Here is a 57,671-nt window from a genome sequence, read left to right on the forward strand (position 1 = left end):
AATTTTATAGAGAGGTATTTGAAAACGATTATTTGATGGTTTATTTTGACCAAAGAGGTAGTGGTAAATCGGATGAATTTCGTGATAAAACGATGTTTACTACCGATCAATTTGTCAAAGATTTAGACGAAGTAGTTAATTATATCAAAGAAAAGTATCCGAATAAAAAGATTAATCTTTTAGGTTCATCTTGGGGTGGAATGTATGGTTTTTTGTACTTGATAAAACATCAAGAAAAAATCAATTCATTTATTTGTAATTCGGGGACCGCAAATATTCAACATAATACTCTTGCCTTGATCAAACACGAAAAACAATTAGCGAATAAACTTCTTAAAAAAACCGCTGATCCCTCTAAAATAGAGAGATACAATGAAATTCTTAAAAAATTGGATACTATAGAGAAAAGTGGTTTTGACAAAACGTTCTTTGTTGATATGAATACAATAAGATATGAGTTCCCAAAAGATTTAGGGTTTGATGTTTATTGGGCTCAACCGGAAAAGAAAGCAAAAATAGATGCGCTTTTGAAAGATCCCGATTTCTATACAAGAAATAAATACACACCGGAACTTTTAGAAAAAGTAATGGAGAGATTTGAGTATATCAACGAAGTTTTTCACGGACAAGGATCTTACAACAATCTCAATATCTTACACGAAATTTCGATTATTAAGACTCCAACCTTAGTGATACAAGGAGAATTCGACTATGCAATTGGCGTCGAATCTGGAAAAATGATTTATAAGGCGTTAAAAAGTGTTCCTAAAAAAGATAAAGAGTTAGTTTACATAAAAAATGCATCTCATAATCTCCCAAGTGAGGAACCGCAGAAATTGAATGAGTCGTTACAAGCGTTTTTTAAGAAAAACAATTAAAATATATCGAATTAAATCTACTTGCACTTTGAAGTATGTTTTTAGGTGGGATTAAATTAAGTATTATAGCATTTTAAAAATTGGAATCACAATGTTTTACTTCTTATTAGATGTTATTTTGATTTTTAATAAGGTTATTTTAAGTAAGATGGTAAACATAAATTACAACTACATTATATAGATATGACTTGGAAGGAAACAAGATTAGATAACGAACAAATTTATCCAGTGAATAGCATTACCGTTTTTATGATGGACACGGAAAATGGCAGACCTGAGACTCATTGGGTAGATAAAGCATACAAAAATTATACATTTAAAAAGGAATGTAAGTTTAACTGTTATATAACGGTTGACTTCACCGATGCTTTTAATGCTCAAAAAGACCATCTCGACATTGTGGATATTGAAAAGTATTTCACAGCTAATTTGAGAGCAGTCTGTGTTTGTCACCTGGTAGCCAGAATTACGACCGATGTAGGAATTAATTTAGAATTTTATGTGGACGATGTTGAAGAAGCTATAAAGAGGTTAAATGAAATTGAGGATGATACAGACCGGTTGATTAATTTTGATTGCGAAATTAATGAGGACGAAGAATGGGAAAACGTCTTTGAAATTTTAAACTAAACCATAGCATTTTGTATGCAAATTCCGAAAGTGCGAATGTTGCTTGAGCTTAATGTAAAATTAGTCATTTACAATACAGATAACTATAGCCATGGAGAAATACTTGCAACCAATTGTCGATTTTTTGGATAGTCATCATTGGAGTGATGATGAGGCTGAGTTTGCCCTTATTCAATATGATATTGTGGATGTAATGGAACAAAATCAAATAGGGGTGGAGTCCGTTCAACCTATATTGGAGTTGATGGAAAAGCACCCTTTAGTAGAGTTCGGAAGTCCTGGGCCCTTGACGCATTTCATCGAGAAATTTTATCAAGAAAACAGTCGATTCTATGAAGATTTGTTGTTGCAATCCGTTTTAAAACAACCTACAGTGCATACGGTTTGGTTGCTTAATCGGATAATAAATGGTGTGAAAACTGAAAATTCTCTAGAATTAATCCAAGTACTAAAATCTATTAGCGTTAACACAGCAATACATCAAGAAATACGTTTAGTTGCGGTAAATTTTTTAGAATACCAAAGTAAAAACGAGGCATAACCATCGAAAATCAAAAGGTTTTATAAGGTGATTTGATAATTCAGTTGGATTAGAGCAGTAAATGCGATAACTGTTTTTTAAAAGAGTCTCAATAATAAAATTTGCTATTGTAGAGGGCATTAAAGTATTCATGGTTAACCAAACTAAAAGAAATATGAAATTACAACTGTTGTTTTTACTTGTATTGGTTTGGGGTTGTGGTACCAAAAAAACGAGTATGCACAGGGCAACTCAGCTAAAATTTGGGGTAGAGCAGACCCGATTTTTGGTAGGAGATGTCAATAATGATCAAGAAAAAGACACGGCATTTATAACTTTGAAACGCAACTTAGAAACCGGAGAAGTAGTTTTTGGACCGGATAATTATGCGATAGATATTGAATTTTCAAACGGTATTCCGAAAATAAGTATCTATCAAAGTTTAGGGGTTTTTGTGGTTAAAACGGACGATTTAAATGGGGATCAGGCTAATGAAATAATCCTTTTTTCTCAGACCAATCAAGGTTATTGGAATGATGTTACCGTATGGTCTTTTATGGGAGGAAATTGGAATCAAATCGGACAGACAAAAGCATTTGCTTCAGAGAATAAGGACTTTGAAAATAGAATAATTAACGAGAATGGTCGGTATTATTTAATTGGAGAAGATCCTTGGGAACTGGATGCACTAGGAGGGTTTAAAAAAACAAAAGTTAAAATAGTAAACTAAAAAAATCACCCGGGTTATGGAGCACTATATAGTGGATGGGGTCAATGGTTGATCAGGCGATGGCTTAGGGAAACAAGGCCGATTATACCCATATAGATGCTGTAATACCGATATGTTTTTTATAAATCACGAAAATAAAGATTAAAATGAGTGAAAAAAATCAATTCTCTAAGCATCTTCTTAAATCAATTTTAATTGCTTTTTGTCTAACTGCAGTCTATGTTTTAATTGCACCCGCTTTAATAAAGGGTATGTATGCGGAACTTTTTCATTTTTTCGTTGCTATTGGTCTATTTATTGCAAGTGTCGTTTTCTATTTTATTTTTATATTTTTCAAATCAAGACAAAAACTCAAAGTACTCTTTGGTGTTTTGGCTCTTTTTGGAGCAGTTATAGGCCTAGCGAATTCCGATATAGATATAATGCTGTTAAATGCGATTAACAGCCATAAGATACCTGAAAAATACTTAGAATATCAAGATCTCGACCAAGGGGTATTGCCGTTTAAAAACAAAGAGATGAAACTCGTAATTGATGGTACTACAGATTTGGAACACTATTTAACGAACAAAAATCATTTAATAGTGGTTCAGGATATCTATGAACGAGTGGGTGGTGAATCTATAAAATACAAAGAATATTCTAAATTTGATAGCTTGGGAAATCTCGTCGCTGCATATAAAACAGCTATTTCTGACGAGATTCTGTTTGAGGGTTATTTGATACATAGAGATAAAAACTATTACAGAACTTGGCCTTTAGACGGGGATACTACAAAAATAAAATTTGAATTGTACAACGTAGATTTTAGCTTTAATGAAAGTAAGCAAGCTGATTTTTTAGCAAAAATCGAACAAAGCTCAACCATGTTTTTTTCAAAAGAATGTTGGATAACGGAGTCGCCTTCCAGGCTGTTTCTAAAAACGATCTTTATGGAAAACAATAAATGGATGGCATTTTATAGTGATAGAGCGATTCAAAGAACGATTCAAAGTCGGGGTAAGGTCTATAATGATTTATTTAGATATTACTCTAGAGAAGATTATAAATTAGTTCCCTATTACAATAAGAACATCCACTACCAATACTTTCAAAAAATAAGCTTGAAACGAAGTGATTCGGGCTTAGAAAACTGGGAAGGCTTTTTGTATAGCCAAGTTATAGTCGATAAGGATACTTTGAAAATCAAGGAAGTGAAGACATTGGGTAGGGACTGGGAAGCCAAGCATTCAAAAAATTGGGGGAAAGTTCCGGAAGGTTACGCGGCAAATATAGATGGAACTTATTCACCCTACTTTTTTTATAGTAATCCAAAAATCCAATATCAATTATTTTCAAACCATCTTGGTAACTTGTATATGATTATAAACAAATGAAATATTCACGAAAAAACACACTGATCCTAACGAACTGTCTTTTAGGTATTCTATTTTTATGTTCTTGCTCTTCGAGATATATTAAATCGGTGGATCCTCAAGTAAAGACAGCATTTGGAATAACACTTACAGCGCCCTCACAAGGAATTTTTTTTGTGCAGAATAAAAAAGTAGATGCCTTTAAAAGTGAAATTGAAGACCATATCCAGGCCGCTAATTCGATTTACAACAAGTATGGTCCCGCAACAGATCTGCGATTTGTTGGAACGACCAATGCCCGACAATTAAAATTTCATACCAAAGACAGAACCTACTTGATAGATGTTACAAAATTTAAAAGGAGAACAGCCCTGGTTTTGTTTGATGGGCAACGCAAGCCAATCATTGTTTATGATGTTGAGAAATACAATAAGATCGTTGACAAACACTTGAGCTCTCGGTATAAATAAGGTGCTTAACAATTACCGACACCATTCAATCTTGGAGTTTTACAATTTTAATGGTGCGATAAAAATGGTGAAGTCCAATTGAAAAGCATAAAGCAAAGCGATTTTATAAAATTATGATAAAGGATTTGTGCGTCTGTATGATCAATATATTGTTTAATGGTTGTTAATTTGGAGTATATAGTGATTATCTATTAATTAGTTGTGATTATTAGTAAAAGTTATCTAAAAAAGATTACTTTCGCTGGCTATTATAGTGTTAATAATTAAACAAAAAATTAAATGAAAAAAAGACTCTTTTTAATCACAGCTGCTGCTTTATTTGCTACATCAATGGTAACTGCAAAGGCTAAAATTCCAGTTTGTTTCCCTTGTGAAACCATAGAAACCGTTCAAGAATTACCTACAGATTCTGAAATTCAGAAACTCATGGGACAAAAAGTCAACCTATCTTATCTCAATACGGAATATGGAGTTTTGGGGATGTCTGTTTGGAATAGCAATGGGAGGTTTGTGTTAAGTGATATTTCAAATAATACTTATTTTGAAATAGATGCTCCAACCGCTACTATATTGAAAGAAAAGCACGGTTTTGACATCGAAACGGCAGCAGATCCCTTAACTTTTTGGAAAAAAACCGGAGGGAAATTGGTGTTAGGACTAATAGTGGTCTTAATAATTTGGGGAAGTATTCCTTCAAAAAAGAAGGATGACTCTATTAAACCAACCAATATATAAGCGATTAGTCCTTATGAATCCATTATTTTTAATTCCAGTTGCGCTGTTAATTGCAGGTGTTTGTTTTATGATTTACATGAATAAAAAACACAAAGCGGTTAAGACAGAAATTGATTTAGACGCAGAAAGAACCCGATACGATGTTTATAAAAAAGAATTGTTAGCTGACGATTTCTCACAATTAAAAACATGGATGAAGGATAAACCTATCGAGGCATTTACAACGGGCTCGATTCCTCAATCACTTGCCAATAAAATTCAGGAAATGGCAACGGAAGGCTTGAAAAACGTTGCGCTCTCTACGGTGGGGCTAAAGCTAAAAAACCTTGAAACCGACTGTTTTTGGGTATTAAGTGGAAACGATTTACATTTTTTTATTACCAATGCGCTTGGAGCGTTGGAAGAACATATCGTATTTGATCATTTTCGAATTGAAGAAGCTAAAATGCAGTATGCAGGTGTTTTAAAACAACATTTAGGTGTGTATTTAAAGACATCAGAAGAATATTTACCCCAAATTCATAGGCTTACGTTCCAAATTGACGGTGATACCTTATCGCTTGAGGTTCACGATAGACTAAGCTATGTACCAGATCCTACGGATATTTTAAATTTAAAAAAACAATTTCTGACTCGTGCAAAATATCAAGTAGTGGGTGAGAAGTTCGTTGAAATAGTACAAGATAAGTTTCCTAATTTAAAAATAGTCTAAGCTTATTTATGAGTGTTTTTTTTAAAATTATAAACGCCTTCAGAAGTATTAGGTTAAATACTAAAAAGGGTTTACAGGGAATGCCCTTAAATTATGTTTTAGTTAGTTCTATGTATGCTGAACAACAATCAGCCTATATTAATTCTTTTGAAACGGGACTTCGTAAATCTATTCTAAAGAAACTATTGGAGGATTATTGGCACATAGGGGATAAAAATGCAGCTGTGGAGACCCTCCTAGATTTACAAAATAGAAATGATGACACGTATATCAACGTAGTCTACGGTGCATGGGCAGTTAAAGACGACTATGTCGATTTTTTAAAGTCTAATTTGCCTGAAGAGGAAGACGCTTTTAAATATTATATAGGGATCTATCGGAAATTAAAAAATGTTGTACCAGAATTAATAGAATTGGGTGTGATTAAAGAGTTTTCAGATCTGAAAACAATAAAGGATTCAGGCTGGAATTATGGTAGAGCTGCCTTTTTAGCGCGTTGTTGTTTTGAAATGGGGTATATATCAGAAGTAGAAATGCAGCAATATTTAGAAAATGGCTATTTAGGTTTAAAAAAATATTGTAAAACCTGGGAGGAATATACTATTAGTTATATTTTGGGCAGGGCAATTTGGAGCGGTGCTAACATTAGTGGAATGGTTCAAATTGCAGAGCATCTACTTCAGAATGAAAAAAGTCCATTAAAAAGGAGGGCTTATATATAAATATTTTTGATTTATCGATAGTATATTCTAGACCCTTTTTTTAAAGGGTTTAAACAGTAAAAATGGCTTGGCTAGTAAAATACCAAGCCATTTTTTAATTTGTGCTTATGCGGTTTTTATAACCAATGATCTTGTTCTCGAAGCATTAAAATACCTTTCCCAATAGTGCAAGAATATCAAGTCTATTCGGTGACGTTCCGGCGCGAGTCGTCTTGCATGGTCTGGATTAAATAAAAAAAACTCACATAGTACTTCCCTAAATTAGGTTGACCCTATTTTGAAAATTCAACCGAAAGTTACTAAATTGGAATTGATAACGGTCCTATTTCTAGGGACACTTACAACTGTTGGATAATAACAATATATTCTTTTGTCTTAATAAAAAGTAAATCCTTTTTAATAAATTTTTTTTTTATAAATGCGTCGTCTTGGTCTTCTCATATTAAATAGGACACCTCTTGAATAGTCAAGTAAAATTATGAGACCTAGAATAATAATAATTTGAATTATAGCCATTTCTAAGTGCGGGTAATTGAAATGTACACAAATTGTAATTGAAATGTACATTTTGTATAAGTTTTGAAAGTGAAATTGGATAGGGACTAATTTCTTATTTATCAGTGTATTTGGTTAATAATACAAGATGTTAATGATTTCGTTTCTAGGTGCTTTGGGGCAACCCATGAGGTAATCTCATTAAAAATATTAAATGGTTTTGGGGTGTTTTGTAAGGAATATTTAAGTGGATAGGTAGGTGAGTTTTATATTGGAAAAGCTGTTATTTTTTCATCTATATTCTTTAAAATTAAGTTGTTATGTTTTGGCTGTGATGTAAGGTTTTTAAATAGTAGTAAACGATACAAAGCTGTGATGAATGTACATTTGATTTTTTATATAGTTTTTGACTTTTAATTCAGAAAAACCATATACTTCGGGGGGTTCAGACCTTTTAGTGTTTTTTGTGCATTTGATTTATCGTCTTATAATTCTGACAATTGTATAAGAAATTCTTACATGTATATTCGTGCAATTTTTTAAATAAATAAAAATGGTGGCCAATAAATTAGATAATTCTATCTAGTATTCTTTGAGTGAAACCCACAAAGATTTTGCGTTTGAATTTTCTCCCTTTTAAGATAAATTTTTCTTTCAGTCATGAAGAGAAGATAATCCTCATCAGGCATGGTGACAAGTTTTACTAATAAAACCCATAACGTATATTCTTACAACAAATGGCAGCTATATTTTGCTCAATTATTTTGTTTTCCTAAAAACGTCTCAAGCTCTGCTACAATTCGTTTCGATTGAGTATGATGTAAATAATGAGAGCCGGGCAATAAAATTAGTTTACCCTTATCCACGCTGTTGGCTTGCTCTTGGTGCAGTTCCGTCCAGCCTTTGACAGCTGAGTTTTCGTCGGCAAATAATAATACCGGCAAATCCTGCGGGAAAGCTAGTTTTTGAGCATCTTTAAAACTATTACTCAATGATGTTGCTTCTCTGTGCAAAGTATTGTTTCCAGTTACTTTCATCGTAATTAGGTGTTTTTGTTCAAAAAGGTGTACTTCTGATTCGTCTTTAGGTTTTTCGTCTCCAAAAAACTTTAAAAATGCACGCATTACACCTGTTTTGGCTAAAAAATCCAAAGGTGCCGAATTATAACCCGGCCAAGGTTGTTTTGGCACACTGGTATCAATACCTACAAAAGCGGTTGCTTTACCTGGATATTTGTTGATGTATGCTAAGCTGTAAAGCCCAGCAATGGAATGCCCCATTAATATAAAACGATTTAGATTTAATTGCTCCACCACTTCGTGGATTTCTTCCGCCATATTATTCAAACTGCGTTCGCGATTTGTTTCACTGCTCAATCCATAACCAAAAGGTTCAATCGTGATCACTGTATATTTTTTGTCTAATTCTTTGATTAATGGTTCAAAATCCAATCTTGGACTTGCCGTTCCAAATCCGGTAAGTAATACAATCGTGTCTGCACCGTGTCCATCTATTGTCGTATTTATTGTACCGTCAAAAACTTTTATTTTTTGACCATAATCTTCAATTTTATTGACTTCACTGTTTAAATTGATTTGATGAATCACGAATGTCGTGATGAGTAGGATAGCGATTATCACTACAATTCCGATGATTGTTTTAAAGAATATTTTTGATATTCTCTTTATGAGCGAAGGACGGTTTTTATTCATAACTAATAGTTTTTGTGACGTACTTAAAAATAAGCTATATTAAGCAATGAATTTTATTAATTAAGTATTCGATTTAATAATGCCATAATTTGAATCTTACTGTCAAATTTCTTAATTTGAGTGTTTTATCTGCAATACTCTTTGATAAAATGACTGCTCAGATAATTTGATTTCTGCTTCATTGATTGCTTTTAGAAGGTTATTTTGAGTATTTGAAATTTCTGCTAAGACTTCAGCCATAATCTCCCAGATAGGTTTCATTTTTGTGATTAAATTGTGTCCTTCTTTTGTTATATGGTACTTCCTTTTTCTTTGATCTTTACTATCTTTTTTCCAATCAATTAATTTCAGGCTTTCAATTTCTCTTAGTAAAGCTATTACAGATGGGTGTGAATAACCAATTTCATTTGCGATTTCAACTACGTTTACATTTTCCATTTTATAAATAGTGTAAATTACAGGAAACCATTTAAGTTCAAAATCGATTCCAAATTCTTTATAAATGAGAGCACCATCTTTTCTAATTTGTTCGCTAAGACGATGTAATCTAGAGGATAGCGCTAAGATTCCTGCTTGATTTAGTACATTCATATTTATTGGATGTTTAGATGATAAAAAACATTATCAGCATTCATTAAAGGAAATAAACGAGGAAGTTCTTCTTTGCCTATTTGAGTAAAGTTGTTTCTTTCATAAAAATGCTGAGCTGCTTTAAATACAGTAATTGTACCTAAATATAAATTTGTTATATCATTTAAAATAGAATATGATATTAGTTCATTTAGCAAGCACTGTGCAATTCCTAGTTCTTTACCGCGAAATTGTTCCTTCACAAACATTTTTCTAACAGCACCGGAGCTATTTTCAAATTTAGCTAAGGCAATTGTTCCTACTAGTTCATCGTTGATAAAAGCTCCCCAGAAGTTGCCGCCCTTTTTTAAATAGTAATTTTCAATTTCAAAAAGATCTGGTTGATCTTCTATAGTTATGGCCGTATTAAATTCTTCTTTTTGTATTTTCAATATCAAATCAATTGCACGTTTCGAATAAGAATTGTCAATAGGTTTAATGTTTATTGATACCATAAAAATATAGATTATAATTTCTAATACAAATGTATTAAAAACTACGTAGCTAACTACGTATTTAAAATATGATTGTTTAAATAAATAGAATATCAAGAATTGCGTTATTAAGCAATTAATTAAATCTATCAAAAATATGAAAATGCGAAGGATTGTATAAGGAATCTCTATTAAAAGTAATTGGAAATTGAAAAAAATTATAGAAGTTGATTTTCTGAACAAAATGAGTATTTTATGAAAAATGCAGCAGCTTTTTGTAATTCTACTTTTCAGAATTTAATTCCAAAAGTTATGAAATATATTTAGCTTTATCCATCTAAAAGGTATGGCTTATAAGCTGTATTTTAATGCATAAGGTCATCTGTCAAAAACATCTAAAAAGTTTCTTGAAATATCTATTATTTAGAATATAATATTTTTGTACTGACAAATTCAGGACAAACAATTAAATATTTTTCATGTGTAATTTGGCAATAAAATTCTCGAGTAATTAGAACATATAGCTCTTTTTCGGATGAAATACTTACAAATCAAATGTTTTGAAGTACTGTCAAATTATGTTAGTTTTCTAGTAATGTATTAGTTTAAGGTATTGAGAGAATATTTATTATTTTACGATAAGACCTGCAAAGAAATGACAGTATAATTATTAAAATAAAGCAGTGTAAAGCGCCTACAAGATGCCTTGATCTGCAAATGAATAATAATGTGGATTACATGATGTAGGTGAATATACAAATAAATACTATATACGTAGCGACTCCTTCGTACCTTTATGGCGTTGAGTTTGTGCTCTGATTCGGGACAAAATTTTTCAAGAAGTGATTTTGGCATGAAAGTGCAAGTAATATGATCAGGACTTTTGAAAGATTGGGATAGGTTGTAAAAAATAAAAAACCTATAACTCATAGAGAGTTATAGGTTTTGTGTGGTTATGTGCTTTTTGGATTAACACGGTATTTCTTAAAATGTGGAGGAGATGGGAAACACACCTATTCTCTCAATACCCTATAAACACTGGGAATATACCTACTTAATAATACCTTTGCCACGAACTTTCCACGGCTAAATACCTATGATTTTTCGAGATTAAATTCTTAAATTTTTATATGATAAAACAATTTAATTCATCTATACCAAAAGTAGTTAATTTTTTAATAGATGTGCAATTTTAATTTGGAGAATTTTTCTTTATAAAGCAGGATTACATTTAAATTATGTCGAGACTAGTATAAGATTATTGATCAAATTCAGGAAAATTATTTGTTTATATAAGAGAAATACTACACTACACACTATATTTTAAATAAACTATTTATTGGATTTAGAGGTGTCCTAAAAAGGGAAAGCCTAGATAAGTGAAGATGTATTACCAGGAGTACTTTTATTGTCTCTTTGACGTTTATGTGGTTCACCTGTTGATTTAGCAATTCTTTTTGGATCATGTTTGATTGCCATGGCATAATAAGTTTTTTTAATGTTTTGGAATAATTTTTTGTCCATTTTTATTTAAATAATGAATGCCTCCTCCAAAATGGAACGAACCATAAAAAACTATCAATTCTCCTTGAAATCCCATATAGCAATGCATTGGTATTTCAATTAATATTTTTCCATCTTCATCTATAATTGCATCTAAAAAATAATCATTAGCAATTTCAAATTCACGTTTATTAATTCTTACTGCGCAAACACCATTCTCAAATTGATCTACCAAATAATATTTAGGTTCAATAATAATATTATTTAAGCTGTCTTTAAAACCAAAAAGTTCGTTTTCTTTAAATGCTACATATTTATCAGATTTAAATTCGATCTTACTTTTTATTATGGAACTATCCTCTTTTCTAGAATTGTATACCTCAACACGCGAAAATAAACTTGTAGAAACTCTTTCTCCCTTTGTATTTATTGGATAAAAATTCCCATATTTTATATCAGTCACATATGCTATTCCTTTTTTGAACTCACCTTGGGCGTCTTTCCACGATTTACGGAATTCATTATGTCCTTTTTTATTTACAAACCAATGTTTTTTGAAGTTTGTGATTATAGCAAACCCTTCACTAAATTCTGTTTGCGGAGAATTATTTTTAATTCCGAATACTTTGTTTCCTAGGGTATCTATAAAAATCCATTTGTAGTCTTTTTTAGTGACTTTTTTAGAAACATAGCAAAGTCCCTCGCTAAACTCGCCGACAATTAGATATTTAGCTTTTATTATAATTTTTCCTTTTTTATCCATAAATCCAAATTTACCATTATCAGATTGGAATTTATAAAGTCCATTTCCTTGTCCAAAGCAAAGACTAGAAACTAAAGTTAAAACTAAAATTATTGTTGTTCTCATAGAATTTAGTATAATAATAGGTTATATTTGAGTATTATCAAACCTACGTCGAGCAAAACCTCTGATAGCTTTTATCAAATTAAGGAAAGTTGCTATATAACCTTGGTCAACAAACTCTAATATAATGTTTTGTTTTTAGGGAAGCCTACAATTTTACTTCGACAAAAACAGAGTTTATGCAAAGTAAGATTAAAAAGCTTGAGTCAGAAGTCAAATATTTTAAAAATCTTTCAGATAGTTTGAGGATATCAAATAATCCGAAAAAAGGCCAATGATAATATTAAATTATCAGATTTAGAAAACAAATTGGAAAATCTAAATAAGATAATTTTAGATAATCCAGAAAAAGTACTTTCGATACCTTTACTCAAAAATGAAATCCAACATTTGAAAGATCAAAATGAAAAAGATGGTAAGGTGCTAAAAGTAGAAATTGCTAGAGCTTATGATACAAATAAATGGATAATTGGATTAGTGTGTACTATGTTAGTAAGTATTATTGCTTTAAATATAAGTAATTTATTAGCGAAGAGTAAAAAGGATTAGAGATAGATAAAAATTGTAGTATTAATTGATTATTGGCAAGATTCAAATTGCTATAACTCACAGTAAAATAAAATGAGAGAAATTGATAAAAATTTATTCGTTGGTAATTTGATTGATTATGAAAATATGCAATTTGATGAAGATTATTATTTTGTTCAAGCTTGTAAAGAACCTTGTCATAGAAAAGCATTAGGATATACTGGAAGGTCAGCTGACGAAAGCCATCCAGAATATTTAATAGCACGTCGAGAGAGAAAAATTATTTTGAACATGATAGATCCGCCGACTGGAAAATATTTTGAAAACTTAATGTTTGAACATTCGTTAATTTTCATTGATGAAAATTTGAAAAATGGCAAAAAAGTTTTAATCCATTGTAATCAAGGAATTTCTCGTTCTCCAAGTATTGGTCTGCTTTATCTAGCTACAAAGGGCAAAATAAGGAACGAAAATTTTTCATTGGCAGAGGAAGATTTTATAAAGTTGTATCCGAATTACGCACCAAGTGGCATCAAATTTTTTTTGACATTAAATTGGAAGCATTATTTTAACAATGGAGTTTAAAAGCATATCAGTTCAAGTATTATATGTTTTAAAATTAAGAATTCACAATTTTCTATTTTTCAATATTTTAGTTAGTAACATTATCGGTTAGAGTATCCCTTGATAATTATCTAATCATATTTTTTAACCAAATTTAAATGCGATGGTTCTGGTTTAAACGTAATGTTAGGGATTATAGCTAAGTGTTAATGGTAAATAGTTGTAAATAAGTATGTGTTTTGTAATATATTTTTATATTTTTGATGAAAAACTAACTAAATTATGACTAAATTAAAATTAGAAGCTTGGGCTTTACCTGTTAAGAATCCAGTACTAAAATTTGTAGCAGATCATACATATGTAACTACTGAGGATAAAAAATTAGTCTGGGGCTGTTGGGGAGGACATACAGGAGGTCAGAAGGTTGCACAAGGTGAAGCAAATAAAGAAATAACAGTTTGTATTGCGGGTTCAGATGGTAGTAGTGGTGAGGGCACTGCAGGTGTATTAGTATATGCAGTAAATGGAGTTTGTCATCAAACCGCAAATAGAATCTTACGCGACACACGTCAAACAGTTTATAAAGCAAAGGGATATGCAGCATCTTGGGCGCTTTATGGACCTTATGGAACTATTTCACCGGGAGGTATGAAAGACCCTCTATGGATTATCAGGGAAACAAAGTGTGGTATTAAATGGTGGTCTAAAGATCCTCTATGGTTAAACAATTCTACTACATCTGACATCTACTATGAAGAATTATCTAATTTCTACTCAGATTTGAATGATAATTTGCAACAAAATAAATTAGGCTCTGCTAAAGAAGTAGAGATTTTGTTATATACAGGTGAATTAAAAGCATTAGCAAAAAGTCGTCTTTCTGAAGAACTATCTTTAGAGAAGATAAATTCTATAGTTAAGTATCAAATACAGATGAAAGATGAATTATCTGTATTTTCACTAAAAAATATAAATAATAATACTTTAGGTAGAGAAAATGCGGATAATATTAATAAAATATTAAATATTTTTTTACAAAAAGTAGCTACTACTATCACTGAAAGTGAGTATGAAGCAATTTTTGATTGCAAACCTGGTATTGAAATTAGTGTTGTTAATCCAGAATTTACCCTAAATGATGATATTAAATAACTCGTATTTAATATTTTTTTCATTTTTAACCGACAAACAAAAATAACAGAGTACAAAATGTCATTAACCCGAGTTGTAGCTCGGGTTTTTAATTAATCAGAAAAACCAATTGCTCTACTTACACGGTAGATTGTATGAAAGTTTTTTGGAGCAAGAAGAGTTGGATAGTATTCAGGAAAAACTTTATAAAATAGTGAAGTTAGAATGGGATTCTATTGACGATAATTTTGAGGATGGTACACGATATATTATGATTTTACAGAATAAAAACAATGAAAAAAGAATATTTGTTAATAATTCTTGCAAAGGATACCAAGAATTAGATTCGTTAGTTTTTACTATTATCAAAAAAATTAAAATGAAAAAAAGTAGGGAATTCTATGAAAGTTTAGAAAAAGCCTCTGTACCAACTTTTCCATGAAATTGATAATCAGAAAAGCGAATAAAACTATTATGATTTAAAACATTTAGTTCAATTTCATGATTGTAAGGACTGAAAGAATATTGGAATGGGGGACAAGGCAAAATAAAAAGCACGCTATTAGATGTGAAGTTATACGCGGTCTTTATTATTACTATAGATTAAGATTTGGTGGTGAAATTTCTTTTACAAAGATTAGCCCGTCATAGGCCTGGTAATATATCTTATTAATTAAAATTCTATGCAAAGGTTTAGGTTGATACCCACCTCCACCAATCATTAAATGGCTTGATTTTTTGGAGAAAAAATGAGTTGGTTCATTTAAATAAGAATCTTCCATATCTATAAAAAATATATTTTTATTTATAGACATTAACATATTGGCGTATGTCTTTGGAAAAGGTTTTGTTATATGGTAAGTTTTCCAATAATTTCCTTTTTTCTTATCAATTACATAACCGTTTATTTTACCTGTACCGAAGTCGAATCCTATACTATAATAATCATCTTTATAGTAATCCTTTAGATGTCTTCCTAAAGTAAGTATTCCGCTACCAGTATAGTACATTTCCTTCTTGTTTATATGCTCATTATGCGCCCAAATAAAAACTTTTTCGCCTTTCGCTTGTTGATCCACAATGTACTTTACATTTTCAAACATTTTTAAATCTCGGAATTCAACGCTAGTAGGATATTTCTCTTTAATTGAAGTCGCATATTCAGCATAACTGATTAAATAATTTAAAGATCTTTCAATGGTTTGATATTTTTGCTTATCTAAATTGGAATGCAATATTTGTTGCTTAAGCTGATTTAATTTAGGAACTTGAAGTTGCCACCAATCAGAAGGTTTTTCATAATCAATCTTTTTATTTGAACAACTATCCGCGACAATTAATAGACTTTCGTCAATTTTAATTTTGTGCAACAAAACAAAATCTCGTATTTCAAGATTAATTTTATGACCTAACTGAGTGTCCATGCCATAAAACTTTATTTGTTCCTCTTCTGCTTTTCCAATATTATAATTACGCATCCATTCCAAAAGATCTGTAATTTCTTTGGTTTTCCAAAATCCAATATTAAAGTTATTTGCTATTGTTTTTTTATCACCTTGGCCTCCTTTTATCCATTCGTTTATTCCTTCTTCGGCTTGATAACTTTCTTCCATTATAAAAACTTTAAGGCCTTTATTTTTGACTAAATACTTAAAAAACTTTGCTTTTAGATCAAAAAATTCTTTTGTATTATGCGAAGCCTCTCCAAATCCATATATTTTAGCATTTTCGAATTTAATAGGGGTGTTGCTATTAAAGATATTAAGTTCAGAATCTGGATTTGCATCTTCAATGGTGATGGAGTTATCACTTATCCAATTTATAGTTTCTTTATTTTGTGAATAGAAAAGAACTGGAATAATGAGTGCTATAATTGAAATTATCTTTTGCATATTATTTAAAAGTACGGGTAAAATTGTTTTTTGTACAAAATAAAAACACATCTTAGTTTTGTTTAATCTTTTCTAGATCTGCATTTCGTGTAGTACATTGCTAATATAGTTAATTATTTATTTAGATGATTTTGTGAATTGTAAAGTAAATTTTTATCTAAATGATATTTGAAAAACTTATACAACGTATCTAATTTAGTTTTTATGACAAAATAGGAGTTGTGCAACGGTTATTGCTGTTGTATGCAGGCTTTATTATAGTCCCTGCTAACCCAAGTATTTTTGACTTACACACTTTATGAGACAGTCCCTAAAAAAGGGAGAAACTTTCTATATTTCCCTTAACCTGCCATTTTGCAAAACTGATGTTGTGCGATCGTACTTATTCATTCCAGGGTTTTTGTTGTAGGACTTTAAGAATAGGTGCGTCACTAATATTGTCAGGTATTATTGGGTTATCATCTTCAGTAATTACAACCTTCTCAAAGTCATGTATTCCAATTTCCCAAGCATTTTTTATAGTTAGTTCACTTTTCAATATTCCAAATTCAATTATAGGAGTCATTTGGGAATTAGAATCTATATGTACAGGGATAAGTACGTACTTTCTGTAAGCGTTATATCCGTTTTCTAGATTATTCAAGTTTGTATTATTTATAGGTTCCATTCTATGAAAACGAGATGATAAGTAAATAAATTGACCATCTGACATTGTACTTTTGTTTATTTTTTTACTAATAAATACCTTATACCAATAGGGATTATTTTTGTCAATTCCCTTGATAATTGTTATGGAAATTTCTTCATTACTATCCACTTTCCCATATTTATCAATCCACTCATTGAATATTTTTTTTCCATAATCAATATTCTCAAATGATAAAATTAATCCAAAAGGTATGCTATGCGATGAAAAAAAACCAAAAGCTTTCCATTTCGCATTATCCCATAATTCAGTATTAATAATTGTTTCAGCTTTAATTCTTTTATGGGTAACATTCTCAAAATTTGGTTTTTCTCCCTTTTCATCATTTTTAGGTAATTTTTGCAATTCCTTATTTATTGTTATAGGGGATTCAGTTCTTAGTAAATTATATTCTGAGATATTACTGTTTATCCAATTTTGTAAAAAGAATTTAGGTTTGTTGGTCAATATATTTGTTAAAAAATTGTGATGTTCTATGATGATAGATAATCTTTCATGAACCTCATCTTTTTCAAATAGATTATTTAAGAATTTTTTAATGTCTTGAAACAGATAATTTCCTTCAAGTATAAGAGGAAGTAATTCATCTACAAGATTTTTAAAGATTTCTCCATTATATATTATTGAATTTTTTAAATGTATTTTGAAATAGTTTTTGTTGATAACTTCTAATTTGAAGTTATCATTCATTTCTTGGTAATCAATTGATATGTTTATATTTTCAGATATTGGAAAAGCTTCTTTAAACGAAGTAGCTAAGAAGGACTCAAAATAGGCAAGCATACTTTCTGCTATAATTAGTAATTCTGTATTTTGATTAAATAAAACTTTAAGTTGTATTCCAATAATCTGACTTTCAATATATACTTCTTTAGTATTTAAGAAATTTGTCTTATAAGCTATTTGCTCAACAAATGGCTGATTGGCAAATTTATTATAGTATTCTAGAAAGTTTTCTTTTCTTAGGGATGTTTTTGTTTCATCTAATTCAATCAAATCTTCATTTCCTAATAGATACAAAGAAGCGTCTTCACTTAACCAAAGTTCATTCGTTTTAAATATATTAGGTAAATTCTTTAAATTATCAAATTCCTCGAAATTCAAATTTAATAGTCGAATAGACAAACATGCATCTGTCATATGCTCGGTTGGTATGTTTTCAAGATTATTTTCGTTAATTTCCTGTTGGAAATATCTTTGTAAAACCAAATATAGTTCGTACCAACATAATAACACTGGTATTCTACCTATTATAACTTCATTCTTCAAAATATCTTCAACACTTCTAAGAAACTTAGGATTTAAATTCCCTGTTGTAAACCAATTATTTGCAAAAATATTAGTAGCAGAAACTAAAGCATTGTATGATGCCCAATAAAGGTTTAATTTAGAGTAGGCATCACTTAAAAGCATCAAACAATAATAAAATTCTGTTTGAGTTTCATCTTTTGCAAGCTTTCTTGACGCTTTACCAAAATAAATAAGACTTTCTCTAATTAAATTGTTTTTTAATTTGGTAACTCCTCTATTTAAATATGTTTTCCCTGAAGTTAAGTCAGATATTCTTACGGATTCGATTTCGGCTATTACATCAATCAAATTATCGTAATCCTTACTATCAGGAAGAACTTTATCATATACGCTTATAGTTCCTTTGAGCTGTTCAAATGGAATATCTAAATGATTTTTGCTTAATTCAAAATAGACTTTAAGATTTATTAATTCTTCTGAGACAGAAATACCATTTTCTAATTTTACCCTAATATGAAAAAATGCTATATAAAACTTAGCAAGTAGAGAAGTTGATGGTTTATTTTTATTTTGACTGCAATTCGTTAAAAATGACAATAGATCTTGATCTTCTTTTTCATAATCGACTAAAAGTAAATCTTTAGCTTCTTCAACATTTGAAATTGTTTTAAGAATATTATATAGATTTAAATAAAATTCAATATTGTTAATGTTTGGTTCTTGGTTTACTAGTTCTTTTACACTTAAGAATTCATTGTAAAACAATTGGTATCCGTCATACCAGTTGATTAGTGTCCATCCAAGTTGATAATGAACTCTTATTCTTAATTGAATATTATTAAGTTTATTTGCGAATTTTAAAGCACGTTCAAATTTACCAATTACTTCTGTTTTAGAAAGTTCTAACATCCTAGAAGTTATTGCACTTTCAAGGCAATCTTCAATTAATTGAAAGTCTATTTCAAGAAAACGATTTGATGAATTAATTTGACTTTCTAATTCCTCTAGTTTATTGATTCTTTCAGCATCTTTTGAACCAACAATTTTTTCTTCTAAAAATGTTCTTGAGAGATTTAAGGATTCGATGACTACGTTTAATAATTGATTGCTGTAAACATTTTCTAAAATCCATTCAGCATCCAAAATAATCAATTCTACTTCATAATCATGTTTAGTTTGGTCTTGAACATCCTTTTTGTGCTTACTAGAAATTTTTTGATTTGAGAAGAAGAATATTTTAGTATAACTTCTATTAGTTTCTATTATTTTTTTAACATCAGATTTTACTTTTGGCTTCCAGTCTTTTTTTGCACTTATTGCAAAAGCCCAATTTTCACATTCATTCCATTTGTTATCACTAATGTACCATCTATCAGAAATAAAGTTAGAAACAGGATATGTTTCAGAATCAGTTTTGCCATCTCCGCCACCAGTTGGACCTACTTGCGGTATTAAATTTGGAGAGATGAGTTTTTCAGCAAGCTTTCTACATAAAGTTTCAAAACTATCATGTTTTTGATTTGTAGAAATTTGACTTATTTCATAATCAAGTTGTTCCCTTGGTAAAACAACTTTTGCAACAATTTTTGAATCAGAAAAATATTCTGGTCTTCTGTGCCTATAAAATTGTGATGGTGTTGGAAATTTTTGTTCTTTCATTCTGATAAGATAGTTAAATTAGCATGTCGCACAATGGAATACGGCTTGGCGATAGTGGCGGAATAAAAAGCTGAAACTTTCGATTAAATACTAATTTTTCAAGTACAAAACCAACTTCAAAATAAGCCAAAACCTGCCATATTGCCAAACTGTGGTTATGTTAAGTGCTTTTAATCTATTCAATGTTTTCTAGATTTTCAGAAATCTCTTTTAGATCTTTTAGCAATTTTTGATTTTTATCTGTGTCAATATTCGCATTAATCAAAACTATTCGGCCAATGTTGGTTTTAAGGTCAATAGAAATAACGGCAAAAACTCCAGGGTCACTTCCTGTATGGGTTAATCTCCCTTTTTTATTATAACTCCAAAACATTGCTTGATTAGTTATGTTTTTGTTTGAATTACTTGGAAGATTATTTTCCTCAAACCTTTTCTTGAAAATAGTTTCGTATGATTCTTTGTTTAGTATCTGTGATTTATTATTATATCCGTTAATGATTTCTTTTACATATTTTGTTAAGTCGTTTAAAGAAGTTTTTAAACTCCCATCGGGATAAATTATTGAGCTATATGTCTTCACGCTCTTATCATCATTCATTAAGTTTTTATAAAAAGGTAAATCAGAAATGTTTATTTCATACAATTTCGCGTAATCTTTTGATCTTGTTTCGTCGTACAGCCAGTGTGTACTTTCGAGTTCAAGAGGTTCAAATATATATTTTTGAGTAAACTCATCAAACGACATTTTAGATTTCACCTCAATGAGATATGCAGCCAAGGCGGATGCTATATTAGAATAATTGTATTTACTTCCTGTTTCGGAAATATCAAAATTATCTTGACTATACGATTGTCCTTTTTCACTTAAACAACGTTCTAAAAAAACACCCAAAGTAATTTCAGGTCTTTTTGTAAGTTGGTAACTATTTATAAAAGTTACTTCATTATCAATTATTCCTGATGTATGTGTAAACAGATGTTTTATTTTAATTATATCATTAGAGTGATGTGGATTTAGAACCTTAAAAGGTAGAATTTCATTAATTGGTGTTTCAGTATCAAAGTATCCCAATTCCATTGCTTTGGCTAATGAAAGTGCAATCACAGTTTTACTCACAGATGCAATAGGCATAATTGTATTTTCTGTAAAAGGAATATTTTCTTTTACATTGGCAAAGCCGTAAGCTTTGGAAAAAAGGATAGAATCATTTTTTACAATTCCGATAGCAAACCCTGGGAAGTCTGAATTTTTATATATTTTTTGAAAATTTTCCTCAAGTTCTATAGTGTTTATTTGAGCACATAATGTCCCCGAAATAAAGAGCAATGAGTAAATGAAATTTTTAAAGGTCATTATTAGCTGTGTTTTTAGCATTTCACATAAAGTTTCGGCGCTTGGCGAGGTTGCGAACTTCGGAACTGCTTATTTTCTGTTAAAGATAAAATTTCATGCGAAATGTAAACGTGAATTTACCACAAAATTCGCAATCTTGCGAAACTCCTGTTAACTCCCTTTTTTTTGTTATTTCGATATTGCTGGTATTAAATATTCCTGCATAATTTTTTCAACTTGTTTTTCTCCGTATGGCGTATTATATGCTGTGGAAGTAATGACAATTACAATTGGTTGGTCTTTGAAAATAAAAATTCTATTTCCACCATTTCCTCTAGAATAGTAAACTTCATAATCCAAGCCATTTATTTTGTAAGTTTTGTTCCAAAACAAATAACCATAAAACTCGTCGTCTGATATTGTCATTTGATGTGACAAACTTTTTGCTATCCATTCTTGTGTTAAAATTTGTTTTCCATCCCAAGTTCCTAGATTTTTGTATAATTGCCCAAATTTAGCATAGTCCAATGAGCTTAATTGCAAACTTCCTGCCGTATTTGCAACTTTTTGAGGTGTGAATTGCCATTTATATTTTGTGATTCCAAGAGGTCGAAACAAACTTTTGGTTGCATATTTTTCTAAACCATTTGGTACAGATTTATGAATGATGTCGCCTATAACTATACAGCCAGCAGTAAAATAATCCCACTGCTTGTCTGGCTGTTTTGTTTTGTCAATAGGAAGATTTAATGCAAACTCAACCCAATTTTTAGTAGGATACATATTTTCTTCGTTTCCGGGTGATTCGGAATTCATATCGGAACCTTCTAAAGTTGAACTCATAGTCAGTAAACTTTTTAAAGTAATACTGTCTTTTGGTGTAGAATAGTTTTGAAAAGATTTTAGGTTGTAAAATTCTTTTAAGGTTTGAGTTTCACTTTTTATGAATTTATCTTTTATTGCAATACCTAAAAGAGTTGATGCAAATGATTTTCCCACAGAACGTGTGTCGTGAAGTGTATTTCTATTTGCGCCATTGAAATACTCTTCAATTAGAATTTTTCCGTCTTTTATTGCAACAATACTGGTTATATTTTTATAGGTTTTCTTTGCGATTTTTCGGTTTAGTTCTTCAATTTTAGCAATATCAATTTTCTCTGTTGAAATCTGCCAATCTTTAATTGGTTTTATCGATTGAACTTTGGCCAGTTTTTCATCGATTTTTATTTCTGGAACGATAATTTTTATTTGTCCTTCAGCAATTATATTACCTGTCAAGACTTCGGTCAGTTTTAAATAAGGTCTGATTTCAATTTTAAGTAGATGTTCGCCATGTGAAAGTGCTTCTTGTCCGCCATTGCCAAAAAATCTATTCCAAAGAAATTTACCCCAAGAATCTTCGTTAGTTGAACTTATTAATGGAACTCTGAAAATTGTTTTCTGATTTTTGCTTTCTGTAGTTCCTGCTCCAATATTTAGATTTTCAACATAAATTTTTTTGTTGTCAACAAAAAATGTAAATTGATAGTTCCCATTTTTAGTCAATTCGTTAGCAGTTGATTGAGGTGATAGCAAATGAATATAATTTGTCAATGAAGTGCCTAAAAAAACTCTAATGTTTAATTCGGTTTTCTCTTTTAATTCAACTGATTTTAGAAAATCGGTTTCTTTGAAATTTTCAATTGCGATTGCTTGTCCCATAAAAGCAATTTTACCAATGTTTGATTTATGAATTGGATAAATTATGCTATCACTTTTTACAAATTCGGTTTTTTGTCCAGAAACATTCAAGTATGTCAGTAAACTTAATGCTAAATAGGTTATTTTTGATTTCATTGATTTTGATTGAGGATTATGTTTTTAGCAGTTTCGTGAGCGAAAAAGGCAGTTAACATTGTTATTTCACGAAACAAAACACAATATAGTTTCGTAAAACAACACCTATATATGTATTTCGTTTAATTTGCTACTAATTTAATTGGTTTTTTGTAAATTAGATACTTAGTAAGTTATTTGTTGTGGATAGCGGAATAAAACAAGTTAAAATAATTTTATTTAAGTACGGATTACGTAGCAATTCTAAAAGCCTTACATAACCGATTGCAAGTACAACGATATACTAATAATACCATAAAGGCGTATTGTGGTTATGTATAAATATCCAGTTTGTGCTATTTATGGGAACTTATATTTTTGTGAGAGAATTGTTTTTTTAATATCACAATCTTCAAACTAAAAAGTATATACACTTTACAAAATATTTTAAAAACGTTTGTTTTAGTTTCGTTTGTTTTTAAAGTAAGTAATTCAAAATAGTTTTACCAAGCATTCTGATGTTAAAATAGTATTAATGAATATTTTATGCTTTACGAAAAAGATTACTTTTATCAAATATTAAATATATCATTAAATATTTAAACCGATGTGCTTCTTTTAAGGAATATATGTTTTTCACTGCTGCATCTTGCAAAATTAAGTATTTAAAAATATTCACTAACAGTATTTATATTTCTTTTTAAAAGTGAAAATATAAAGAATACAATTTTGTTATATTTATGACTAATTATTTAAAATCCGTATAAACCAAAAATGACACTACTTTTAATTTATCTATTTATTGCTCTTTTTATTTCGTTTATCTGCTCTATCGTTGAAGCCGTTTTACTCTCAATTCCAATTTCTTTCCTAAAATCAAAGGTAGAATTTGGTGATCGAAATATTGGTGCTATGATTAAATTGAAAGAAGATGTAGATAAACCTTTATCTGCTATACTTTCACTAAATACAATCGCTCACACTGTTGGAGCAGCAGGTGTAGGGGCGCAAGCCACAATTGTTTTTGGACAGGCTTCTTTTGGTATCGTTTCAGCGGTTTTAACGATCTTAATCTTGGTCTTGACAGAAATTATTCCAAAAACGTTAGGAGCTAATTATTCAAAAGAACTTGTTGGTATTTCATCGAAAATTATAAAGGTTATGATTTTTATTACTTACCCATTAGTGCTGATATCTTCAGTTTTAACTAAATTATTATCACGAGATAAAAAGCAATTAACTACAAGTAGAGAAGAAATTTCAGTATTAGCTAGTATTGGTACTCAAGAAGGTATATTTTTAGACAATGAGAACAAAATAATACAAAATTTGATCAAACTTAAAAGTATCAATATATCTGAAATTATGACCCCAAGGATTGTTGTAGTTCTTGCAAATGAAGAAATGACTTTACAAGAGTTTCTTAAAAATAAAGATTTTTTACATTTCTCAAGAATTCCTATCTATCACGAAAATCGCGATAGTATTACAGGTTATGTTTTTAGAGAACTCGTTTTTGAAAAGTTGGCAGAAGATCAATTTGATTTAAAATTAAAAGATATAAAAAGAGAAATCTTGACATTTACTGAATTCACAACTTTATTTGATGCATGGGATGTAATGTTAAATAAAAAGGAACATATTTCACTTGTAACAGATGGGTATGGTGGAGTAGACGGAATTGTAACTTTAGAAGATATAATAGAATCGTTACTTGGCTTTGAAATTGTAGATGAAAAAGATCGTGTTGAGGATATGCAGCAATACGCTATGGAGAGATGGAAGGGCAAACAAAAAAAATATGATTTGCTTCGTAAGAATGACCTAGAATAAAGGTGCAATTCATTGTTTTTTCACTACTGTATTTTCTGTTTTATATAATTATGCGGTAAATTTAAATATTATTTAAAACTCAATCTGAATTTTAGATGTTAACAGATCTTTTGAAATAATAATATGTTTTGCATCCCTATAAACAAGTATTGTTTCAGGGTTTTTAGTATAGCTAAAAACTTTTTTTGACTATACGGTAATAATTCATATTATTCTCTTTAGTGGTGAGTATTATGTAAATGTTCAAAATTGAGATTTATTCTTAGAATCTCCCTATGGATGATTGTTTTTGAGGTTGTTTTTAAATATAATAAAGATTCATTTGTAATTATTTGAATTTCTAGCGGTAGTACTTATACTTTTTGTACTATTACTTTTTGTCGCATATTATTATATAGTAGAGTCCAATATAGATTTTCTATTAAAAGCGAAGAAAATAAAAAATTGCGGAAAGCAGCAATCTTTGCGAGCCTGTTTTTGAGTGTAAATCTCTTGATTTGTAAAACCTTGAATATTTGGAATCCCAAAAAAATGTACTGATTTCTCATATCTTTGAAGCAAATGTAATTGTGTAATGGTATATTTGTATTTCTAATAAGTATATAAACAGATTAATACAATGACTGCCAAAATAAACTTGAATGTGTTTAAAGATTTTGTGAAATCAAATAATTTTGGAGGGATACTTCTTTTTATTTGTGTAGTATTATCTCTTATTATTGCTAATTCACCATTTTCAATAGGGTTACAGAGCATATTAGATACCAAATTGGGATTTGAGAATAGTGCTATACATCTCAATTATTCAGTAGCAATGTGGATTAACGACGGATTGATGGCTGTGTTTTTTTTACTGGTTGGTTTAGAAATTAAAAGAGAAATTGTCGAAGGAGAATTGTCATCGCCTAAAAAAGCTCTATTACCAATATTATGTGCGATCGGTGGAGCAATTGTTCCGGCAGTTGTTTTTTTGATGTTTAATCAAGGAACTCCGACCCTAGATGGTTGGGCAATCCCAATGGCGACCGATATAGCATTTGCATTAGCTGTTATTTCACTATTAGATAAAAGAGTACCCACGAGCCTAAAGATTTTTTTGGCCGCACTTGCAATTGTTGATGATTTGATTGCAATTTTAGTTATAGCGTTTTTTTACTCTTCAGGAATTGAACTTACATACCTTGCATATGCTGCAATTGGAATGGTAGTATTAATTGGAATGAATCGAATGAATGTTAAAAACCCATGGCTGTATATGATTCCAGGTGTATTTGTTTGGTACTTTATTCATCATTCAGGGATTCACGCAACTATAGCGGGAGTAATGGTAGCTATGACTTTACCTACTAACGATACAGAAAAAGAGTCTCCATTGGAACGATTGGAACATGCATTAGTAAAACCAGTTAATTTTTTAATAATACCACTTTTTGCTTTTACAAATACTAATATTACATTAGAAACCGGAATGTTTCGTGGACTTATTGAACCTTTAGGACTCGGTATTGCATTAGGTTTACTCTTTGGAAAACCTATCGGAATCTTATTAGTATCTTGGATCTGTACTAAAACTGGAATCGCGACACTACCTGAAGGTAGTGGATGGTTTCATATTTTAGGTGTGGCCCTTCTTGCTGGAATAGGATTCACGATGTCTATCTTTATCTCAATATTATCTTTTGATAATCCTTATTTTGTAGCTGAAGCAAAGCTTTCGGTCTTAGTAGCGTCTATTATAGCAGGAGCAGTGGGCTTTCTTATTCTTAAAGCTACAAGTAAGAAGTAAAGGAGATTTTAAAAAGATTGAATTGTTAAGTGTCTAATTTGTTTTTATAAAAATCGAAGTATATTATCTATAATGAGAATTAAAAATTTTAGTTACCTATTAAGCTCTTTTTATGTTATTGGGATAATAATACTTTTGGTAACTTTAGGTTTTGTTATCCCACGGGAATATAATGTTTATATCAATTTTTTCTTTATTGGATTACTTTTAATTGGAGTTGTAAAAACAATCTTAAAGTATTTTCTTGGAAATGAAAAGGTTATTGTTCGTGTAATTATATTTGATATAGTAAGTATTTTATTTATACTTTACTGTATTTTAATTCAGATCATAGATTATGATATCCATTATGTAAGTAAGTATTTACAGTTTGCTGTCATCTTAAAAATAATAAGAGAGGTTGCTACACCTAATTTTAGTTTAAAACGCTCATTTATAAATCCTCCGCAGCTTTTCATAATAAGCTTTTTTACTTTGATTTTTATTGGTGCCTTTATGTTAATGCTCCCTACTGCTTCAAAAGTACCTTTAAGCTTTTTAGATGCTTTATTTACGGCAACTAGTGCCGTATGTGTTACCGGTTTGACAGTGGTTGATACCTTCGAGCAATTTACAGCATTTGGTCATTTTCTAATTATGTTGTTGATTCAAATGGGGGGGCTGGGGATTCTAACATTTGCAGGATATATTGCCTATTTTTTTAAAGGCAATAGCTCATATGAAAATCAAATAGCATTAGGAAGTATCGCTAATAATGATGCTTTAAGTGAAGTTTTTGTTTTTGTAAAAAGGATCATCTATTTTACTTTTGCAATTGAAGCAATTGGAGCTTTTTTGATTTATTTTTCCTTAGAATCTCATAGCATGGCATTCTTGGATAAAGTTTTTTTTAGCGTCTTTCATTCTATTTCCGCTTTTTGTAATGCGGGTTTTTCGACTTTGCCCAAAGGTGTTATGAACATAGACTTTATATATAATTATAATTTTCAGTCCGTTTTAATATTACTGATATTTTTGGGAGGGATAGGGTTTCCGATTTTGATAAATCTGTTAAAGTACCTAGAGTATCTAATTCGTAAAGTCTTTTATAACCTTACAAGCAAGCGGCACAATAAGAGAAACTGGGTTTTTAGTCTTAGTTCCAAGGTTAATCTTGTGACTTCTCTTTCAATTCTAGGTATTGCTACAATTATTCTTTTCTTTGAGGAATTTTACAATACATTACAACCACACCAAGGATTTGGCAAATTTATATCGGCAGTATTTTTAGCGATAACACCCCGAACAGCAGGCTTTAATGCAATTGATTTTTCTCAATTGCATTTTTCATCGATTATGTTCGTAATTCTATTAATGTGGATTGGTGCTTCACCAGCTTCTACTGGGGGAGGAATTAAAACAAGTACATTTGCAATTGCAATTTTGAATTTTATCAATATTGCTAGAGGTAAGTCTAAAATCGAAGTTTTTAAGCGTGAATTGAATCCAATTAATGTTCAAAAGGCCTTTGCTACGATGACTTTGTCTTTTTTAGTAGTAGGAATCGGAGTCTTTTTAATTACAAAATTCGACAGCCATTTAAATCTCATTGATGTAGCTTTTGAAGCTTTCTCTGCTTATTCAACTGTTGGACTGTCTTTAAATGTAACACCAACATTATCCGATTCGAGTAAAGTAGTCATTATTATAATTATGTTTATCGGTAGAGTATCGATGATTACGATTTTAATGGCATTTTTTAAAAGAAGTACAGGTATGTCTAATTATGGTTATCCGTCGGATGATATTTTAATTTAAATGATTTTATGAAAGTAATTATTATCGGTTTAGGAAATTTTGGAGCTGCTCTTGGGAAGAAAATGTCCAAATTGGGACATGAAATTATCGGGGTGGATATTGATATGCAAAAAGTAGAAGCTCTTAAAGAGAAGTTATCATATACAATTTGTCTTGATGCTACCGATGAATTGTCCATCAGTAAACTACCCTTGAACAATACAGATGTTGTTATTGTAAGTATTGGGGAAAATGAGGGAGCAAATATTATGGCGACAGCTATTTTCAAAAACATGAATGTGAAACGGCTTATTAGTCGTTCTATTAATTCATTGCACGAAAATGTTTTACAAGCCATTGGAGTTTCAGAGATCATTCGTCCGGAATCTGAATCGGCAGAGCGGTGGACAAAAAAATTAAATGTAAAAGGAGTTGTTGACTCGTTTGAGCTTAATAAAGATTATAGCATTATAGAGGTGATAACCCCAGAGGAACTCGTAGGTAAGACATTTGATGAAATTGAATTTAAAAGAAAACATAATATTTTGGTAATGACTATTATTCAAAATAAAGAAGAGGCTAGTTTTTTAGGACAGTATAAAATTGTACCCGAAGTTCAAGGTTTTCCGTCTTCACAAACTATAATAAAAAGTAATGACGTTTTAGTAATTTATGGAGCAAATCAGGATATTTATAGGTTCTTAAGAAAGTTTAATTTAGGGACGCTCTCATGATTTTTCGATAAAGCCCCAAAATAAAGAACAGAAAAATTATAATGATGATTAGACTGTGATATGTTGAAACGCACACGCACAAATCATCATTATGACTGTTCTTTTACGATTTTTAAAGAAGTGTTTTTTATTTTAGCTTGAAGCCAGGTTTCAAACTTTAATTCATCTATTTTGGTGTGTGATTTATAGAGAACTAATGTGGACTGTATTATAGAATCATTTGCGTGATAGGTATTAATCTTTCCCATTGAAATTTCTTCAATTTCAGGGAACAATATTTCTATTTCTTTTTTTATTTCATCATTATCGAATTTGTATTTTTTCAACTCATTGCTTAATAAATTAATCTGTAAATCTTTCTCAGAAATATTAGTACTACGCTTGTTTATTTCTGACAGGATTTCTGATTTTAAATCAGAGGTGTTTTGTTTGATGACCAAATGAGTGTTATCAAGCCCAAAATCATTAAGTTTGCTATTTAATTGACTAATCTCAATACTATCGAATTGACGTGATAGAAAAGCCAATTCTATTGTTTTGTCATTTCTTTTATAATTGATCTTTTTATAAATAATAGTATATCCACGATTATAGAATTCAGTATTTAAAAATTTATCTACATTTTGAGTAAACTTTTTTTCATTAAGTAAATTGTACGCAAGATAGAAACTTGGAATAGTCATTATCAATATCATTAATGTAATTGAATAACGCAGCTTTTTATCAAATGCTTTATTATCAGTTACTACAGGCTTATATTTTAGATATTTGATTATTAGAAATGTAGCAATTCCAATGAAGAAGCAATTAATACTGTATAAGTATAATGCACCAACAAAAAACTTCATATTAAAGGTTGCAAGCCCAAATCCTGCTGTACATAATGGTGGCATCAAAGCAGTAGCAATGGCAACTCCTGGAATAGGATTTCCTTTTTCTTTTCGTGTCATAGAAATAGCACCGACAATACCTCCAAAAAATGCAATCAGTACATCATATATTGTAGGAGAGGTACGGGCAAGAAGTTCAGATTGTGCGTCTTTAAATGGGCTTAAATAAAAGTATAATGTTGCTACAGACAAGCTTACGATTGTGGCAATAAGTAAATTTTTTGCAGATTTTTTCAGCAGTTTAAAATCATAAGTAGCTAATGAATATCCCGCACCAACAATAGGACCCATTAGTGGAGATATTAACATGGCTCCAATAATTACAGCTGTTGAATTAACATTTAATCCTATTGATGCTATTAGAATAGCACAAGCTAGAATCCAAATATTGGCTCCCTTAAATGAAATGTTCTTTGAAACATTCTCTATTACTTTAGCTCTTTCTTCTTCATCACTACGAAGATTCAATAAATTTTTTAGATAACTCATAATTGTTGTCAATAGAAATTTCCAAGTGTTAAAATAATAAAAAAAACGGAACTAATGTTTTTTATTAGTTGACATTGTGATTATTTTTAATATTGTATTTTAAAGCTTTTAAACCTGTTTTGATAATTAGTAATATATAAAATATCTTAGAAATAGTGACATTTTTAAAAGCAGGAGGATTAATTTTGTTCATACAAAAAAATTAAAAGTCAAAACATCGTACATATATGAAAAATATTTTTCGTAATTCTTTTGGGTTAATAAATTTGATATTAAACGAATGAAGTTTTTTTTTACTTTTCTTGTAGTAGCAATCGGTGTGGCACTTACAGTTGCGTTATGAGCAATTTCTGTAAATAATATATTTCATTTTGCAGTTTATATTAATAAAATACAAAGAATACTATATTTATATAGTTTATGCCTGTGATTAAAATCTTATTTTCTTTAATAGTTCTCAAAATAAAACTAAATATTTCTATCGAAAAGGTAACTTCTCAAATTATGATTGCCGTTATGAAAAGATCTGGAATGATAATTATAAAGCAGAAATTAACTTTTTAAACATAAAAATATAAGTAGGTAGTTATTATATATCTTAGTTTTTATTCAAGAAACGAATGCACGTACTTTTGAGAATTTACCCAAATGACCATGCAGATAGCAAGTTTATTTCAAGTCTCATAACAGTAAATTATGGACTTGAAAGTTTATAAGTATGGATTAAATAAGACTGTAATATTGTGTCGATAAAAGTATAAAAAATACTTTGTTAGTTATTTTATTATCGTAATATTGCAATATATTATAATTACATATGGGAATTACTAGGACAGATATATATTCGGATAAGCAAAACAAATTGGCATTGCTTTTTAAAGTTTTAGGTCATCCTGCTAGAATTGCAATTCTACAGTTTATAATCAATGAAAAAACATGTATTTGCAATGATCTTGTCGAAGAGTTGGGTTTAGCACAGGCAACAATTTCTCAACATTTGAAAGAATTGAAAAATTTTGGTATTATTAAAGGTACTATTGAGGGAAAATCAGTTTGTTATTGTATCGATGAAAAAAAATGGACGCAATTTCAAGAGGAATTTAATACCTTCTTCAATCAAGATATAAATATAAAACAATGCTGCTAAGCTTTTTTATAAACTATCATCGTAACATCGCAATATAGTATAACTAAATGTTTATATATAATTATGAAACTATCAGAAATTAAAGAAATCTTATCAACATTAGAAAATGTTGAATTTCAATTAGAGAATGGAACGTATGTGCCAGAGTATTTTCATGTGACGGAAATTGGTCAAATAACTAAAAAATTTATTGATTGTGGAGGAGTAATACGTATTGAAAAGGTAGTTAATTTTCAATTATGGAATGCAGATGATTTTGAACACAGACTCAAACCAGAGAAGTTATTGAGGATCATTAAACTTTCAGAAGAAAAATTAGGAATTGAGGATTATGAAATAGAAGTTGAATTTCAAAGTGAGACAATTGGTAAATATGATTTGGAATTCAAAGATAAAACCTTTGTTCTGAAAAATAAAACAACCGCTTGTTTGGCTCAAGATGCCTGTGGTATTTCTTCTGAAAACGAAAATTTAATAAATATTTCTGTAGGCGACAGTGCTAATAGCTGTACGCCTGGCGGTGGATGCTGTTAAAATTTTATTTATATGTTATATAAAATAATTAGAACAAGTATTTAAAGGCTATTAGTCTTATATATTTAATTGTGGAATCCGTTTTATGCTTTATCTGGAATTACAGAGTTTAGAGAAATTTTTCTGCTAAACTTTCTTAAGACAATAACACGTATTCTAATAATCATGTTTTAAAAATTTACAGTATTTTGGAAACAGTATGTCACAGTTGTACTGATTGGATATTATTTTTATCAAGTATGTTTTTATTAATCAAATATGGAGGTAAATCCCTATTGATAGATTCTGGTTTTAATGGAACAAAATAATATTCCAATAAAAGAAATAGCCAAACTTTTTATCAAGCTAGGTTGTATTGGTTTTGGTGGCCCCGCAGCTCATATTGCTATGATGCAACAGGAGGTTGTAGTAAAAAGAAAGTGGATGAATGAACAGCATTTTCTAGATTTGTTGGGAGCTACTAATCTCATTCCTGGACCCAATAGCACTGAAATGGCGATACACATCGGTTATGACAAAGGGGGATGGAAAGGGTTGATTGTTGCAGGGATATGTTTTATTTTACCAGCGGTTTTTATTACAATAATACTTGCCTGGTTGTATGGGAAATACGGACAACTTCCCGAAATGGAACCCTTTATATATGGAATTAAACCAGCAATTATTGCCGTTATTATTGGAGCGGTCTACCCATTAGCAAAAAAATCTATAAAATCGACCTACTTAGCAAGTATTGGTATTGCTGTTTTAGTTTTATCATTATTTAATATAAATGAAATATATTTAATGTTTGGGGCAGGTTTTTTGACATTAGGTTTATATTACATAAAACATAGAAAAATAAATACTATACAAAGTATTACTCCACTATTGTTCTTACAGATCACACATAGTTCTATATTATGGGAAACAAATATCAGATTATTCTGGATCTTCCTAAAGATTGGCGCAATCCTTTATGGAAGTGGTTACGTTTTGTTCGCTTTTTTAGACACTGAATTAGTAACAGCTGGCTTGCTAACTCGGCAGCAACTAGTTGATTCTATAGCTGTCGGTCAGTTTACACCAGGTCCCGTTTTCTCATCAGTTACATTCATTGGCTATCAAATAAACGGATTTAGCGGAGCCATCATTTCGACGATTGCTATTTTCCTTCCATCATTTTTTTTGGTAGCATTACTAAATCCATTGATTAAAATATTGCGTAAATCAAAAGGATTTTCGGTCTTTTTAGATGCAGTAAATGTCGCTTCTGTAGCTATTATCATAGCAATTTGTTTCAATATGAGTAAAGAAGTCATTACGAATTGGCGGGGAATATCAATTGCAATAGTCAGTGCATTTGTAGTTATCAAATTTAGACAAGTCAATAGTGCATTTATCGTAATCGGGGCGGTAATCATGGGGTATATATTATCTATAACTTAATTTAATAAAATGTATAAAAGAATTATCTCAAACTATCGAAAATTTTAAAAATCAGGCGATCAGTGCTGAACGTAAGAATGTATTAAAACTTTTAATCGATTTTATCCAAGAAAAGATTGATGAAAATAAAGAAATAAGCATCAATTTTATTTGTACACATAATTCGCGAAGAAGTCATTTGACACAAATATGGGCACAGATGGCTGCAACACACTTTAGAATTCCAAATGTATATTGCTTTTCAGGTGGTACCCAGGAAACTACATTATTCTCAAAAGTGGCAGAAACATTAACCAACCAAGGGTTTAAAGTTGTTAAAATAGCAGAGTGTGAAAACCCTATATATGCCATAAAGTATCATGAAAATGCTTTGCCAATAATTGGTTTTTCAAAGAAGTATGATCATCCGTTTAATCCCAATACATCATTTGCAGCTGTAATGACTTGTTCTCAGGCAGATGGAGGATGTCCCTTTATTGCAGGCGCTCAAGCAAGAATTCCAATTACCTATGAAGATCCTAAAATATCAGACAGTACAGATAAACAGACTTCTATTTACTTTGAGAGAAGTTTACAGATAGCTTCTGAAATGTTTTATGTTTTTTCTGAAATAATTAAATAAGTGATGCAACCAAAATTAAAATTTCTTGATCAGTATCTTACTTTGTGGATATTTCTAGCCATGGTACTTGGCATTGTCATAGGAAATCTCTTTCCTAGTGTTTCTAATATCACAAATGCCTTAAATGTTGGTACAACCAATATTCCTTTGGCTATAGGTTTGATATTAATGATGTACCCACCACTGGCAAAGGTTAATTATTCGTTATTACCTATGGCTTTTAAGGATAAAAAAGTAATAGGTATTTCTTTATTGTTAAATTGGATTATTGGTCCTGCTTTGATGTTTGGATTGGCATTCTTGTTTCTAAGAAATGAACCAGATTACATGATAGGCCTAATTCTTATTGGTCTGGCAAGATGTATTGCAATGGTCATTGTATGGAATGACTTAGCAAAAGGGAATCGAGAATATGCTGCTTTATTAATTGCATTAAACAGTATTTTTCAATTGTTCACTTACAGTTTTATGGTTTGGTTATTTATTAATGTATTGCCAGGTAAATTAGGTTTACCTCATTTCAATGTAAATGTGCCTATGAAAGATGTGAGTGAAAGTGTATTGATTTATTTAGGAATACCATTTTTAGCCGGATTTCTAAGTCGTTATTTTCTAATAAAATCTAAAGGAATAGAGTGGTACAATAGAAAGTATATTCCACTAATATCTCCAATTACATTATATGCACTACTATTTACAATTGTTTTAATGTTTAGTCTTAAAGGTGATAAAATAATTGAATTGCCTTTTGATGTAGTAAAAGTAGCCATACCTTTAGTAATCTATTTTATTCTCATGTTCTTTGTTAGTTTTTTTATTAATAAATCTTTTAAAGTGCCTTATGATAAAAATGCTTCTATTTCTTTTACAGCTACAGGAAACAATTTTGAACTAGCCATTGCAGTAGCCATTGCTGTGTTTGGCATACATTCCCCTCAGGCTTTTGTAGGCGTAATTGGACCACTTGTAGAAGTTCCTGTATTGATATTGTTAGTAAAAACAAGCTTGTGGTTAAAGACAAGATATTATGGAAAAAGTTAATATTCGATGAGCATTATATTATTCTAAATTCTAAATTGGATTAAAATTGGAAGCATACTGGAAAACTAAATAATTATTATCAGAGTAAAGTAGAACCTAACAAAAGTTGTTTGCTCGAATTACGAAGCTAAATACTAAATCAAGATATAAATATTATGGAAGCGAAGAAATATGGAAAGCTTTGTTTTTGTTATAAGAAAAAGACGTTCTGTTATTTGTGGATTGATAAGAAAAGTAATGACCTTACGTATTAATTGTTGAAGTGAATAACCTTTATCATCCTTCATTAGAGCCATGCGAGCGTAGCGGGATGAAGATACTTAGAATTAACTCAAATCAATATTTGCCCGTAAAATCATTAGTGATGTTTTTACAGCGACGCTAAACGTATGAAATAATCATACAGTTAGTATTGAAAACTAAATATTAATTTCTTTAATTGTAGTTTTCCCCTTTAGAACAGCAGCTAATTTTACAAATAATTGCTTCAGATCTAGAATATCTACAGAGATATAAAAGAATTGTATTAGGCGTTAACTGTAATTTTATCTAAGAATACAGAAGAATGAATCGCATGAAGAAATACATATTTAATTCCGAAGACTTGTATCTAGAAATTGGAATTTAAACGACATCGACAAAATATACAAAATAGATTCTGACCAAAAAGGGAATGGGTTTTTTCAACTTTTCCATCAAAAGAATAAACTATTGAATTTGTCGAACGAATGAAAAAGCAATTTAAAGACAAAGGATTTCGCTATTTCGCGGTAGATAAACCTGATGACAATGAATTGATCGCTTTTATCGGTCTTTTGATGATGATTTTACACCTTACGTAGTTATTGGTTGGCAAATAAAAAGTTGTGAGTAGAATAATGGTTTAGCAATATAATGAGCAAAAAAGTATATTTATTATGCTTTGAACAACTGAAAACATGCGTACTATGTAAAATCGGATTAAAAAATGAAAATACTTAAAACATAGATATGTAGTAATGGAGTATTGAATGAAAGTACAAAAAAACAAAACCTTATTAGGTATTTTAATAAGAGATTTAAAAGAATGCGAATATTTACTGACTACGACTGTTTTAATTAATCGAATTTTGTGTACTTCTTATTTGGTTACTTATGTAGAAAGAAAAAAGGCGGTTGCAAAAAAACAGATGATAGACAAGCCGATCCTATATATTGTCTATATGTGTAATGTTCGTAATAAAGAAGTAAAGTAATAGCGAAATTTTATTTAGCAATTAAAACAAAAATCCAGATAACTCTGGATTTTTGTTTTTAATAAGAATGCTTGAAATTTTAATTTATGACTCGCGTTAATGCAAGACCTATAGCCCAAGAATTATAGGCATTGATTTTTATATCATTGGTAATATTTGCATTTAATTCCCATTTATTGGATAAATGGTAGCCATACTCTAAACCAACCCTTGCAAGAAAAAGATTTCCAGTATGTGCAAATTCGCCACCGGCACCACCCATTAGACTAAAATGCTTTCCTAGCTTGTATGATAGCATTACTGCTGATGCGATTGGATAGCTTCTCTGTAAGGCTTGACCTCCACCACTTTTAAGGTGTTCTTCAACTGTGAAATCTTCAACAACAATATCAGTATGCAACCCAATTGCCCATTTCGAACTAAACTTATAATTGTAATTTATTGCCCAAGATGGTAATGAAAGCCATTTTTTATTCCCGTTGGACTGAATTCCCTGACTCACTTGTGTATGGCTGATCATAAATCCTAAAGTATGGTGCGGATGAAACTGTGTATGTTCGGTTTGAGCGAAAACACTAGTAACAAATAGGAAAAACGCAACAATGGCTGTAAGAACAAATTTCATTATTTCTTTTTATAAATTGTTTTACCTTCTTTAATGGTTTCAAAAACTTTAATATCTTTAATTACCATCACGTCCACTTTTATGGGGTTTTTATCGAGAATAACTAAATCAGCCAGTTTCCCCTCTTTTAATGAACCTTTGCTATTCTCCTCAAAATACTGATAAGCTGCATTAGTTGTAATTGCCTGTAAAGCCTCATAAGGTGAAATTCTTTCATCAGCTCCAATTACAATACCATTTCTAGAAATACGATTAACGGCAGACCATATTACAAACATTTGGTCAATGGGTACTACGTTAAAATCTGTATGATTGGTAGGGCGTAAACCTTTGGTAATTGCCATTTTCATCGGACTAATAAATGAGGCTTGTTCTAAACCCCGATTTTTGATGTGTGTATCTGCAAAGAAATAAGTATGTTCTGTATAAAATGATGGAATTATTTTATACTCCAAAAATTTATCCAATTGGTCTTCTCTGGAAAATTGACCGTGAATGATTGTAGTTCTCCTATCCTTTGTAGGATTTTCTGCTGAAGCAAATTCATGTGCTTTAATGCACATATCTATGGCCGCATCTCCATTGGCGTGAAAGGTAGATTGTAAACCAGCATCATAAATACGTTTAAGCAGTTGATTGGCTTCATCCTGACTAAATGATGGTTCTCCATACCAATTCTTTTCTCCTCCTGGACCTCCTGTTAAGTAAGGTGTTGTAAAAAAAGCTGTTCTGCCTTGTGGTGATCCGTCAATGGTAATTTTTATTCCACCTAATTTGAAGTGGTTGTTGTATTTACCAAAGTCTTTAGGTGGATATACCTTGAATAACGTGTCCATTTCTGTAAACATCGGGTATGAAATAACATCAATAAATAGTTTGTTTTCTTTAGCTCCTCGTTCCAATAAAGAAACTTCTCCCATATGGGTTGCACCTTCCTGTGCTGTAGTTACTCCCGCCTCGGCATATAACATTTGACCTTCTTTTAATTGAGAAAGTTGTGTTTCAACTGACGGCTTTGGCATAGCTGCAAAAATGGGTAAATAAGACATCTCCATAATCAAGCCATAAGGCTCATTAGTGCCTGGTTTTCTGACAATTATTCCACCTGGTACTGTTGGCGTTTTATCATTGATATTATATAAAGCCATTGCTTTGGAATTCATCACAACGCCATGCATGGAAACATGTATTACCATTACGGGATTATTGGGAAAAGCTTTGTCTAAATCGTCTCGATTTAATAAGACACCGTTAGGCATTGCATTATCATCATATCCATAACCCATTATCATTTCTCCATCAGGAATCTTTTTATCGGCTTGTAGTTTTTGTAGTGAATTGACAATTCCTTCTACGCTATTGCCTTGACCTGCGGGAGCCGGCTGGCAATTAGCTTGAGAGTTCATCGCTAAAGAGCTCATAAAATGACTGTGTGGATCTATAAATCCGGGCAATAATGTTTTTCCTTCCAGATTTTTCATTTCTGTTTCATCCCCTTGAAATTTTTCAGCTTCTACTTTTGATCCAACAAAAAGGATTTTTCCATCTTTTACTGCCAATGCTTCTGCATATTTTGCTTCATTTCCCTCCATTGTTATAATGTCTCCACCAAAATAAATGGCATCAGCAGGGTTAGTAATTTTGTCTTTACAACTCACAAGAGCTATAAATAGGAGTAATAAAGATAATTTAGATCTCATTTTATTATATTTGAAGTTTATAAGCAAGTTGTTTTATTTACTTATAAAAATAATAAATTTAGTTATTAAGTCGTAATTATATTTTATTTTTTTAACTTTTTATTTAAGACTTTAATCGTTTTGGATGAATTTTTCAAGTCATCTATTTGTAAATGGGGATTATGTTGGGATTAATAGTGATTTGTAGATAATGACGATTCGTGTTTATATTTCTACATAAACTAATATTTAAGAATGGTTAACTCTATAATTTCATCAGGAACCCAACCTTCATCACTATCACTTATTTTCCTTACCCAGCTCCAAGCATTTAAGGACTTTATTTTTACAACTATTTCGTTTATATCGATGTTTAATTCTTTAGCACTATAATCTTCTAAGATAAGTCCTTCTGCATTATGTCCTAAATTTCTAATTATTTGAATGGGAACCCAGCCACCCTGTTGTCTATTATTCTCGACCCAAATCCAATCTTTCCAATTTTCCTCTGGTGCAAGGTCACCTAGTTTTACGATTTCTCCTTTAGATAAACTAATAGGTACTTCATATTCTGTTTTGTGTGTGCTAATACTTTTCCAGAGTTCCATTTTTATTATTTTTTAGAGTTATTTTAATCAAACAAATTATACCTATAAAGGTGTACCCTAATAAAAGTAAAACTTTTTGTTTCATTTGAAGTCAGGATTAAGAACCCAAACTTAGTAAACTTATCTCAAGAACCCGGCTAATCTTTGGGAATATTTTGAATCAAAAGTTGTTTTATTATCTCTAAAGTAAAAAAAGTCTAGAAGTTTTTAGTCGAGAATATATAAACTTTTAAAAACACAGATTTCAAGAAGCAAAGCAAGGGTATTAGGAATAGGGCATTGGATTTGTGAAAATGAAATAACCTGTTTTTATTGATTTTTCCTTAAGCCCCGCTATTTATCCGTCTTTTAACTCTTATGACAAGTATCGGTTTTCTTGTTTTTCCACATGATAAGTTATTTGGAAATATTTTAATACGCTTTATACTAATTTTGTGCCAGATAAAGTATTGAAAGACTTTTGAATGCTACTAATTATATTATTGCGTTTAAGAAATTTATTTATTGACTCCTTTAGATTACTTTCTGTACATTTTTATTGTCTTTACTTATATGTAAATAATTGCCTTACTTAGAATAGTGGCCACCTATTTTTATTAACTAAATAGTGAATTTATAAGGTTTTGGAATTGTTGTTGACTAGATAGATCCTGTTTTATATCTAAATAGTTGATTAATAAAAGAAAATTTGCTTAATGACTAAATATTTTTAAATTCGAAAAGTAAAAACAAACAAGCCATTGCTGTTCACAATGACTTGTTTAAAATTAGCTTTGCTAATCTAAAGATGAACGATCCATGTAAACTTCCAGCGTTTCTTTTAATTTATCTAAATAACTTGTCCTTGATTTGGCTCTTGTTTTCATTCTGTGAAAAGCATGATGTATATCTATAAGTGAGATTCCAAATAAGCCTTGAAACAAGCCAGCTATTTTTCTAATTTCTCCTTTGCCATGATTAATAGAGCCAGTGACATGAAGGGCATATATAAGCTCTATTAAAGCATTTTGTGACTCTGACCAAATTAATGTTTCAGATAATTGCATATACGTATAATCACTGTTTTCTTGCCTTCGTATCTTTTCTTGTAAATAGTTTTGTAATAGTTCATGTCCAATAATTCTAGAAACTTTGTAATCGTAGTAGGTTGAGAATAAGGGATCAATTTCAAAGGCAAAGCTGTTTATACCGAAGAGCAAGTTTAATTTTCCTAGGGTAAAATACTCTACATCTTTATCTATGCGTTTGGCATTGTAGTATTTGTAAAAGTCATTATGGCAAAAAAACTTTTTGTATTCATTATTTAGCTCTGCTATTTTTTTAATGTAGTACTTGTTTTTAGATGAAGAATCCAATGGACAATTAGTCTCTATTCTATATATTTTGTTGTAAAAAATGAGCTTACTTAAAATTGTAGGTTTGATTACTTTAAAAAATTCAATTTCTTCATATTGATTTTTAAACCCACTATTTAGTACATTCTTTTTAAGTTGGTTTAGTATCAATTGTAAGAACTGCATCATTTCAAATGCTTTTTTAATAGTAATAGAATCACATAAATACAACTCTTTTTCTTTTGTCTGGATTTTCTCTAAAGTCTCTTTGTAAATAACATGTTGTGTCATAATTACTTCTTTTTGGTTGGTTAATTTTTGACACATTGATTCAAGTAAAATTGTTGATTTATCCCCTTATAAAATAACGCAAATCCACCTTGGAAATCAATACGTTAAAACACGGTAAAATTGCGGAAATCACGTATTGTTTATTAAATTAAAAATGTAAATCTTTATAAGTTAACTTTTAAATCATTAGTTTTATGGATATTAACAAAAAAAATGGTTCCGTAATTGACCTTACTAAGGCGATTGAGCTAACACATTCCTATCAAGAAATGAACCCTCTAAAGGCAAATAGCTATTTCGTGGGTTTTGATAGATTAGACGATTTGTTACAACAAAATCAATGTGTTGGTATGCGCATTTATCCTGGTTTAGATAGCAATACAAATCAAATGAATATAGTTTTGGTTGGTGTTGACAAAAGCGGGGAGGATATGACTAGCGGCCTAATGTTGGATGAACTTGTCACTTGTCCACCTATGTGTCCAAAAGAGAGCCAGCTTGTAAAAATTAATTAATGATTTATAATATACTCTTATATGTAACTTTATTAGCAGGATTTATTCCCTTGATTTTATTTATTGGAAAGGGACTTTATAAAAAGAAGAATTACGGTTCTATATTTCCGTTAATTCTGTTAATTGCTTGTTCATCAATTTATGAGTATTTAGGAAGCGTGGTATTACATCTAAATGTGATACCGTGGTTTCAAATTCATTCGTTATTAGAATTTTTAGCTCTCTTTTATCTTTTTAAAAATTTAATAGAAAATAGGCCTAGGTGGTTTTTTGCAACTTATTTAGGTCTTTTTCTATTATTCTATATTGATTCATTTTTTCTATTAGAGACTGAATCAGCACTTGTTTCTAAAAGTTTAAATAAACTATTTATGACCCTATTTGTTATAAGTTGTAGCTTTCTATGGGTTAAGCAAATATTAGATCAAAAGGTAATTCTAAAATTACATCAAAATGGTAGCTTTTACATAGTTATAGGGCTGTTTTTTTATTACAGTACTACAATCTCGTTGTTTATCCTTTCTAATTATCTATATAAAAACGAGCTTTTCTTTAATGATTACTGGTTAGTGAATATTATATCGAGTTTAATTCTACGAATCTTATTATCAATAGGTGTATGGAAAATGAATTAAAATTGCTTTTTTGGTTAAGTACTTCTATTATGATTTATCTTGTTGTTATGGTGATTATCCTATTGATAGTATATCAGAAAAACCTTATCAAATACCGCAATGAGCAGCTAAAGGAACAACTAAGGACTAATTTAATTGTAGAACATAAAGAAAGAGCGAGAATTGCAAAAGAATTACATGATGGCTTATGTGGAGATTTGGCCACTTTAAAAAACTTTGCCTCCGTAATTCAGGTAAGCAACGATAAGGATTTGGTTACAGCTACTATTTCGGATATTCAGGATAGTATTTCACAGTGTTACGACCAAGCTTTAAGAATCAGCTATAATTTATCTCCACCTTTAATTAAAAACAATTCAATTGGTTTGCTAATTAAAAGTTACTTAGTAAGAGTATCAAGAGTAACTTCAATTGAGTTAAATTTTAGTTCCGAAAAGCAAACATTTATACTGGATGAATTAACAAGATTGGAACTCTATAGAATTGTACAAGAAATGATTCAAAATATCATTAAACATAGCGAGTCAACCTTTGCAGATGTGACCCTACATTGGCATACAAATCATTTGATTTTAAAAGTAGTAGATGATGGTGTTAAATATGATTTTAATGCTGATTTAAAACAACAAGACGTGGGATTGGGCCTAAGTAATATTAAGGCAAGAATCAAGCAAATCAAAGCAGAGTTTATTCATGAATCAAAACATAACAGCAACTTGGTTCAATTAAAAATTAAACGAATAGATGGAAATTAAAGTAGGAATTATAGATGATCATAAGCTATTTAGGAAAAGCTTTGCTTTACTGCTTTCTCAATTGGAAGGGATAGAGGTAGTGTTTCAATGTTCTAATGCAATAGAACTTTTAGAATTATTAAAAAGAACAAAGATCGATGTTTTATTTTTAGATATACAAATGCCTGTAATGGATGGATTTGAAGTAGCTCATAAATTAAATGTAAAATACCCCAATTTAAACATTCTTGTTCTTAGTAGTTTTAATGATTCATATAGCATTGAGCGTATGTTACAGTACAATATATCGGGTTATTTGACTAAGAACAGTACCGTTAGTCAGTTAAAAAAAGCTATAATCTGCGTACATAATAAAGGTATTTATTACGACACTCAAATTAGCGAAATAATCACAGATTTAGAAGGTCATAAGCGCAGAAAAGACGTTAAACTGACTGATATTGAAGTTGAAATTATAAAGCTTTTTGCAAAACAACATAGTGGAAGAGAAATCGCAAAGATTCTTAGTATTAGTATGCGGACTGTAGAAAAGCACAAAGAGATTCTGATGCAAAAGACCCAAGCCAGAAATTTTATTGGTGTCATTAATTTTGCAATTTTGCGCCATTATCTCAACGACGATGATTTGAAACAGCAAGATATTAGTTCAACTATTTTAAAAAGAAATGTTTAGATTAAAAATCATTTAGCTTTAAATTTCACAATTTTTTTTAATCAAATTACCTTCTTTAATCAAATCACCTTAAAATTCATTGAAAATTAGGTGAATTCACGTATTGTTTTGGGATTTAACTGTTTGTAGCTTTGAATATCCCAAAATGCAAATACTATGAAAGCCAAATTCATCCTATTTATCCGATACTTTTTAGTATTACTATTTGTTTATGCAGCAGTAAGTAAGATAATCACTTTTGAAGCATTTCAGATTCAATTAACCCAATCACCGCTTCTAAGCGTTTATGCTAATTTGATTGCATATTTAGTAATCATCGTAGAACTTATTATTGCCTTATTACTTACTATACGAGAATCAAAACTTCTAGGACTTTATCTGAGTTATGGGCTGTTGGTTGCATTTACCCTATACATTTACCTAATCTTAAACTATAGTGATTTTATCCCGTGTTCTTGTGGCGGTATACTTGAGAAAATGGGATGGCATGAGCATTTATGGTTTAATATAATGGTAACAATATTCACACTTTTAGCCATTTACTTTCACGATAGTAAAATAAAGCATTTTTATATTATTTCTCCTGCAATAACTCTAGTTAGTTGTCTTACTATTATTTTACTTTTTCTTTCTTCAGAACACATTATAAAAAAAGAAAATCCATTTATAAGACGATTTTTACCTCATGGAGTAGTTCAGGATAAAATTCTCGACCTAACTGTAAATTCTTTTTATTTTTCAGGACATAAAAACGACATCGTTTATCTTGGAAATTTTACAGCGCCTCTTCGTTTTATTTCCATAGATGAAAAACTCCAAAGAACAGATTTTCAAATACAGATTGATTCTTTAAAACTTCCTTATACGAATCTTAGGTTAAAAACTGTTTATCCCAATTTTTATCTGGCCGATGGAACGATTCCAATCATTTTCATAGGAAGCTTAAACAACAAAGAACAAAAGAAAGTTGCAAAAGTCCTAAGTTACAAAGAGGCTTATTTTTCCGATTTCATTCCAATAGATTCAACTGCCATTGCTATTAAGGGACAGAGCAATAAAAACTATCACAACATTATTGGAATCTTAAAGCCTAATTCAGAACCAAAAGTTCGCATAAATAAAGACCTATTAGAAACTAAATCAGATGGTGTTTTTGATACCGATGGCATGCTTACCTATAGTAGGGAAGATAATAATTTCCTTTATACTTTTTATTATAAAAATCAATTTATCCAAACCGATCACAATCTTTCGCTTATCAAAAGACATACTACAATAGATACAACCAAAACAACCAATATCACAACAGCCAAGTTAACAACAGGAGAGAATAAAATGACTACTCCTGTAAAAGCTATTAATTCAAAAGTTATAGCGCATCGCAATCTCTTGTTTATAATTTCAAATTCTATGGGGCAGAATGAGTCCAAAAAGATGTGGAAGCAAGCCAGTATTGTAGATGTTTATGACTTTACCAGTAGCAGTTATATCGCGAGTTTTCAAATCAACCACCTAGGGGAAGATAAACTTTCTGATATACTTGTTACAGACCATTTTATCTATGGTCTATTTGACAAGAACCTTGTTCGTTACAAAATGGCCAAATCGCTAATAAGCAAGTTTCATTAAGGTTTAGCAACACCTTAAAAAAGTGCTATTAACCATTAAATTTAAATAAAATGAGAAAATTTCTAAAATCTGCAGGATTACCAATCGGAGTGATTGTTCTTGCTATGGGTAGTGCATTTGCAACAAATGCTATTAAAAATGCCAATCTTCTAAGTGAACCGGGTTATCAGCAATTAGATTCCGAAGGATTTACATGTGTTGAAAGAACGGAATGCTCGGAGTTCGGTTCGAAAGTTTGTACCTGGAATGATCCAGCAACAAACATAGATCATAACTTATATCGTATGGAGACCAAAGATGGTCAAACGGCATGCGTTAAACAGTTATATCGCATAGATTAACTAAAAAAGTGACGCCCTTAATAGGGCGTCATTCTTTCTTTATCAAAAGTAACGCCATCGGTAATCCATTGCGAGGTCTTTTCATCTTTTAAAAAGTAATCAAACCAGTTAATTATTCTACTGGTAAGATCCTCACTGTTTTTACTATCTAAAAGAGTGTGTCCTTCATTTTTATAAAATAGCGCTATATGTGGGATTTTGTTTCTTTGTAACCCCATAAAAAACTCTTTTGTTTGGTCGGACTCTATATTTTGGTCATGCATACCCGACCAAGATAGAAGAGGTGTTTTTACTTGATCTACATATAATATAGGAGAATTGTTTAAGTACATCTGCTTGTAATCTTTGAATGAACCGGGCATATTATATTGGCCCGTTTCAAATTGAAAATAAAAAGGTTTGCTAAAGTTGTTATTGTATGAAAAGTAAGACCGTACCAAATCACTATTTCCTGCGCCACTTACTGCAGCTTTAAAAATATTTGTCTGTGTGATTATAAAATTTGTTTTGTACCCTCCATGAGAATGCCCCATGAGTCCAAGCTTATTCTTGTCTATAGATTTCTCTTGTTCTACTACTTTTTGAATTGCTTGTTCAACACAATATAAAGCTGATTTTCCTGTACCTAGATCATTATCTTTAATATCAGCATAAAATACAAAATACCCTTTTTCGAGTAAAACTTGAATATTCATTCCATCAGAGTTATTCATGGAAGGGAAGAAGAAACTGTTTGAATGTTTGTTTAGAATCTGATAGATTCTGGTAATCATTGGATATTTTTTAAAACTGTCAAACTCTTTTGGATAAAATAAAACTCCTTTGAGTTTATCATTATTTAAATCTTTGTATTCAACAACTTTCTGCTTTCTCCAACTATACAACTCTTGAGGCATATCGCTTTCAAGCAGTACTTTATTTTGGTTATTAGCTACAAGATTAATAGCATGTGGCTTATTATAGTTTTCAGTCCTATATGCGATAACTTTAAAGCTATCATTAGATTTAATAGATGTGATTTTATCTTTTGTAAAAGGTACTATCAATTTGTTTTTTCCACTTTCAATTAGCTCCAACGCATGAGTATTGTTAGAGTTGTCTCTACGATGTATTAAAATATTTTCATCATTTACTAAGCTATTTGAACTTATATTTAATAGGTTAAACTCATCTTTATATGGGTTTAAAATACTTAGTTCCTCGGTTCGGTTTTTGTTATTTATTAAAAACTGTATTGCCTTTTTAGGATAAGAATATACCGCTAAACCCTTGTTGGTATTTAGGTATAAAAGCTTGCTGTCCTTGGACCAGTATAATTTATTTTGTCCATAATCAGACTCACAAATAGCAAGTATTGATTTTGTTTTTGTATTGTATGAATACCAGGTTTCATCTTTTTTGAATATTATAAAATTTCTATTAGGTGACACACTTACACTACTTCTAATGTTCGGTATTTGTTTTCCTACTGTTGTAATTGAATGAGTTTCTAAATTGTAAAGTTTTAAATCTGTAGGTCTTTGAGTATACTTGTAATCATAGTACTGATTTAAATCAAAATATATGATTTGATTTGAATCTAAAGCAGCAGCAGTTTGATTCTCTAGTTCATTTAAATTCTCAATTTCGTTAGTGTTGACATTTACAATTATGTACCGACTTACCTTAGTTAATGGACTATTCTTGTTTGTTTTTTTCTCTAGATTTAAATCATTTGTGCTCCATATTTCAAGATTACTAGTATCATATGATTTTGTGCCAGTTGTAGCAGAATAATTTATTAACACTTTTTCATTATCTAAAGATTCAATGCTTATAATGTTTTCCATAGAATCTTTCATTGCTGCGGCCTCAATAGTGTAAATATGATTTTTGTTATAGTCATACACATAAATGGAATGTCCGTTTTTACTTTGATTAATACAGTAGACAATTGGCCGAGTATTATCCCAAATAATTTTAGATACGTCTATTTTAAGATTCGTAGTTACGGTCTTTTTAAGAGTACTTAGATTAATTACGATTAATTCTCGAGTTAAAGTATCATTACTTTTTCTGGTTTGAACAAGTAAGGTTTTTCGATCTACATTGAGATCATATAAATCAACGTTTTCCTTATTTTCAATCCAAATAGTTTCCAATTTATCGTCCTTAATAATAGATAATTTGTAATCATTTGTCTTTTTATCAAGATAAAACAAGAGGTTTGATTCTTTTACTATTTTTAAGTTATCGACCTCAGAAAGCAGTATTTTTTTATTTGTATTAAGGTTTAAAAATTCAACATCTCCATTTATGGATTGGATACAAAGCAAAGAATTATCGAATAGTGAAATTCTGCTCTGTGATTGCTTTTTTATAATAGCATTACTTTGAGTATTGATAACATAAACGGAGTCACTATTTATACTTTTATAGCTTTTACGCACCAAAGCCCATTTTCCATCTTTTGAAATCTCGTAGTTTTGCAATTCACTATAGAGATTATTTGTCCGTATTTCTTGTGCTTTTATTTGATAAAAGCTTCCAAAGAGTAATAAAATTACAAGGTAAATTATATATTTAGTATCCATTATTCTGCGGTAGAAGGTTAGGGTTTAGTATCGTCTCTTTTTCAGGGTAGGGAAACAAAATGTGTTTTGGTAGCCAATTTGGTTTTGATAGGGATAATATAGATAGTTTATTATTTCTTTTTAAATCAAAAAAACGTCTACCGTGTTCTGTAAAAAACTCTCGTTGACTTTCCTTAAGCATTTCATTGATCGATTCATCTTCATTTAAATTATTGGATAAATCGGGAAGCCCAGCTCTGTTTCTTATAGTGTTAAGTAAGGAGATAGCTTGACTAGATTTTTGCTGATAAATTAATGCTTCAATCATTATAAAGTGAGCCTCCTCTAATCTGAAAATAACAGAACATTCATCTGTATTTGCTGTTCTATTTTTGTATTTATACGCATAGAAGAACTCTATACCATTTAAAGTAATTGAACTGATCCAATTTTTCTTTCGCTGATCATTGGTGTCAAAAGCATTTAATAAGCTATTGCTTATTTGGTAGTTCGGGGCAGTTAGAATAATAAAATTATATGCCTCAGTTGTAGAAGCCTCATTACTACCATTACTTAATTGCCAAAGCGTACTTTTTGCTGTTTTTTTAAAAACCGTATTTAGATTATCCTCCATGGAGTAGAGCGAGTTCGACATTACTTTTTGAGCGTATGTTTCTGCCTTATTGTATTGCTTTTGCAATAAGTAATTTTTAGCCAGCACTAGTTCCACAACCGCTTTATTGGGATAGTATTTATCACTAGATCGATATTGATAAGTGAGTTTTTGTTCTATTTGCTGTAAATCATCTCCAATTAGTTTCAATACTTCCATGGAATTACTTTTACCAATCTTGGAATTCAAAACGTAGTTAGTAGTTGTAACATAGGGAATGTCTCCAAACAATTGTGCGAGCCCTTGATAATATAGCGCTCTAAGTAATATCGCTTCAGATAAAGGCACTTCTTTGTCTTTTGCCTGTATGGTGTTGGAAGCTATTAGTCCTTCAATAAAAGCATTAATTGCATAGATATGGGTATACGAACTAGACCAAATATTTGAAATTGGACTTGAAGTCGGATTAATTTGATTATCGTATAGGGTAAAATAACCTAAAGAAGAAGATGAAGGGGTTAAATTTTCTAATTCGTCGGTATATAATCCTAAGCATGTTCCTAATCCTACAGAACTACCTGAATATAGAGATCCGTCTCTAAAATTAGTATATAAGTTTATGAGCGCTGAATTTGCAGTCTGGATATCAGTATAGACATCAGGGGTATTTATTTGATCATTGGGCAATTCGATGTCAATTAGCTCTTCACAGGATTGAAATGTTAGCATTGATACTAACATACAAAAGGTATATAATAGATTTTTCATAATAATAGTTTTAAAAAGTTAGTTCCACACCAAAAGCGTAGGTTTTAAGTGGTGGTAGATAACCTTGGACTGTAAACTCTGGATCCATTCCAAAATAGTTTGTTATTGTCCATAGATTTTGTCCTTGAAAATAAATACGTACAGATTCAATGTGTGATTTAGGAAGTTTAAGTGAATAAGAGAATGAAACATTCTTTAGTCTAATGTATGAACCGTCACTTATAATTTTATCACTTTCTGTAAATCGTTCCTTAGAATCATTTAATTCACTATTTACCCCAGTAGAATAGAAACCGTAGTCACTATTTATATTCTCAGCCGACCACGCATTAAGCATTTCAATAGGCTGATTTCTGATTGATCCGGGAGTACTTAAACTATAGTTGTAATTGTAGCTATTTTGCTTGACGTATTGAAATAAAAAATCAAAGCTAAAGTCTTTGTATGTTAATGTATTTTGTAATCCTCCATGGTATTTGGTTCCCAGTTCTTTTATACTTTTTTTGTCTTGAGAATTAATTTTATCATCCTGATTATAATCTGTAAAAACATATAGACCGGTTACGGGGTCAATTCCTTCAAAATGATATAGTTTTTTAATATTTACAGATTCACCTACCTCAAATTGATTTGCATATGTAGAGCCTTCTAAATCCGGAAATTCAAGAAGTTTGCTTTTAGGAAAAGAGATATTAAAGTTGGTTCTCCAAGAAAAATCTTTTGATATCAGATTAGTTGTGCTTAGGGTAAACTCCCAACCTTTATTCTCAATTGTAGCATTTAAATTATCTTGTACAGTTGCAAATCCCGTTGTTGAAGGTAAAGGTATTCCTACTAATTGATTGGAAGATTTGTTTTTATACCATGATATGGTCGTGTTTAAACGATCTTGAAAAAAGCTAAGTTCAATAGCTGTTTCCAATTTGGTTGTTTTCTCCCAACTAAAGTTTGGATTGTATAAGCGAGAAGGTTTGAGCCCTGTAGTATTGTCGTAAATAGCGGTGTTTAGTGTGTAAGTATCTAAATACTGGTAATTACCAATGTTATCACTCCCTGAGCTTCCAAAGCTTGCTCTTATTTTTCCATGATCTAGCCACGTTATCGACTTTATGAGGTTTTCCTCAGAAAAAATCCAAGCTGTACCAATGGCTGCGAAGTTCCCAAATCTATTGTTATCTCCAAATCTAGAAGAACCATCTCTTCTTCCTGTTAGATTAATAATGTATTTGTGATTATAGGTAAAGTTTAAACGCCCAAAAAATGCTAAGTATTTATATTGTAGATTGGCCGTTTGTTTTATTGTTTTAGTCTTGGCCGAAGCAATATTAGACATTAAAGCATTTGATGGGAAGTTGCTCCCACTAATGGCCAAAGAATTTGAGGTATTCTCTTGAAAGGTAGCACCAATAAGAGCATCTATTTTTAGATTATCCTTGATACTTGTAAACCAGTTTAATTGCGGTTCTACAATATATGACGTCCCATTTCTTATAGAGTTTTCTGCCCTTGACTGTTCTGATGTATAGTTTTTAGCAGGGTCATGTATGGTATAAGGTGTTAAGAGATTTTCCTTAAAATTACTATTGGTAAGCCCTGTATTTAATTTAAAAAAGGTATTTGTAAACAAGTTGTAACTCAAATCTAAGTTTAAAACCAGATTATTACTGTTATATTGATAAGTAGCTTGATTAGCAGCAATGGGATTACCGTATATACCAAAATCCCAGTTCAAAGTGCCATCCTCATTGTATAGAGAAGGAGCGTTAGGAGCTGTAATTAAAGCTTGGGTGGTTAAATCCGAGGCAATTAAATTATTAGATTGAGTCGAATAATTTGTTGAAGAATTTACTTGAAGCCTGTTGTCTTTACTTTTATGGTTTAAGTTAATAAAGAAGGTATTTCTCTTATAACCACTATCGGTAGGAAATACGGTGGTATCCTCATTGTGATTTGCATTAATTAAAAAATGAGTATTTTCACTTCCTCCAGATACTCCAAAAGATACATTTTTACTTACAGCCGTACCTCCAATTAGTTCTTTTTGCCAATTGGTGTAACGTTCTCTATCCCATGTACCATTCATATCATAGGCATAGACAGGAAAAGTAGTTACTTTATCATTTTTAAAAGCTTGATCACGCATCTGATTAAATTCAGATGTATTCATCAGTTTAGCAAAATTGTCAACTTGACTTAAAGCTGTTGATGAAGAAACAGTAAAACTGGTTTTATTTGTTCTATTCTTTTTTGTCGTAACCAGAATGACTCCATTAGCACCACGGGATCCATAAATAGCGGTTGCATCAGCATCTTTTAGTATTTCAATACTTTCTATATCATTGGGATTAATAGAATTTAAGGGATTTATGCTTCGGGCAGGTAATATGTTTACGGATAAATCAGAGTCTGACATATTTGAATCTGCAAAAGGAACTCCATCAATCACATAAAGTGGCGCATTACCATCGATTGCACTATTGTTGAGGTTTCGAAGACTATTTCTACCTCTTATTTGGATATCAAAACCTCCTCCAGGAACTCCCGAGTTTTGAGTAATACTAACTCCAGCCATTCGTCCTTGTATGGCTTGCAACGGATTAGTTACTGGCTGAAACTCGATATCCTTAGCGGTTACCCGAGCAATACTTCCAGTACGTTCGCGGTCTTTAACGGTATAATATCCTGCATTAACTACAATTTCATCAAGGGTTTTGCTATCTTCAATAAGAGTAATGTTTAATACAGTGCCACCGGAGTAAACAGTGGTATGCTTTTTATATCCAAGCATAGAAAAAGTAATTGTTTGACCAATAGCTACATCAATGGAATATTTCCCATCGACATCTGTTGAAACAGATTTATTGGACCCCTTAATAGACACGACAACTCCACCAAGAGCTCCTTGGCTGTCTTTTACAGTTCCTGTTAGTTTAGTAGTTTGTTTTTGTTTATTTAATTGAACTAAATCAACTAAAAAAGAAAAGGTGTTCTTTTCATTTGTTACGGCATACGTAGGACAAGCGATTAAAAAACTTAAAAGTAAAGCAATCCTATAACCAATATTGGTTGAGTTTTGAATTTTCATAATGTTATAATTGTTTTGACACAAAAGGCTTTAAATCATTAAGATTATTATTGCCGTAGTACTTAAATAAGCCAACTGCACCAAAGGTTAGTTAATGGTAATAGATGATATTAAAAAAAGATAAAAACTATCTCCTCAGCTCTAAAGCACGTCTCCCAAAATGCAAAAAAGAGTAAGGAGATAGCCATGGACTATTAGTAGTCTTAAAATCCCTTTAAGAGCTACTTTGTGTTGTTTGTTTAGTGCTTACTAAAAGGTTTAACCTTAATTAACCAACTCAGATTAAACCAGTAGCAAACGTTTTTCCATAATTAAATAGTTTTAAAGATTGATTAATAAATAGTACAGTTAGAAAATCTTTCATAGCTTTTTTACTGACTAACTAAGCTCTACTACCTTTAAATGAAATCGATAATCAAAAAAAAAAGGCAATAGTTATCCTGTGCGCATCTAAAAACTCTTTTTTAGACCTAGCGCAAAATGTGTAACAACTCTAACTAAATAGGTAATAGGGTAGCTGTCTGACTAAAAAAGTCAAAGTAAACTACAGCGATAAGATTTAGTTAAACTAAAATTTAATCATAGGCTAAATGCGTATTTAGTTACTAATTGTAAAAACTAAAAAATGTAATAATTGAAAAAAGTCTCGAATAGAATCATTCGATAAGTCCATTAAGGATAAGGTATTGCTCGCATTCCATAAAGAAACACAAAGCAAATCCACCTTGCTTTTTAAACCTTTATATGCCTAAATGGGAGACGGCATGAACTAAAGGTTTGTAGTATCATTAAATATTGCTTTTGTGAGTTTGCTTTATAAAAAAAGCGTGAGTACTCACTATTACTGCTCTGGGGTACTGGTATACCGTGCAACAGACAAGTGAGCTCACGCCTAGGTCGTGAGCTAATTAACTTATCCTCTCGTTGCTTGTAAATTACCAGTTTTCAGAGCGAGATTCTAAGCAATAGCTTCTAATATTTTAAAAGAATATTGCAAATATCGCCTTTAAAGGCGAACAATAATAAACAAATATAGGCTTTTTTTTGCTAATGGAGTCGTTCGACTCCAATAATATTTAAAAAAAAGTGCTCTTTTGAAAAAATATATTACCATGAATGAAAAGCAACATCCAATAAAAAACAAGATTGACAATAAAGACCTATTTGTACTTGCTAATAAGCTAGTGTGTAATTTTATAACTCAGAAATATATTTATAAGTTCAGTACTGATGAGGAAAACAATAAGGTTTCACTAAGAAAATATCAGGCTAAGTGTGGTATATCTCATACAACATTACAAAAACTTGTATGCGAAGACGGATATAATATTCCTTTAGCTGTACTATATGTGATTTTACATTATGAAAATATTAGCCTATCTAATTTTTTTACAGAATTAGAAATCTATTCAAATACCGAATTTCCATTGAATAAGATATTAGGTGCATAATGATTCTATGTTTAAGTATTATAGATTAATAATTTCATTAGTTATTTTCTGAAATACTATTTTCTGTTTCTATAATTTGTTGTTTCCTCTCAATCCTTTTCTTTTCATTAAAATAAATACTAAAAAAGAGGAGACTAAAAAGAATTAAGGCATAGGCAAACCATTTACCAATTCGTTCTATAAGACGAACAAATACAGAAGCTTCATAACTTGAGAAGCCTTCTAAGCCCGCTACATTTCGGCGGTAAAACTTTCTTCTATTTATCCAATAAATTAGTCCAGTTCCAGAGAGTAGGGTTAGAATACCTATTGTGAGCATAAAACTTGCCATAAAACACTTTTATAAATATCAATTGATACTATGTTCAACTGCTAATTTATAAAATATATATTATAATATTCTCATTATGAGTATAATGTTTGTTTTGTAAAATCTCAATATGCAATAATCAATGAAGCCTCTTTTTTAGTTTACAATTAAGGTGAATAGTGTCATGTACCTGAAATGACAGAATTTTTAAACAAATACAATATAAATAAGGAGCAAGTTTTAGAGTGGAGAGGAACTTAAAAAAGCCACTTTTCGATGATTTGATTTTGAAATCTAATTTTACAGATATAACTCATTTATTATTTAAAGATGAATCTGATATACTAAATTTAAAAACTAAAATAAATCAATTAGATACTCAGATTTTAAATGATAGAGAAAAAGAGAGGTTAAAATCTTTAATAAATATATTTTTAAAAAAAACACCTACCCATTGGCAAAGCTTGGCAGATTTATTCTTCCAAGCTTTTCACTTTTGTAATGTTAGCTAACAAAATTTATTAACCAATTAATTCTAACATTATGAATATCACTCGTACAGAATTCCTATCCTGGATGGAACGTATAATGACACGTTTTGACCATTTATCTGAAAGTGTTAAACAGCTTCCTCTAAAAACTCAAAATATAGATGGAGAAGAACTTTTAGACAACCAAGATGTACTGCAACTTTTAAAAGTGAGCTCTCGCTCACTACAACGTTACCGTTCAGATGGTAAAATCCCTTATTATACTATTAGCGGTAAACTATACTATAAGCTCTCCGATGTGCATCAGTTTGTCAGAGATTGTTTTTCTAATCCTGTTAGAAAGGATAAATAGCAACTAAAAGCCAAGATAAGCCTTGTATCTCATAATTAATGAGTCAAGGAATCTTGGCTTTAGTTTTAAGTTTTTAACCAATTAAAACAATCTATTATGGATACTCAAAGTACAGAGCGGCAAGTTGAACACGATGTATTACTTGTTAATGACAAAAAAACAAACAAAATTCAAGCAGTTAAAGGATTAGATGAAAATGGCAAACTTGAAACAGTACCTGCTACTAAAAAAAATCAACCCCAATTCATGCGAGTTGACAAGCACGGAGATTTCTTTTCGAACTTCTTTTCTAATTTCTTTAGTCAGCTAAAAAATCCAACCCAGTTTTCTTTTTTCAGAGTTCCGGAACTATTAACCATTAAAATGGCTAATCAAATGCAAAAAGAACTCAATCAAAAAGACACGCCCAATTATGAGCTTTTTCTAAAGCATCAAATTGAACCAAAGGATTTTAAACAGACAAAAGAAAACAAGGTAGCAGAATCTACAACTAATCAATCACAAGAACACAATCCTTACAAATACGATATAAAAGACATCGATTGGGATTCGTTATCTCGACTAGGACTCTCAAAAAAAGCGCTTGAAGAAATGGATTTGCTTGATCCATTACTTAGGGGCTATAAAACAAAAGACTTAGTAGCGGTTAATCTGGATTTAGGTTCTGCAGTTTTTTCTTTAGATGCCCGGTTGTCCCTTCAAAAGAATAATCAGGGTAAGGTAGTTATGGCCTTAGAAGGTGTTAGAAAATACCCCAACCTAAATGCTCCTTTACATGGCCACGAGTTCTCCAAACAAGACAAACACAACCTTTTAAAAACAGGTAATATGGGTAGGGTAGTAGATTTAATTGACCCTAGTACTAAGGAGAAAATTTCATCGGTGGTAAGTGTCGATCGGCTAACCAATAATCTAATAGTTACAAGAGTAGAGAAGATGCAAATACCTACTGAGGTAAAAGGAATTGTACTTGATAAAGAACAGCTTCAAACCCTCAAGCAGGGTAAACCGTTACTTGTAGAGGGAATGACCTCAGCTAAAGGAACACTCTTTAACGCAGAGATACAATTTAATGCTGCCAAAGGACATATTGAGTTTTTGTTTGATAATACCAATAAGCAAAATCAATCTCAAAACCAAAACCAGCCTCAGATGGCACAGGATTTAAAGACTTTTCGAGGTAAAGAGCTCAGCGATAAACAGCATACTGATTTATTGGAAGGTAAACCGGTTTATATCGAGGGGCTTACAGATAAAAGAGGTAAGGCATACCAAGGATATATCACTTATAATAAAGATAGTAAGCAGGCGGATTTCTCGTTTAAAAATCCAAACCAACCAGAAGAAAAATCAAAGGTTCAAAATCAGTCTAAAGCGTCAATTGACGAGCCTAAAAAATCAAAAGGACGTAAAATTTAAAAAATATTGTTATGATAGTAATACTTGCAGAAAAACCAAGTGTAGCTAGACAAATAGCTACTGTAATTGGTGCAAACAAAATAAAGGATGGCTTTATAGAGGGTAATGGTTATTGTGTCACTTGGGCCATAGGTCATTTAGTATCTTTGGCAATGCCTGATGATTATGGATTTCAGAGTTTTAAAAAAGAAGCTCTTCCGATACTTCCTCGGTCTTATTTGTTACTTCCAAGAAGAATTAAAAAAGACAAAAAGTTTGCAAGTGATCCTGGAGTTTTAAAACAATTAAAGGTAATAGACAGTCTTTTTAAATCCTGTACTCAGATTATTGTAGCTACAGATGCCGGTAGGGAAGGAGAACTGATTTTTCGCTATATCTACCAATATTTAAACTGTCAAAAATCATTTAAAAGACTTTGGATAAGTTCACTAACAGATACAGCTATTGGACAAGGTATGAAAAACCTTAGAGAAGGAAGTGAGTTTGATGGACTTTTTAGAGCCGGTCACAGTCGAAGTAGAGCAGACTGGCTCGTAGGTATCAATGCCTCACAAGCATTAACAGTAGCCCTTAACGATTCGGTTTATTCTTTAGGTAGAGTACAAACTCCAACACTTGGCCTTATATGTAAAAGACACATGGAACACTCCAGCTTCAAAAAGAAATTATATTATCAAATAGACCTTTTACATACAAAAGACGATGTAGAGTTTAAGTCAACTTCCACTGAAAAATGGTCAGATATAAAGAGTGCAGAACA

At 30.7% G+C, this 57,671-nt stretch carries 49 protein-coding genes (2 of these 49 cut by a window edge); 32 read left to right on the forward strand and 17 right to left on the reverse strand.

The features are described 5' to 3' along the window. From L1275_RS00240 to L1275_RS00280, 9 genes are all read left to right on the forward strand, one after another. Positions 1-878: the 3' portion of an alpha/beta fold hydrolase gene (locus tag L1275_RS00240; RefSeq protein ID WP_253468504.1), read on the forward strand. The gene continues 217 nt to the left of window position 1, outside the view; 878 of the gene's 1,095 nt are visible here — the last part of the coding sequence; its start codon lies beyond the left edge, outside the window; the stop codon is at positions 876-878. Positions 879-1,061: 183 nt separating this feature from the next. Next, positions 1,062-1,508 (forward strand): DUF695 domain-containing protein, encoded by a 447-nt coding sequence (locus L1275_RS00245; protein ID WP_253468514.1) that lies wholly within the window; start codon positions 1,062-1,064, stop codon positions 1,506-1,508. Positions 1,509-1,599: 91 nt separating this feature from the next. After that, positions 1,600-2,049, forward strand: a complete 450-nt coding sequence (locus L1275_RS00250) for a hypothetical protein (protein WP_253468516.1) — start codon at positions 1,600-1,602, stop codon at positions 2,047-2,049. 154 nt (positions 2,050-2,203) lie between these two features. Continuing rightward, positions 2,204-2,758 (forward strand): hypothetical protein, encoded by a 555-nt coding sequence (locus L1275_RS00255; RefSeq protein WP_253468518.1) that lies wholly within the window; start codon positions 2,204-2,206, stop codon positions 2,756-2,758. Positions 2,759-2,904: 146 nt separating this feature from the next. Continuing rightward, positions 2,905-4,134 carry a hypothetical protein gene (locus L1275_RS00260; protein WP_253468520.1) on the forward strand — a complete coding sequence of 410 codons (1,230 nt, stop codon included), beginning with the start codon at positions 2,905-2,907 and terminating at the stop codon, positions 4,132-4,134. Next, a complete protein-coding gene (locus L1275_RS00265) occupies positions 4,131-4,583 on the forward strand; it encodes a hypothetical protein (protein ID WP_253468522.1) in 453 nt (150 codons plus the stop codon). Before L1275_RS00260 ends, L1275_RS00265 begins: the two co-directional genes overlap by 4 nt. Positions 4,584-4,862: 279 nt before the next feature. Continuing rightward, a complete protein-coding gene (locus L1275_RS00270; RefSeq protein WP_253468524.1) occupies positions 4,863-5,318 on the forward strand; it encodes a hypothetical protein in 456 nt (151 codons plus the stop codon). Between the two features lie 13 nt (positions 5,319-5,331). Further along, positions 5,332-6,030, forward strand: coding sequence for a hypothetical protein (locus L1275_RS00275; RefSeq protein ID WP_253468526.1), 699 nt, complete (start codon positions 5,332-5,334; stop codon positions 6,028-6,030). 8 nt (positions 6,031-6,038) lie between these two features. Beyond that, on the forward strand, positions 6,039-6,752 hold the full coding sequence (locus tag L1275_RS00280) for a DUF1266 domain-containing protein (RefSeq protein ID WP_253468527.1): 714 nt from the start codon (positions 6,039-6,041) through the stop codon (positions 6,750-6,752). Positions 6,753-8,002: 1,250 nt separating this feature from the next. On the opposite strand, the gene L1275_RS00285 is transcribed toward L1275_RS00280, so the two are convergent. From L1275_RS00285 to L1275_RS00300, 4 genes are all read right to left on the reverse strand, one after another. Continuing rightward, the gene (locus L1275_RS00285) at positions 8,003-8,959 is read right to left on the reverse strand and encodes an alpha/beta fold hydrolase (RefSeq protein WP_253468529.1); all 957 of its coding nucleotides are present in this window, start codon (positions 8,957-8,959) and stop codon (positions 8,003-8,005) included. Between the two features lie 111 nt (positions 8,960-9,070). Further along, a complete protein-coding gene (locus L1275_RS00290; protein ID WP_253468531.1) occupies positions 9,071-9,550 on the reverse strand; it encodes a MarR family winged helix-turn-helix transcriptional regulator in 480 nt (159 codons plus the stop codon). Between the two features lie 2 nt (positions 9,551-9,552). Beyond that, complete coding sequence (locus tag L1275_RS00295) at positions 9,553-10,044, reverse strand: GNAT family N-acetyltransferase (RefSeq protein ID WP_253468533.1); 492 nt, start codon at positions 10,042-10,044, stop codon at positions 9,553-9,555. A 1,474-nt stretch (positions 10,045-11,518) separates the two neighbouring features. After that, positions 11,519-12,394, reverse strand: a complete 876-nt coding sequence (locus L1275_RS00300; protein ID WP_253468535.1) for a WG repeat-containing protein — start codon at positions 12,392-12,394, stop codon at positions 11,519-11,521. Positions 12,395-12,700: 306 nt separating this feature from the next. Between L1275_RS00300 and L1275_RS00305 the strand changes: the two genes are divergently transcribed. The 4 genes from L1275_RS00305 to L1275_RS00320 all read left to right on the forward strand — a co-directional run bounded on the left by L1275_RS00305 (position 12,701) and on the right by L1275_RS00320 (position 15,056). After that, positions 12,701-12,940, forward strand: a complete 240-nt coding sequence (locus tag L1275_RS00305; RefSeq protein WP_253468537.1) for a hypothetical protein — start codon at positions 12,701-12,703, stop codon at positions 12,938-12,940. Between the two features lie 72 nt (positions 12,941-13,012). Then, positions 13,013-13,504 carry a dual specificity protein phosphatase gene (locus L1275_RS00310; RefSeq protein ID WP_253468539.1) on the forward strand — a complete coding sequence of 164 codons (492 nt, stop codon included), beginning with the start codon at positions 13,013-13,015 and terminating at the stop codon, positions 13,502-13,504. Positions 13,505-13,765: 261 nt separating this feature from the next. Further along, entirely contained in the window at positions 13,766-14,635 is an 870-nt protein-coding gene (locus tag L1275_RS00315; protein ID WP_253468541.1) for a hypothetical protein, read from the forward strand. Positions 14,636-14,780: 145 nt separating this feature from the next. Further along, a complete protein-coding gene (locus L1275_RS00320; protein WP_253468543.1) occupies positions 14,781-15,056 on the forward strand; it encodes a hypothetical protein in 276 nt (91 codons plus the stop codon). 154 nt (positions 15,057-15,210) lie between these two features. Here the strand turns inward: L1275_RS00320 and L1275_RS00325 are convergent, their stop codons facing one another. The 4 genes from L1275_RS00325 to L1275_RS00340 all read right to left on the reverse strand — a co-directional run bounded on the left by L1275_RS00325 (position 15,211) and on the right by L1275_RS00340 (position 23,291). Beyond that, the gene (locus L1275_RS00325) at positions 15,211-16,506 is read right to left on the reverse strand and encodes an erythromycin esterase family protein (RefSeq protein ID WP_253468550.1); all 1,296 of its coding nucleotides are present in this window, start codon (positions 16,504-16,506) and stop codon (positions 15,211-15,213) included. A gap of 382 nt (positions 16,507-16,888) precedes the next feature. Then, a complete protein-coding gene (locus tag L1275_RS00330; protein WP_253468552.1) occupies positions 16,889-20,122 on the reverse strand; it encodes a hypothetical protein in 3,234 nt (1,077 codons plus the stop codon). A gap of 175 nt (positions 20,123-20,297) precedes the next feature. Beyond that, the gene (locus L1275_RS00335) at positions 20,298-21,476 is read right to left on the reverse strand and encodes a serine hydrolase (protein ID WP_253468554.1); all 1,179 of its coding nucleotides are present in this window, start codon (positions 21,474-21,476) and stop codon (positions 20,298-20,300) included. 168 nt (positions 21,477-21,644) lie between these two features. Continuing rightward, a complete protein-coding gene (locus tag L1275_RS00340) occupies positions 21,645-23,291 on the reverse strand; it encodes a serine hydrolase (RefSeq protein WP_253468556.1) in 1,647 nt (548 codons plus the stop codon). Between the two features lie 753 nt (positions 23,292-24,044). Between L1275_RS00340 and L1275_RS00345 the strand changes: the two genes are divergently transcribed. The 4 genes from L1275_RS00345 (at position 24,045) to L1275_RS00360 (ending at position 29,399) form a co-directional block, all read left to right on the forward strand. Beyond that, positions 24,045-25,103 (forward strand): CNNM domain-containing protein, encoded by a 1,059-nt coding sequence (locus L1275_RS00345; RefSeq protein ID WP_253468564.1) that lies wholly within the window; start codon positions 24,045-24,047, stop codon positions 25,101-25,103. Between the two features lie 619 nt (positions 25,104-25,722). Further along, complete coding sequence (nhaA, locus tag L1275_RS00350; RefSeq protein WP_253468566.1) at positions 25,723-26,889, forward strand: Na+/H+ antiporter NhaA; 1,167 nt, start codon at positions 25,723-25,725, stop codon at positions 26,887-26,889. Positions 26,890-26,961: 72 nt separating this feature from the next. Further along, a complete protein-coding gene (locus tag L1275_RS00355) occupies positions 26,962-28,686 on the forward strand; it encodes a TrkH family potassium uptake protein (protein WP_253468569.1) in 1,725 nt (574 codons plus the stop codon). Positions 28,687-28,694: 8 nt separating this feature from the next. Continuing rightward, entirely contained in the window at positions 28,695-29,399 is a 705-nt protein-coding gene (locus tag L1275_RS00360; RefSeq protein WP_253468571.1) for a TrkA family potassium uptake protein, read from the forward strand. A gap of 89 nt (positions 29,400-29,488) precedes the next feature. Here L1275_RS00360 and L1275_RS00365 read toward each other — a convergent pair whose 3' ends face one another. After that, complete coding sequence (locus tag L1275_RS00365) at positions 29,489-30,778, reverse strand: DUF389 domain-containing protein (protein WP_253468573.1); 1,290 nt, start codon at positions 30,776-30,778, stop codon at positions 29,489-29,491. Positions 30,779-31,595: 817 nt separating this feature from the next. On the opposite strand from L1275_RS00365, the gene L1275_RS00370 reads away from it, so the two are divergent. From L1275_RS00370 to arsB, 5 genes are all read left to right on the forward strand, one after another. Further along, complete coding sequence (locus L1275_RS00370) at positions 31,596-31,925, forward strand: helix-turn-helix transcriptional regulator (protein ID WP_253468575.1); 330 nt, start codon at positions 31,596-31,598, stop codon at positions 31,923-31,925. Positions 31,926-31,988: 63 nt separating this feature from the next. Beyond that, positions 31,989-32,459: a DUF6428 family protein gene (locus L1275_RS00375; protein ID WP_253468577.1), complete on the forward strand. Its 471-nt coding sequence runs from the start codon at positions 31,989-31,991 to the stop codon at positions 32,457-32,459. Positions 32,460-32,753: 294 nt separating this feature from the next. Further along, entirely contained in the window at positions 32,754-33,887 is a 1,134-nt protein-coding gene (gene chrA, locus L1275_RS00380; RefSeq protein ID WP_253468579.1) for a chromate efflux transporter, read from the forward strand. Between the two features lie 13 nt (positions 33,888-33,900). After that, positions 33,901-34,509, forward strand: coding sequence for a protein-tyrosine-phosphatase (locus tag L1275_RS00385; RefSeq protein WP_253469300.1), 609 nt, complete (start codon positions 33,901-33,903; stop codon positions 34,507-34,509). A 3-nt stretch (positions 34,510-34,512) separates the two neighbouring features. Beyond that, a complete protein-coding gene (arsB, locus tag L1275_RS00390) occupies positions 34,513-35,550 on the forward strand; it encodes an ACR3 family arsenite efflux transporter (protein ID WP_253468581.1) in 1,038 nt (345 codons plus the stop codon). Positions 35,551-36,864: 1,314 nt separating this feature from the next. Here the strand turns inward: arsB and L1275_RS00395 are convergent. The 4 genes from L1275_RS00395 to L1275_RS00410 form a co-directional block, all read right to left on the reverse strand. After that, entirely contained in the window at positions 36,865-37,410 is a 546-nt protein-coding gene (locus L1275_RS00395) for a hypothetical protein (protein ID WP_253468582.1), read from the reverse strand. Further along, positions 37,410-39,110 (reverse strand): amidohydrolase, encoded by a 1,701-nt coding sequence (locus tag L1275_RS00400; protein WP_253468584.1) that lies wholly within the window; start codon positions 39,108-39,110, stop codon positions 37,410-37,412. Before L1275_RS00400 ends, L1275_RS00395 begins: the two co-directional genes overlap by 1 nt. Before the next feature lie 221 nt (positions 39,111-39,331). Beyond that, positions 39,332-39,697 (reverse strand): SH3 domain-containing protein, encoded by a 366-nt coding sequence (locus L1275_RS00405; RefSeq protein WP_253468586.1) that lies wholly within the window; start codon positions 39,695-39,697, stop codon positions 39,332-39,334. 776 nt (positions 39,698-40,473) lie between these two features. Further along, positions 40,474-41,322 (reverse strand): RteC domain-containing protein, encoded by an 849-nt coding sequence (locus L1275_RS00410; protein WP_253468588.1) that lies wholly within the window; start codon positions 41,320-41,322, stop codon positions 40,474-40,476. A 194-nt stretch (positions 41,323-41,516) separates the two neighbouring features. Here L1275_RS00410 and L1275_RS00415 point away from each other — a divergent pair, with 194 nt between their 5' ends. From L1275_RS00415 to L1275_RS00435, 5 genes are all read left to right on the forward strand, one after another. Continuing rightward, complete coding sequence (locus L1275_RS00415) at positions 41,517-41,837, forward strand: hypothetical protein (protein WP_253468590.1); 321 nt, start codon at positions 41,517-41,519, stop codon at positions 41,835-41,837. A 619-nt stretch (positions 41,838-42,456) separates the two neighbouring features. Then, complete coding sequence (locus L1275_RS00420; protein ID WP_253468592.1) at positions 42,457-43,227, forward strand: sensor histidine kinase; 771 nt, start codon at positions 42,457-42,459, stop codon at positions 43,225-43,227. Then, positions 43,217-43,900, forward strand: a complete 684-nt coding sequence (locus L1275_RS00425; RefSeq protein WP_253468594.1) for a response regulator transcription factor — start codon at positions 43,217-43,219, stop codon at positions 43,898-43,900. Before L1275_RS00420 ends, L1275_RS00425 begins: the two co-directional genes overlap by 11 nt. 156 nt (positions 43,901-44,056) lie before the next feature. After that, positions 44,057-45,529, forward strand: coding sequence for a DoxX family protein (locus L1275_RS00430; protein WP_253468596.1), 1,473 nt, complete (start codon positions 44,057-44,059; stop codon positions 45,527-45,529). 50 nt (positions 45,530-45,579) lie between these two features. Beyond that, a complete protein-coding gene (locus L1275_RS00435) occupies positions 45,580-45,870 on the forward strand; it encodes a DUF6520 family protein (RefSeq protein ID WP_253468598.1) in 291 nt (96 codons plus the stop codon). A 17-nt stretch (positions 45,871-45,887) separates the two neighbouring features. Here L1275_RS00435 and L1275_RS00440 read toward each other — a convergent pair whose 3' ends face one another. Genes L1275_RS00440 through L1275_RS00450 form a run of 3 tightly spaced genes read right to left on the reverse strand, consistent with a single transcriptional unit; the run spans position 45,888 to position 52,888 of the window. Then, positions 45,888-48,443 (reverse strand): S9 family peptidase, encoded by a 2,556-nt coding sequence (locus L1275_RS00440; protein ID WP_253468600.1) that lies wholly within the window; start codon positions 48,441-48,443, stop codon positions 45,888-45,890. Next, complete coding sequence (locus tag L1275_RS00445) at positions 48,433-49,803, reverse strand: RagB/SusD family nutrient uptake outer membrane protein (RefSeq protein ID WP_253468602.1); 1,371 nt, start codon at positions 49,801-49,803, stop codon at positions 48,433-48,435. The genes L1275_RS00440 and L1275_RS00445 overlap by 11 nt, the downstream gene beginning before the upstream one ends. Positions 49,804-49,813: 10 nt before the next feature. Continuing rightward, positions 49,814-52,888 (reverse strand): SusC/RagA family TonB-linked outer membrane protein, encoded by a 3,075-nt coding sequence (locus L1275_RS00450; RefSeq protein WP_253468604.1) that lies wholly within the window; start codon positions 52,886-52,888, stop codon positions 49,814-49,816. A gap of 1,094 nt (positions 52,889-53,982) precedes the next feature. Here L1275_RS00450 and L1275_RS00455 point away from each other — a divergent pair. Further along, positions 53,983-54,339 carry a hypothetical protein gene (locus L1275_RS00455; protein WP_253468606.1) on the forward strand — a complete coding sequence of 119 codons (357 nt, stop codon included), beginning with the start codon at positions 53,983-53,985 and terminating at the stop codon, positions 54,337-54,339. A 37-nt stretch (positions 54,340-54,376) separates the two neighbouring features. On the opposite strand, the gene L1275_RS00460 is transcribed toward L1275_RS00455, so the two are convergent. Then, positions 54,377-54,670, reverse strand: coding sequence for a hypothetical protein (locus L1275_RS00460; RefSeq protein ID WP_253468608.1), 294 nt, complete (start codon positions 54,668-54,670; stop codon positions 54,377-54,379). A 224-nt stretch (positions 54,671-54,894) separates the two neighbouring features. Between L1275_RS00460 and L1275_RS00465 the strand changes: the two genes are divergently transcribed. From L1275_RS00465 to L1275_RS00480, 4 genes are all read left to right on the forward strand, one after another. Next, a complete protein-coding gene (locus tag L1275_RS00465) occupies positions 54,895-55,161 on the forward strand; it encodes a hypothetical protein (RefSeq protein WP_253468610.1) in 267 nt (88 codons plus the stop codon). 31 nt (positions 55,162-55,192) lie between these two features. Continuing rightward, positions 55,193-55,492: a helix-turn-helix domain-containing protein gene (locus tag L1275_RS00470; protein WP_253468612.1), complete on the forward strand. Its 300-nt coding sequence runs from the start codon at positions 55,193-55,195 to the stop codon at positions 55,490-55,492. Between the two features lie 96 nt (positions 55,493-55,588). Further along, the gene (locus L1275_RS00475; RefSeq protein WP_253468614.1) at positions 55,589-56,911 is read left to right on the forward strand and encodes a DUF3945 domain-containing protein; all 1,323 of its coding nucleotides are present in this window, start codon (positions 55,589-55,591) and stop codon (positions 56,909-56,911) included. A gap of 11 nt (positions 56,912-56,922) precedes the next feature. Further along, positions 56,923-57,671 carry the 5' end (the start) of a type IA DNA topoisomerase gene (locus L1275_RS00480; RefSeq protein WP_253468615.1) on the forward strand. The gene runs 1,309 nt beyond the window's last position, so 749 of the gene's 2,058 nt are visible here — the first part of the coding sequence; its start codon is at positions 56,923-56,925; the stop codon falls past the right edge of the window.

Origin of the sequence: Flavobacterium sp. HSC-61S13, assembly GCF_024171535.1 — a bacterium.
In the GTDB taxonomy this organism is placed as follows: Bacteria; Bacteroidota; Bacteroidia; order Flavobacteriales; family Flavobacteriaceae; genus Flavobacterium.

Excerpts from the sequence above, each read along its gene's own strand:
- L1275_RS00260 (WP_253468520.1), top strand. The coding sequence starts at position 2,905 with ATGAGTGAAAAAAATCAATTCTCTAAGCATCTTCTTAAATCAATTTTA.
- L1275_RS00330 (WP_253468552.1), bottom strand. The coding sequence starts at position 20,122 with ATGAAAGAACAAAAATTTCCAACACCATCACAATTTTATAGGCACAGA.
- L1275_RS00250 (WP_253468516.1), top strand. The coding sequence starts at position 1,600 with ATGGAGAAATACTTGCAACCAATTGTCGATTTTTTGGATAGTCATCAT.
- arsB (WP_253468581.1), top strand. The coding sequence starts at position 34,513 with ATGCAACCAAAATTAAAATTTCTTGATCAGTATCTTACTTTGTGGATA.
- L1275_RS00365 (WP_253468573.1), bottom strand. The coding sequence starts at position 30,778 with ATGAGTTATCTAAAAAATTTATTGAATCTTCGTAGTGATGAAGAAGAA.
- L1275_RS00295 (WP_253468533.1), bottom strand. The coding sequence starts at position 10,044 with ATGGTATCAATAAACATTAAACCTATTGACAATTCTTATTCGAAACGT.
- L1275_RS00450 (WP_253468604.1), bottom strand. The coding sequence starts at position 52,888 with ATGAAAATTCAAAACTCAACCAATATTGGTTATAGGATTGCTTTACTT.
- nhaA (WP_253468566.1), top strand. The coding sequence starts at position 25,723 with ATGACTGCCAAAATAAACTTGAATGTGTTTAAAGATTTTGTGAAATCA.
- L1275_RS00335 (WP_253468554.1), bottom strand. The coding sequence starts at position 21,476 with ATGACCTTTAAAAATTTCATTTACTCATTGCTCTTTATTTCGGGGACA.
- L1275_RS00475 (WP_253468614.1), top strand. The coding sequence starts at position 55,589 with ATGGATACTCAAAGTACAGAGCGGCAAGTTGAACACGATGTATTACTT.
- L1275_RS00420 (WP_253468592.1), top strand. The coding sequence starts at position 42,457 with ATGGAAAATGAATTAAAATTGCTTTTTTGGTTAAGTACTTCTATTATG.
- L1275_RS00255 (WP_253468518.1), top strand. The coding sequence starts at position 2,204 with ATGAAATTACAACTGTTGTTTTTACTTGTATTGGTTTGGGGTTGTGGT.
- L1275_RS00245 (WP_253468514.1), top strand. The coding sequence starts at position 1,062 with ATGACTTGGAAGGAAACAAGATTAGATAACGAACAAATTTATCCAGTG.
- L1275_RS00370 (WP_253468575.1), top strand. The coding sequence starts at position 31,596 with ATGGGAATTACTAGGACAGATATATATTCGGATAAGCAAAACAAATTG.
- L1275_RS00290 (WP_253468531.1), bottom strand. The coding sequence starts at position 9,550 with ATGAATGTACTAAATCAAGCAGGAATCTTAGCGCTATCCTCTAGATTA.
- L1275_RS00265 (WP_253468522.1), top strand. The coding sequence starts at position 4,131 with ATGAAATATTCACGAAAAAACACACTGATCCTAACGAACTGTCTTTTA.
- L1275_RS00435 (WP_253468598.1), top strand. The coding sequence starts at position 45,580 with ATGAGAAAATTTCTAAAATCTGCAGGATTACCAATCGGAGTGATTGTT.
- L1275_RS00360 (WP_253468571.1), top strand. The coding sequence starts at position 28,695 with ATGAAAGTAATTATTATCGGTTTAGGAAATTTTGGAGCTGCTCTTGGG.
- L1275_RS00345 (WP_253468564.1), top strand. The coding sequence starts at position 24,045 with ATGACACTACTTTTAATTTATCTATTTATTGCTCTTTTTATTTCGTTT.
- L1275_RS00315 (WP_253468541.1), top strand. The coding sequence starts at position 13,766 with ATGACTAAATTAAAATTAGAAGCTTGGGCTTTACCTGTTAAGAATCCA.
- L1275_RS00445 (WP_253468602.1), bottom strand. The coding sequence starts at position 49,803 with ATGAAAAATCTATTATATACCTTTTGTATGTTAGTATCAATGCTAACA.
- L1275_RS00275 (WP_253468526.1), top strand. The coding sequence starts at position 5,332 with ATGAATCCATTATTTTTAATTCCAGTTGCGCTGTTAATTGCAGGTGTT.
- L1275_RS00280 (WP_253468527.1), top strand. The coding sequence starts at position 6,039 with ATGAGTGTTTTTTTTAAAATTATAAACGCCTTCAGAAGTATTAGGTTA.
- L1275_RS00425 (WP_253468594.1), top strand. The coding sequence starts at position 43,217 with ATGGAAATTAAAGTAGGAATTATAGATGATCATAAGCTATTTAGGAAA.
- L1275_RS00410 (WP_253468588.1), bottom strand. The coding sequence starts at position 41,322 with ATGACACAACATGTTATTTACAAAGAGACTTTAGAGAAAATCCAGACA.
- L1275_RS00400 (WP_253468584.1), bottom strand. The coding sequence starts at position 39,110 with ATGAGATCTAAATTATCTTTATTACTCCTATTTATAGCTCTTGTGAGT.
- L1275_RS00310 (WP_253468539.1), top strand. The coding sequence starts at position 13,013 with ATGAGAGAAATTGATAAAAATTTATTCGTTGGTAATTTGATTGATTAT.
- L1275_RS00355 (WP_253468569.1), top strand. The coding sequence starts at position 26,962 with ATGAGAATTAAAAATTTTAGTTACCTATTAAGCTCTTTTTATGTTATT.
- L1275_RS00460 (WP_253468608.1), bottom strand. The coding sequence starts at position 54,670 with ATGGCAAGTTTTATGCTCACAATAGGTATTCTAACCCTACTCTCTGGA.
- L1275_RS00270 (WP_253468524.1), top strand. The coding sequence starts at position 4,863 with ATGAAAAAAAGACTCTTTTTAATCACAGCTGCTGCTTTATTTGCTACA.
- L1275_RS00395 (WP_253468582.1), bottom strand. The coding sequence starts at position 37,410 with ATGAAATTTGTTCTTACAGCCATTGTTGCGTTTTTCCTATTTGTTACT.
- L1275_RS00470 (WP_253468612.1), top strand. The coding sequence starts at position 55,193 with ATGAATATCACTCGTACAGAATTCCTATCCTGGATGGAACGTATAATG.
- L1275_RS00440 (WP_253468600.1), bottom strand. The coding sequence starts at position 48,443 with ATGGATACTAAATATATAATTTACCTTGTAATTTTATTACTCTTTGGA.
- L1275_RS00325 (WP_253468550.1), bottom strand. The coding sequence starts at position 16,506 with ATGCAAAAGATAATTTCAATTATAGCACTCATTATTCCAGTTCTTTTC.
- chrA (WP_253468579.1), top strand. The coding sequence starts at position 32,754 with ATGGAACAAAATAATATTCCAATAAAAGAAATAGCCAAACTTTTTATC.
- L1275_RS00375 (WP_253468577.1), top strand. The coding sequence starts at position 31,989 with ATGAAACTATCAGAAATTAAAGAAATCTTATCAACATTAGAAAATGTT.
- L1275_RS00405 (WP_253468586.1), bottom strand. The coding sequence starts at position 39,697 with ATGGAACTCTGGAAAAGTATTAGCACACACAAAACAGAATATGAAGTA.
- L1275_RS00415 (WP_253468590.1), top strand. The coding sequence starts at position 41,517 with ATGGATATTAACAAAAAAAATGGTTCCGTAATTGACCTTACTAAGGCG.
- L1275_RS00340 (WP_253468556.1), bottom strand. The coding sequence starts at position 23,291 with ATGAAATCAAAAATAACCTATTTAGCATTAAGTTTACTGACATACTTG.
- L1275_RS00300 (WP_253468535.1), bottom strand. The coding sequence starts at position 12,394 with ATGAGAACAACAATAATTTTAGTTTTAACTTTAGTTTCTAGTCTTTGC.
- L1275_RS00430 (WP_253468596.1), top strand. The coding sequence starts at position 44,057 with ATGAAAGCCAAATTCATCCTATTTATCCGATACTTTTTAGTATTACTA.
- L1275_RS00285 (WP_253468529.1), bottom strand. The coding sequence starts at position 8,959 with ATGAATAAAAACCGTCCTTCGCTCATAAAGAGAATATCAAAAATATTC.